At 67.7% G+C, this 51,652-nt stretch carries 70 protein-coding genes and 1 other RNA gene (2 of these 71 running past the window's edge); 63 read left to right on the plus strand and 8 right to left on the minus strand.

Annotated features, from left to right (window positions below):
• Positions 1-317, minus strand: the 5' portion of a protein-coding gene (locus ACT7B3_RS07035) for an EAL and HDOD domain-containing protein (RefSeq protein ID WP_445157364.1). Its footprint begins 883 nt before the window's first position; only the first 317 of its 1,200 coding nucleotides appear in the window; its start codon is at positions 315-317; the stop codon falls past the left edge of the window.
• A gap of 81 nt (positions 318-398) precedes the next feature.
• Positions 399-1,178 carry an EAL domain-containing protein gene (locus ACT7B3_RS07040; protein WP_445157365.1) on the minus strand — a complete coding sequence of 260 codons (780 nt, stop codon included), beginning with the start codon at positions 1,176-1,178 and terminating at the stop codon, positions 399-401.
• Between the two features lie 239 nt (positions 1,179-1,417).
• On the opposite strand from ACT7B3_RS07040, the gene ACT7B3_RS07045 reads away from it, so the two are divergent.
• The 3 genes from ACT7B3_RS07045 (at position 1,418) to ACT7B3_RS07055 (ending at position 3,303) form a co-directional block, all read left to right on the plus strand.
• A complete protein-coding gene (locus tag ACT7B3_RS07045) occupies positions 1,418-2,236 on the plus strand; it encodes a motility protein A (RefSeq protein WP_444677865.1) in 819 nt (272 codons plus the stop codon).
• On the plus strand, positions 2,229-2,924 hold the full coding sequence (locus tag ACT7B3_RS07050; RefSeq protein ID WP_445157366.1) for an OmpA/MotB family protein: 696 nt from the start codon (positions 2,229-2,231) through the stop codon (positions 2,922-2,924). The genes ACT7B3_RS07045 and ACT7B3_RS07050 overlap by 8 nt, the downstream gene beginning before the upstream one ends.
• 76 nt (positions 2,925-3,000) lie before the next feature.
• Positions 3,001-3,303 carry a hypothetical protein gene (locus tag ACT7B3_RS07055; protein WP_445157367.1) on the plus strand — a complete coding sequence of 101 codons (303 nt, stop codon included), beginning with the start codon at positions 3,001-3,003 and terminating at the stop codon, positions 3,301-3,303.
• A 533-nt stretch (positions 3,304-3,836) separates the two neighbouring features.
• On the opposite strand, the gene ACT7B3_RS07060 is transcribed toward ACT7B3_RS07055, so the two are convergent.
• Positions 3,837-4,328, minus strand: coding sequence for a helix-turn-helix domain-containing protein (locus tag ACT7B3_RS07060; RefSeq protein WP_445157368.1), 492 nt, complete (start codon positions 4,326-4,328; stop codon positions 3,837-3,839).
• A 157-nt stretch (positions 4,329-4,485) separates the two neighbouring features.
• On the opposite strand from ACT7B3_RS07060, the gene ACT7B3_RS07065 reads away from it, so the two are divergent.
• The 43 genes from ACT7B3_RS07065 (at position 4,486) to ACT7B3_RS07275 (ending at position 31,054) form a co-directional block, all read left to right on the plus strand.
• On the plus strand, positions 4,486-4,773 hold the full coding sequence (locus tag ACT7B3_RS07065; RefSeq protein WP_445157369.1) for a helix-turn-helix domain-containing protein: 288 nt from the start codon (positions 4,486-4,488) through the stop codon (positions 4,771-4,773).
• 105 nt (positions 4,774-4,878) lie between these two features.
• Positions 4,879-5,361 (plus strand): hypothetical protein, encoded by a 483-nt coding sequence (locus tag ACT7B3_RS07070; RefSeq protein ID WP_445157370.1) that lies wholly within the window; start codon positions 4,879-4,881, stop codon positions 5,359-5,361.
• A gap of 31 nt (positions 5,362-5,392) precedes the next feature.
• Entirely contained in the window at positions 5,393-7,375 is a 1,983-nt protein-coding gene (locus ACT7B3_RS07075; RefSeq protein WP_445157371.1) for a transposase domain-containing protein, read from the plus strand.
• A gap of 77 nt (positions 7,376-7,452) precedes the next feature.
• A complete protein-coding gene (locus ACT7B3_RS07080) occupies positions 7,453-8,421 on the plus strand; it encodes an AAA family ATPase (RefSeq protein ID WP_445157372.1) in 969 nt (322 codons plus the stop codon).
• Positions 8,418-8,735 (plus strand): hypothetical protein, encoded by a 318-nt coding sequence (locus ACT7B3_RS07085; RefSeq protein WP_445157373.1) that lies wholly within the window; start codon positions 8,418-8,420, stop codon positions 8,733-8,735. Before ACT7B3_RS07080 ends, ACT7B3_RS07085 begins: the two co-directional genes overlap by 4 nt.
• A gap of 2 nt (positions 8,736-8,737) precedes the next feature.
• Positions 8,738-9,049 carry a hypothetical protein gene (locus ACT7B3_RS07090; RefSeq protein WP_445157374.1) on the plus strand — a complete coding sequence of 104 codons (312 nt, stop codon included), beginning with the start codon at positions 8,738-8,740 and terminating at the stop codon, positions 9,047-9,049.
• Positions 9,046-9,756: a hypothetical protein gene (locus tag ACT7B3_RS07095; protein ID WP_445157375.1), complete on the plus strand. Its 711-nt coding sequence runs from the start codon at positions 9,046-9,048 to the stop codon at positions 9,754-9,756. The genes ACT7B3_RS07090 and ACT7B3_RS07095 overlap by 4 nt, the downstream gene beginning before the upstream one ends.
• Positions 9,753-10,118 carry a winged helix-turn-helix domain-containing protein gene (locus ACT7B3_RS07100; RefSeq protein WP_445157376.1) on the plus strand — a complete coding sequence of 122 codons (366 nt, stop codon included), beginning with the start codon at positions 9,753-9,755 and terminating at the stop codon, positions 10,116-10,118. The genes ACT7B3_RS07095 and ACT7B3_RS07100 overlap by 4 nt, the downstream gene beginning before the upstream one ends.
• Positions 10,115-10,651, plus strand: a complete 537-nt coding sequence (locus ACT7B3_RS07105) for a host-nuclease inhibitor Gam family protein (protein WP_445157377.1) — start codon at positions 10,115-10,117, stop codon at positions 10,649-10,651. The genes ACT7B3_RS07100 and ACT7B3_RS07105 overlap by 4 nt, the downstream gene beginning before the upstream one ends.
• On the plus strand, positions 10,648-10,794 hold the full coding sequence (locus ACT7B3_RS07110; RefSeq protein WP_445157378.1) for a hypothetical protein: 147 nt from the start codon (positions 10,648-10,650) through the stop codon (positions 10,792-10,794). Before ACT7B3_RS07105 ends, ACT7B3_RS07110 begins: the two co-directional genes overlap by 4 nt.
• An RNA gene (locus ACT7B3_RS07115) (hammerhead ribozyme type II) lies at positions 10,793-10,862 on the plus strand. Before ACT7B3_RS07110 ends, ACT7B3_RS07115 begins: the two co-directional genes overlap by 2 nt.
• Positions 10,863-10,871: 9 nt before the next feature.
• Positions 10,872-11,573 carry a DUF2786 domain-containing protein gene (locus ACT7B3_RS07120; protein ID WP_445157379.1) on the plus strand — a complete coding sequence of 234 codons (702 nt, stop codon included), beginning with the start codon at positions 10,872-10,874 and terminating at the stop codon, positions 11,571-11,573.
• On the plus strand, positions 11,570-11,977 hold the full coding sequence (locus tag ACT7B3_RS07125; protein ID WP_445157380.1) for a hypothetical protein: 408 nt from the start codon (positions 11,570-11,572) through the stop codon (positions 11,975-11,977). Before ACT7B3_RS07120 ends, ACT7B3_RS07125 begins: the two co-directional genes overlap by 4 nt.
• Complete coding sequence (locus ACT7B3_RS07130; RefSeq protein WP_445157381.1) at positions 11,974-12,522, plus strand: gp16 family protein; 549 nt, start codon at positions 11,974-11,976, stop codon at positions 12,520-12,522. Before ACT7B3_RS07125 ends, ACT7B3_RS07130 begins: the two co-directional genes overlap by 4 nt.
• A complete protein-coding gene (locus ACT7B3_RS07135; RefSeq protein ID WP_445157382.1) occupies positions 12,522-12,809 on the plus strand; it encodes a hypothetical protein in 288 nt (95 codons plus the stop codon). The genes ACT7B3_RS07130 and ACT7B3_RS07135 overlap by 1 nt, the downstream gene beginning before the upstream one ends.
• 25 nt (positions 12,810-12,834) lie before the next feature.
• Positions 12,835-13,290, plus strand: coding sequence for a hypothetical protein (locus ACT7B3_RS07140; protein ID WP_445157383.1), 456 nt, complete (start codon positions 12,835-12,837; stop codon positions 13,288-13,290).
• Positions 13,287-13,682: a hypothetical protein gene (locus ACT7B3_RS07145; RefSeq protein ID WP_445157384.1), complete on the plus strand. Its 396-nt coding sequence runs from the start codon at positions 13,287-13,289 to the stop codon at positions 13,680-13,682. Before ACT7B3_RS07140 ends, ACT7B3_RS07145 begins: the two co-directional genes overlap by 4 nt.
• On the plus strand, positions 13,675-14,067 hold the full coding sequence (locus ACT7B3_RS07150) for a Mor transcription activator family protein (RefSeq protein ID WP_445157385.1): 393 nt from the start codon (positions 13,675-13,677) through the stop codon (positions 14,065-14,067). Before ACT7B3_RS07145 ends, ACT7B3_RS07150 begins: the two co-directional genes overlap by 8 nt.
• 166 nt (positions 14,068-14,233) lie before the next feature.
• Positions 14,234-14,569: a putative holin gene (locus tag ACT7B3_RS07155; protein WP_445157386.1), complete on the plus strand. Its 336-nt coding sequence runs from the start codon at positions 14,234-14,236 to the stop codon at positions 14,567-14,569.
• A gap of 2 nt (positions 14,570-14,571) precedes the next feature.
• Positions 14,572-14,727, plus strand: coding sequence for a hypothetical protein (locus tag ACT7B3_RS07160; protein ID WP_445157387.1), 156 nt, complete (start codon positions 14,572-14,574; stop codon positions 14,725-14,727).
• Positions 14,724-15,425 (plus strand): transglycosylase SLT domain-containing protein, encoded by a 702-nt coding sequence (locus tag ACT7B3_RS07165; RefSeq protein ID WP_445157388.1) that lies wholly within the window; start codon positions 14,724-14,726, stop codon positions 15,423-15,425. The genes ACT7B3_RS07160 and ACT7B3_RS07165 overlap by 4 nt, the downstream gene beginning before the upstream one ends.
• Positions 15,416-15,823, plus strand: coding sequence for a hypothetical protein (locus ACT7B3_RS07170; RefSeq protein ID WP_445157389.1), 408 nt, complete (start codon positions 15,416-15,418; stop codon positions 15,821-15,823). Before ACT7B3_RS07165 ends, ACT7B3_RS07170 begins: the two co-directional genes overlap by 10 nt.
• The gene (locus ACT7B3_RS07175) at positions 15,820-16,125 is read left to right on the plus strand and encodes a hypothetical protein (protein ID WP_445157390.1); all 306 of its coding nucleotides are present in this window, start codon (positions 15,820-15,822) and stop codon (positions 16,123-16,125) included. Before ACT7B3_RS07170 ends, ACT7B3_RS07175 begins: the two co-directional genes overlap by 4 nt.
• Complete coding sequence (locus ACT7B3_RS07180; protein WP_445157391.1) at positions 16,082-16,318, plus strand: TraR/DksA C4-type zinc finger protein; 237 nt, start codon at positions 16,082-16,084, stop codon at positions 16,316-16,318. Before ACT7B3_RS07175 ends, ACT7B3_RS07180 begins: the two co-directional genes overlap by 44 nt.
• Complete coding sequence (locus ACT7B3_RS07185; protein WP_445157392.1) at positions 16,318-16,653, plus strand: hypothetical protein; 336 nt, start codon at positions 16,318-16,320, stop codon at positions 16,651-16,653. Before ACT7B3_RS07180 ends, ACT7B3_RS07185 begins: the two co-directional genes overlap by 1 nt.
• Positions 16,650-16,946, plus strand: coding sequence for a VpaChn25_0724 family phage protein (locus ACT7B3_RS07190; RefSeq protein WP_445157393.1), 297 nt, complete (start codon positions 16,650-16,652; stop codon positions 16,944-16,946). Before ACT7B3_RS07185 ends, ACT7B3_RS07190 begins: the two co-directional genes overlap by 4 nt.
• Positions 16,947-16,950: 4 nt before the next feature.
• A complete protein-coding gene (locus ACT7B3_RS07195; RefSeq protein ID WP_445157394.1) occupies positions 16,951-17,691 on the plus strand; it encodes a DNA-methyltransferase in 741 nt (246 codons plus the stop codon).
• Positions 17,691-18,230, plus strand: coding sequence for a DUF3486 family protein (locus ACT7B3_RS07200; protein WP_445157395.1), 540 nt, complete (start codon positions 17,691-17,693; stop codon positions 18,228-18,230). The genes ACT7B3_RS07195 and ACT7B3_RS07200 overlap by 1 nt, the downstream gene beginning before the upstream one ends.
• Positions 18,227-19,783 carry a hypothetical protein gene (locus ACT7B3_RS07205; RefSeq protein ID WP_445157396.1) on the plus strand — a complete coding sequence of 519 codons (1,557 nt, stop codon included), beginning with the start codon at positions 18,227-18,229 and terminating at the stop codon, positions 19,781-19,783. The genes ACT7B3_RS07200 and ACT7B3_RS07205 overlap by 4 nt, the downstream gene beginning before the upstream one ends.
• On the plus strand, positions 19,784-21,226 hold the full coding sequence (locus ACT7B3_RS07210; protein WP_445157397.1) for a DUF935 domain-containing protein: 1,443 nt from the start codon (positions 19,784-19,786) through the stop codon (positions 21,224-21,226).
• Positions 21,226-22,017 (plus strand): phage head morphogenesis protein, encoded by a 792-nt coding sequence (locus ACT7B3_RS07215; RefSeq protein ID WP_445157398.1) that lies wholly within the window; start codon positions 21,226-21,228, stop codon positions 22,015-22,017. The genes ACT7B3_RS07210 and ACT7B3_RS07215 overlap by 1 nt, the downstream gene beginning before the upstream one ends.
• Positions 22,018-22,033: 16 nt before the next feature.
• Positions 22,034-22,552, plus strand: coding sequence for a phage virion morphogenesis protein (locus ACT7B3_RS07220; RefSeq protein WP_445157399.1), 519 nt, complete (start codon positions 22,034-22,036; stop codon positions 22,550-22,552).
• A 273-nt stretch (positions 22,553-22,825) separates the two neighbouring features.
• Complete coding sequence (locus tag ACT7B3_RS07225; protein ID WP_445157400.1) at positions 22,826-23,944, plus strand: hypothetical protein; 1,119 nt, start codon at positions 22,826-22,828, stop codon at positions 23,942-23,944.
• Positions 23,941-24,285: a DUF2190 family protein gene (locus ACT7B3_RS07230; protein ID WP_445157401.1), complete on the plus strand. Its 345-nt coding sequence runs from the start codon at positions 23,941-23,943 to the stop codon at positions 24,283-24,285. The genes ACT7B3_RS07225 and ACT7B3_RS07230 overlap by 4 nt, the downstream gene beginning before the upstream one ends.
• 40 nt (positions 24,286-24,325) lie before the next feature.
• Positions 24,326-25,255 (plus strand): major capsid protein, encoded by a 930-nt coding sequence (locus tag ACT7B3_RS07235; protein ID WP_445158855.1) that lies wholly within the window; start codon positions 24,326-24,328, stop codon positions 25,253-25,255.
• A 48-nt stretch (positions 25,256-25,303) separates the two neighbouring features.
• Positions 25,304-25,714 carry a hypothetical protein gene (locus ACT7B3_RS07240; protein WP_445157402.1) on the plus strand — a complete coding sequence of 137 codons (411 nt, stop codon included), beginning with the start codon at positions 25,304-25,306 and terminating at the stop codon, positions 25,712-25,714.
• 6 nt (positions 25,715-25,720) lie between these two features.
• Entirely contained in the window at positions 25,721-26,131 is a 411-nt protein-coding gene (locus ACT7B3_RS07245) for a gp436 family protein (protein WP_445157403.1), read from the plus strand.
• Positions 26,131-26,697: a DUF1834 family protein gene (locus tag ACT7B3_RS07250; protein ID WP_445157404.1), complete on the plus strand. Its 567-nt coding sequence runs from the start codon at positions 26,131-26,133 to the stop codon at positions 26,695-26,697. The genes ACT7B3_RS07245 and ACT7B3_RS07250 overlap by 1 nt, the downstream gene beginning before the upstream one ends.
• Positions 26,694-26,906 (plus strand): DUF2635 domain-containing protein, encoded by a 213-nt coding sequence (locus ACT7B3_RS07255; RefSeq protein ID WP_445157405.1) that lies wholly within the window; start codon positions 26,694-26,696, stop codon positions 26,904-26,906. The genes ACT7B3_RS07250 and ACT7B3_RS07255 overlap by 4 nt, the downstream gene beginning before the upstream one ends.
• The gene (locus ACT7B3_RS07260; RefSeq protein WP_445157406.1) at positions 26,906-28,393 is read left to right on the plus strand and encodes a phage tail sheath subtilisin-like domain-containing protein; all 1,488 of its coding nucleotides are present in this window, start codon (positions 26,906-26,908) and stop codon (positions 28,391-28,393) included. Before ACT7B3_RS07255 ends, ACT7B3_RS07260 begins: the two co-directional genes overlap by 1 nt.
• A 42-nt stretch (positions 28,394-28,435) precedes the next feature.
• Positions 28,436-28,792 (plus strand): phage tail tube protein, encoded by a 357-nt coding sequence (locus tag ACT7B3_RS07265; protein WP_445157407.1) that lies wholly within the window; start codon positions 28,436-28,438, stop codon positions 28,790-28,792.
• A gap of 3 nt (positions 28,793-28,795) precedes the next feature.
• Entirely contained in the window at positions 28,796-29,173 is a 378-nt protein-coding gene (locus ACT7B3_RS07270; protein WP_445157408.1) for a phage tail assembly protein, read from the plus strand.
• A gap of 120 nt (positions 29,174-29,293) precedes the next feature.
• A complete protein-coding gene (locus ACT7B3_RS07275) occupies positions 29,294-31,054 on the plus strand; it encodes a phage tail tape measure protein (RefSeq protein WP_445157409.1) in 1,761 nt (586 codons plus the stop codon).
• Here ACT7B3_RS07275 and ACT7B3_RS07280 read toward each other — a convergent pair.
• On the minus strand, positions 31,051-31,845 hold the full coding sequence (locus ACT7B3_RS07280) for a hypothetical protein (protein ID WP_445157410.1): 795 nt from the start codon (positions 31,843-31,845) through the stop codon (positions 31,051-31,053). The genes ACT7B3_RS07275 and ACT7B3_RS07280 overlap by 4 nt on opposite strands.
• A 46-nt stretch (positions 31,846-31,891) precedes the next feature.
• Between ACT7B3_RS07280 and ACT7B3_RS07285 the strand changes: the two genes are divergently transcribed.
• From ACT7B3_RS07285 to ACT7B3_RS07340, 12 genes are all read left to right on the plus strand, one after another.
• Complete coding sequence (locus tag ACT7B3_RS07285; protein ID WP_445157411.1) at positions 31,892-33,139, plus strand: DNA circularization protein; 1,248 nt, start codon at positions 31,892-31,894, stop codon at positions 33,137-33,139.
• A complete protein-coding gene (locus tag ACT7B3_RS07290; protein WP_445157412.1) occupies positions 33,132-34,205 on the plus strand; it encodes a phage baseplate assembly protein in 1,074 nt (357 codons plus the stop codon). Before ACT7B3_RS07285 ends, ACT7B3_RS07290 begins: the two co-directional genes overlap by 8 nt.
• Positions 34,205-34,804, plus strand: a complete 600-nt coding sequence (locus ACT7B3_RS07295) for a phage baseplate assembly protein V (RefSeq protein ID WP_445157413.1) — start codon at positions 34,205-34,207, stop codon at positions 34,802-34,804. Before ACT7B3_RS07290 ends, ACT7B3_RS07295 begins: the two co-directional genes overlap by 1 nt.
• Positions 34,804-35,247 carry a phage GP46 family protein gene (locus ACT7B3_RS07300; protein ID WP_445157414.1) on the plus strand — a complete coding sequence of 148 codons (444 nt, stop codon included), beginning with the start codon at positions 34,804-34,806 and terminating at the stop codon, positions 35,245-35,247. The genes ACT7B3_RS07295 and ACT7B3_RS07300 overlap by 1 nt, the downstream gene beginning before the upstream one ends.
• 11 nt (positions 35,248-35,258) lie before the next feature.
• The gene (locus tag ACT7B3_RS07305; RefSeq protein ID WP_445157415.1) at positions 35,259-36,311 is read left to right on the plus strand and encodes a baseplate J/gp47 family protein; all 1,053 of its coding nucleotides are present in this window, start codon (positions 35,259-35,261) and stop codon (positions 36,309-36,311) included.
• Positions 36,296-36,922 (plus strand): YmfQ family protein, encoded by a 627-nt coding sequence (locus ACT7B3_RS07310; RefSeq protein WP_445157416.1) that lies wholly within the window; start codon positions 36,296-36,298, stop codon positions 36,920-36,922. The genes ACT7B3_RS07305 and ACT7B3_RS07310 overlap by 16 nt, the downstream gene beginning before the upstream one ends.
• Positions 36,923-36,924: 2 nt before the next feature.
• Positions 36,925-37,194, plus strand: a complete 270-nt coding sequence (locus tag ACT7B3_RS07315; RefSeq protein ID WP_445157417.1) for a hypothetical protein — start codon at positions 36,925-36,927, stop codon at positions 37,192-37,194.
• A gap of 2 nt (positions 37,195-37,196) precedes the next feature.
• Complete coding sequence (locus ACT7B3_RS07320) at positions 37,197-37,547, plus strand: hypothetical protein (RefSeq protein WP_445157418.1); 351 nt, start codon at positions 37,197-37,199, stop codon at positions 37,545-37,547.
• A gap of 2 nt (positions 37,548-37,549) precedes the next feature.
• Positions 37,550-38,608, plus strand: coding sequence for a phage major tropism determinant (locus ACT7B3_RS07325; RefSeq protein ID WP_445157419.1), 1,059 nt, complete (start codon positions 37,550-37,552; stop codon positions 38,606-38,608).
• A complete protein-coding gene (gene avd, locus ACT7B3_RS07330) occupies positions 38,605-38,967 on the plus strand; it encodes a diversity-generating retroelement protein Avd (RefSeq protein WP_445157420.1) in 363 nt (120 codons plus the stop codon). The genes ACT7B3_RS07325 and avd overlap by 4 nt, the downstream gene beginning before the upstream one ends.
• 338 nt (positions 38,968-39,305) lie before the next feature.
• Positions 39,306-40,346 carry a reverse transcriptase domain-containing protein gene (locus tag ACT7B3_RS07335; RefSeq protein ID WP_445157421.1) on the plus strand — a complete coding sequence of 347 codons (1,041 nt, stop codon included), beginning with the start codon at positions 39,306-39,308 and terminating at the stop codon, positions 40,344-40,346.
• 36 nt (positions 40,347-40,382) lie between these two features.
• A complete protein-coding gene (locus tag ACT7B3_RS07340; protein WP_445157422.1) occupies positions 40,383-42,851 on the plus strand; it encodes a bifunctional diguanylate cyclase/phosphodiesterase in 2,469 nt (822 codons plus the stop codon).
• Positions 42,852-42,910: 59 nt separating this feature from the next.
• On the opposite strand, the gene argF is transcribed toward ACT7B3_RS07340, so the two are convergent.
• The gene (gene argF, locus ACT7B3_RS07345; protein ID WP_445157423.1) at positions 42,911-43,831 is read right to left on the minus strand and encodes an ornithine carbamoyltransferase; all 921 of its coding nucleotides are present in this window, start codon (positions 43,829-43,831) and stop codon (positions 42,911-42,913) included.
• A 162-nt stretch (positions 43,832-43,993) separates the two neighbouring features.
• Here argF and ACT7B3_RS07350 point away from each other — a divergent pair, with 162 nt between their 5' ends.
• Positions 43,994-44,347, plus strand: coding sequence for a Grx4 family monothiol glutaredoxin (locus ACT7B3_RS07350; RefSeq protein WP_444677861.1), 354 nt, complete (start codon positions 43,994-43,996; stop codon positions 44,345-44,347).
• 224 nt (positions 44,348-44,571) lie between these two features.
• Complete coding sequence (locus tag ACT7B3_RS07355) at positions 44,572-45,216, plus strand: HPF/RaiA family ribosome-associated protein (protein ID WP_445157424.1); 645 nt, start codon at positions 44,572-44,574, stop codon at positions 45,214-45,216.
• Positions 45,217-45,305: 89 nt separating this feature from the next.
• Here ACT7B3_RS07355 and rnt read toward each other — a convergent pair whose 3' ends face one another.
• On the minus strand, positions 45,306-45,971 hold the full coding sequence (rnt, locus tag ACT7B3_RS07360; protein ID WP_444677859.1) for a ribonuclease T: 666 nt from the start codon (positions 45,969-45,971) through the stop codon (positions 45,306-45,308).
• Between the two features lie 204 nt (positions 45,972-46,175).
• Here rnt and ACT7B3_RS07365 point away from each other — a divergent pair, with 204 nt between their 5' ends.
• The 3 genes from ACT7B3_RS07365 to ACT7B3_RS07375 all read left to right on the plus strand — a co-directional run bounded on the left by ACT7B3_RS07365 (position 46,176) and on the right by ACT7B3_RS07375 (position 48,981).
• Complete coding sequence (locus tag ACT7B3_RS07365) at positions 46,176-47,396, plus strand: argininosuccinate synthase (protein WP_445157425.1); 1,221 nt, start codon at positions 46,176-46,178, stop codon at positions 47,394-47,396.
• 72 nt (positions 47,397-47,468) lie between these two features.
• Entirely contained in the window at positions 47,469-47,768 is a 300-nt protein-coding gene (locus tag ACT7B3_RS07370; RefSeq protein ID WP_445157426.1) for an HlyU family transcriptional regulator, read from the plus strand.
• A gap of 91 nt (positions 47,769-47,859) precedes the next feature.
• The gene (locus ACT7B3_RS07375) at positions 47,860-48,981 is read left to right on the plus strand and encodes a DUF294 nucleotidyltransferase-like domain-containing protein (protein WP_445157427.1); all 1,122 of its coding nucleotides are present in this window, start codon (positions 47,860-47,862) and stop codon (positions 48,979-48,981) included.
• A gap of 120 nt (positions 48,982-49,101) precedes the next feature.
• Here ACT7B3_RS07375 and ACT7B3_RS07380 read toward each other — a convergent pair whose 3' ends face one another.
• A complete protein-coding gene (locus tag ACT7B3_RS07380; RefSeq protein WP_445157428.1) occupies positions 49,102-51,114 on the minus strand; it encodes a methyl-accepting chemotaxis protein in 2,013 nt (670 codons plus the stop codon).
• Between the two features lie 216 nt (positions 51,115-51,330).
• On the minus strand, positions 51,331-51,652 hold the 3' end of the coding sequence (locus ACT7B3_RS07385) for an ATP-binding protein (RefSeq protein WP_445157429.1). It continues 2,411 nt past the right edge of the window; 322 of the gene's 2,733 nt are visible here — the last part of the coding sequence; its start codon lies beyond the right edge, outside the window; the stop codon is at positions 51,331-51,333.

A 51,652-nucleotide genomic window follows, 5' to 3' on the forward strand; every position in this document is an offset into this window, starting at 1 on the left:
AGCCGCAGCAGCAAGGCCTCGTTGATGTCGCTCAGCTCGGCGACGGCGATGGCCAGCCGAGGGGCAGGGGTCGGCAGCAGTTCCGGCCGATCCAGCCACGCCAGGGGAAGGGTCACAAAGAGTGACCTGCTTCCGAGCAGGCCGGCATCGCCAAGTTCGTACACCGTGCTGGCCAGCGCCTTTGCCGTTGCCTCCAAGGGTTCATCGCTGCTCGCGCCGCTGCGGTAAAGCAGTTGATCGGCTACGTGCCCGTGCTGGGCGTCATGGATCGGATACAGCGCGATCGTGAACGTGGCGGGTTCGGAATGTGCAGGCATGGCGTGGCTCCCTGGGCGGCGGTCACTTGTTATCACGAGTGACGTCTTGTTGTCAGCGCTGTTTGCGATTAAAGCGTCGATTCACAGCGCCTGCTGCAATGTCGTCAAGCGCGCTGCAAGCGTTGACTCTGCCAGCCCTTCCAGCCGAGGTCGCGCAAAGACATAGCCCTGCTGCTTGGTGATGTCATGGCGGCCCAGCCACAGTGCCTCGGCTTCGGTTTCCACGCCCTCGGCGACCAGGTCGATGCCCAGCGCTCTGCTCAGTCCTACCAAGGCCTTGAGGATCGCCTGGCGGCGTGGATGTCTGTCGCAGTCGATGATCAGCAAGCGGTCGATCTTGAGTCGGTCCGGCTGCAGCTCCGTGAGTAGGTCAAGGTTGGCGTAACCGTTGCCAAAATCGTCCAGTGCGGTGGTGAAACCCATGCCGCGATAGGTGTCGATGATGCGCTTGAGGTGCTGCTTGTCCTGCACCTTTTCGCTCTCGGTGATCTCGAAGATGAGATGCTGCAAAGGCCAGCCTACCTGTCGCGATATTTCCAGCGTTGCCTGGATGCATGCTTCGGGCTCGTAGACGGCATTGGGCAGGAAATTGATCGACAGCGGCACGCGCATGTTCAGCCGGCTGGCCAGCTCGATGGCGCGTACCCGGCAGGCCTGGTCGAAGCGGTAGAGCAGCGCAGGGGTGACCTGGGACAGGATATGATAGGCCGATTCATTGTGTGGCCCACGCACCAGCGCTTCATAGGCAATGACCTGCGCACTCGCGAGGTCCACGATGGGCTGGAAGGCCATGGTGAAATCGAACGGTAGCTCGCCCTCGCAGCGGACACATTTGCCCTCTTTTTCAGCGCATTGCCGCATGCTCTCTCCTTGTACGATGAACCTGTGCCCGTGACTTGCTCCGGCATGCCCTGGCTACCCTAGCCACTAAGGTCGGCACCGGCACGCGGAACTTGAGGCCAGTCGGGACGATATCGCAATGTCTGCCGCTGAGCCCTGCCGCAGCGTTCTTGCGGCTAGAGTTCCTTTCGCTAAAGTTCCGGCCCCCAGCGCCGATAGTCTAGTTCAGGACACGATGTCTCGTTCTCGCAGGAGTTTGCATGAACCCGTCTACCATCATCGGCATGCTTGCCAGTATCGTGTTGCTGGTCAGCGTGCTGTTCTTCACCGCCGAGTCGCCGCAGAGCTTTCTCAACCTGCCGGGTCTTGCCATCGTGCTGGCCGGCACCATGGCCGCCACCTTCATCAGCTATCCCCTTAGGGAGGTGCTGCGTGTCGTGCGTCTGGTAGGGCTGGTGTTCCGTCGCGAGAATACCTATACCCGCGATGACATCAAGGAGCTGGTGGACATCTCGCGGCTGTGGCTCAAGGGCGATGTGCGAGCGGTAGAAGAGGCGCTGGCCAAGGCGCGCAACCCTTTCCTGAGAACCGGTATCCAGCTGGTGATCGCCAACACCAAGGAGGAGGAGATCTTCGACCTGCTGCGCTGGCGGATCGCCCGGCTCAAGGCACGTGAACACGCCGAGGCGCAAATCTTCCGTACCATGGCCACCTACGCGCCGGCGTTCGGCATGATCGGCACGCTGGTGGGGCTGGTCAATATGCTGGAGGTCATGGAGGCGGGCGACCTTCACGTCATCGGCCCGCGCATGGCCGTTGCGCTGCTCACGACCTTCTATGGCATTTTGCTCGCCAACCTGATCTTCAAGCCGATAGCGGTCAAGCTGGAGCGCAGAACCGAAGAGCGCTTGATCGCTATGAACATGGTGCTCGAGGGCATTTCGCTGATCACCAAGCGCCGCCTGCCTTCCTTCATCGAAGAGACGCTGAACTCCTTCGTCGCCAACTACCACGATGAAATACGCGACCCGGCTCTGGCACGGGACGCCGCTGCAGGTGGGCAGGCGAGTAATGCTTGATCGTGACACGCGGCATGCGCTGCACTCCCCGAGTGTGGATGAGGGCGAGGGCGAGAGCTGGTTGGTGAGCTACCTGGATGTCCTGACGCTGCTCATCACCCTGTTCGTGCTGCTGCTCTCCATGGCCGGTAACGGCATGGCCCCCCAGGGCAGCCAGTTCGGTGGCGATGCGCCACGCCTGATCACCCCCGAGGCGGAGCTGGCAGCGCTGCAGGTGGCCGGGCGGCTCTCGCCCGGTCTGATGCCTCGCAACGACGGGCTGCAGCCGCGCTTTCAGGGGCTCAACATCCAGGGAGTGAGTGTTGCCCAGGGGCAGGAGGGCATCACCCTGAGGATCGACGACAACCTGCTGTTCGATAGCGGCCAGGCCGCGCTGACGCTGCAAGGGCAGCAAGTACTGGCCAGCCTCAAGGAGGTGTTGGAGGGCTTCGAAGGCACGATTTCCGTCGAAGGCCACACTGACAGTATTCCCATCGCCACGGCTCGGTTCCCCTCTAACTGGGAGCTCTCGTCCTCACGGGCCATCGCCGTGCTGCGTTACCTGACCGAAATCGGCATCACGCCGGAGCGGATGCGCGCCGTGGGCTATGCCGAGACGCGCCCGCTGGCCAGCAACGACAGCCAAGAGGGGCGGGCCGCCAACCGTCGCGTCGAGCTGTTGCTGAAACAGACCCTGGGCAGCCCTTGAGCCGCAGCACCGCGGGGCAAGAGACTACGACGGATCGCCAAGCGAGCCAGAGGCAAGCACTGCATGACCGAGATCGATGAATAGGCAGGAGCGTTCGGCATATCGGCGCTGGACGGCGTGGCAGGCCACGGCGTTCTACCTCGCCATGATGTGCTGCCTGGTGCTGGCCGTTGGCTGGGCGCTGAAGGATCGTCACGCACGAGAGCTGGCTGCCGCCCGCGTGAACAGCCTGGCCCACGCCGACCTGGTCGCCGAGTGGGCGAAGGGCGCTTTCACCAGCACCGACAACACCCTAAGCGGCATGGCCAACCTGTTTGCCCTGGCATTGAACGATGAGCATGGCGAAGGCCTGGCCGATGAGGGGGGACAAGGGATATGAGACATAGGGGGAAGTGGGATTTGGCGGCATCAAGGAAGACATAACGGGACGGGAAGTGTGGCGTGGCGCGGGCTTGCGCGGAGTCGCGGCGGCGACTGGGCGAGGCCGGCAGGACCGGGGGCGATTTGGGACAGGTGGCTGGCTGGTGCCAGTTGAGCCACTAGAAGCGGGACAAGTGCCAGACGAGCAGGCGGCGCGTTTACGGCTGTTTAAAGGACACCGCTCATAAAGCACGGTTACTAGCTGTTTAAGGCTGCGCAACTGGTCGCGTAAGGTCCGCAGTTCCTGGTGCACGGCTCGGTCACTGGCGCGGCGCCCGTGGCTGTTCTCTCCCGCCCCTGGTCGATCCTCCTCCCGGCGCCCCTGGTTGACGTTGCCGCCGATCACCACGGTGCCCTGGTTGTTCACTATATCCCCGACGTTGATGTTGATCGAGGCTTTCTCGCTTCCTTTCCCTGGCTGGCCCTGGTCCAGTATCTCCCTTATCTCCTTTGCTACATCGTCAGTCATTCCCCATTCCCCGCGCGTTGCCGCTATCTGTATGCGGCTAAATCAATGATGTTGCTTACCGTGTCGTGGTCCGGCTGTTCTCGACGGCTGGCGAAGTGACGGTACAGCACCCGCAGCAAGCGGCCCTGGGCGGCGGGCTCCAGGTGGATGCGCCGGGCCTGCAGCTCCTCCAGCGTGACCGTGGCCACACGCTCCAATAAATCTAAGTCAATGTCGGCCGGCCCTAAGCCAGATTTAGCGGCCGAGTCTGCGGCCTGTTCGGGGCTTCCGCGCCCCGTGGCCAGCCATTCGAGCGACACGCCGGCCACGCGGGCCATTGTCAGCGCCTTATCCAAACCAGGGAGAGAGCCAGCTAGGTATTTCCGCACCAGGCTGTCGCTTATCCCGCACTCCTTTGCGAACGAAAGCACCGACCTGGAGCCGATGGCCTGGCGGAGGCGCGCTCCAAATTCGCGTTCAAGTTCTGAATCCGAACTTGATTGCTTGCGTTCGGGTTTGTCTTCAGCGTTCAACATATCGCTAAGTCCTTGTTTTATGGTGGCTCTGCGTTGTCCGCCTAGCTCCTGAGTGACGATTTAAACTTGAATGTCTCTCCAGGGTTTGTCTTATGCTCTCTGTAGTGCTAATCTTTCCAACATGAGCGAACACACACGCACCACGGAGCTTTAGAACATGGCTGAACGCAGCAAGCCTAAAAAAGCCGGCCCTCAAGACTGGCACCGCGCGGACATCGTCGCGGCACTTCGCAAGGCCGGCTGGTCGCTTCGCAAGCTCGCGACGCATCACGGTTACTCCTCGCCCACCACCCTGACGACTGCGCTGGCGCGGCCGTGGCCGAAAGGCGAGCGCCTGATCGCCGAGGCGATTGGCGTGGACCCGGCCGAGATCTGGCCGAGCCGCTACCAGGACAAGGATACCCGCAAAGGGTGCCGCGATGAAGCGGACAGGAAAGCCGCATGAGACTGACTCCGTTGTCGTTTTCGCAAAGCTTAGGCGCCGCCCTGATGGGCGCCTAGGTGCAGAGCGAAGCGACGTTTGGAGTTCCGTTCGGACGGGAGGGTGCAAATGAAGCGCAAGCGCTGGAAGCCGGTACAGCCGCAGACGATGCAACACGCGATCCGTCTGTGCCTGGATTACGCCCTACACAAGCACAACCGCAGCGTGGCGCGGGTAGCGGAGCTGGTCGGCACTTCCGAGTGGTCGGTTTACAAGTGGATGAGCGAGGGCTCGATTCCATCGGTGCGCATCCGCCCCTTCGAGTTCGCCTGCGACGCCACCTTCGTGACGCAGTACATCGCCACCAGCGCGCAGAAGCTGGTGATCGACATTCCCGCCGGACGCGCCAGCAGCCAGGACGAGCTGCTGGACCTGCAGAACCGTTTGAACGACGCCGTGTCGCTGCTGACCCGCTTCTATCGCAGCGACGCCGACACGGCCGAGGTGCTGCACGGGGTTACCCGTGCAATGGAGCAACTGGCCGGCCACCGGGAGAACGTGCGCAAGCACGACGCCCCGGAGCTGGCCCTGTTCGGAGGCAACGACCAATGACACAGCAAGCCAAGGGCGCGGGGGTCCGGTCATGAGTCGCGAGTGGTACACCCCCAAGGAATTGGCGGGCCTGCCTGGCATGCCGGGTACGCCGCAGAATGTTACAGCGAAGGCAAAGCGCGAGGACTGGGAAAGTCGCGCGCGGTCCGGCCGGGGCGGTGGGCGCGAGTACGCCTTCGCCTCACTGCCGGTCGAGACCCAGGCCGCGCTGCTGAAGGATGCCGAGCCAGCACCGGCCGCCGTGAGACGCCCGCGCCGGCCGGGCGTGACGCCGGCCGTGGTGGATCGCGAGGGGCTGTGGGCCGTGTTCGAGCGCGCCCCGCAGACCATGAAGGACGAGGCGGTGCGCAAGCTGAAGGTGGTGCAGGCGGTCGAGCACCTGGCGGCGAGCGGTACCGGGCGCTCCAAGGCGGTGGCCGAGACGGCCAAGGCGTTCGGCGAGGGGCGCTCGACCGTGTACCGCTGGCTAGGCGAGATCAAGGGCGTGGACAAGTCCGACTGGCTGGCCGCGCTACTGCCGCGCTACAGCGGGCGCAGCGGCGCCGCCGAGATCACCGACGAGGCGTGGGAGTACTTCAAGGCCGAGTACCTGCGCCCCGAGGCGCCCAGCATCGCCGCCTGCTACCAGTGGACCAGGGAGGCCGCGAAGAAAAACGGCTGGAAGCTGCCCAGTAAGCGCACCATCACCCGCCGCGCCAACGATATCCCGGTCACCACGCGGGTGCTGATGCGCGAAGGCGAGGAAGCGCTGACCCGCCTGTACCCCGCCCAGCAGCGCACCGTGCGCGACCTGCACGCGCTCTACTGGATCAACGGCGACGGCTACAAGCACAACGTGTTCGTCAAGTTCCCCGACGGCACCATCGACCGCCCCAAGACCTGGTTCTGGCAGGACGTATACAGCCGCCGGATCGTGGGTTTCAGGACCGACCGCACCGAACACACCGACATGATCCGCCTGGCCCTGGGCGACGTGCTGGAGCGCTACGGCATCCCTGAGCACGCCACCATCGACAACACCCGCGCGGCGGCCAACAAGTGGATGACCGGCGGCGTCAAGACCCGCTACCGCTTCAAGGTCAAAGAAGAAGACCCGATGGGCTTGATGCCGCAACTGGGTATCCAGATCCATTGGACCAGCGTGTTCAAGGGCAAGGGGCACGGCCAAGCCAAGCCCGTGGAGCGGGCGTTCGGCGTGGGCGGCCTGGGCGAGTACGTGGACAAGCGCCGCGCCTTCCAGGGTGCCTACACCGGCCCCAATCCCACCGCCAAGCCGGAGAACTACGGCGAGGCGGCCATTCCCTTCGACGAGTTCTGCCGCGAGCTGGCCGACGCCATCCGCATGTGGAACGAGCAGGAAGGCCGCAAGACCGAGATCTGCGACGGCCGCCTGAGCTTCGGCGAGGCGTTCGAGGAGAGCTACCAACGCAACGCCGACCGCATCCGCCGGCCTACCGCTGCACAGCGCCGCATGTGGCTGCTGGCCGCCGAGGCGGTGACCGTGCAGCGCGACAGCAGCATCTCGCTGACCGTGGGCAGCGGACCCAACGGCAAGAACCGCTACGGCAGCGACGCCCTGATTCCCCACATCGGCCGCAAGGTGGTGGTGCGCTTCGACCCGGACGCCCTGCACCAGGCGGTGCACGTCTATCAGCCGGACGGCCGTTACATCGGCGAGGCCGAGTGCCTGTTCGCCGTGGGCTTCGGCGACTCCAGCGCGGCCCGCGAATGGGCGCGCAACCGCACCCAGCGCGTGAAGGCCGCCAAGGCCCAGGCCGCCGCCGAGAAGCGCATGAGCGATCTGGAAGCCCTGGAGTACACCCCCGAGCCGACCCCCGAGGACAGCGCCCCGCTGCAGACCGATGTGGTGCGCGGCAGTTTCGGCGAGCGCAAGCGGGTGGCCGGCAGCGACGTGGTGCCCGGTGCGGACGACGAGCCGTCACCGGCCGAGCGGCACAGCTTCGACGACTTCATCTTGAGTCGGATGGACGGCTGGAAGAAGCGGCAGATCTGAAAGGTTGGCCCTGGGGTGGAGCCCAGGGCCGAAAGGCGGGCCGAGTGGCCCTTCATCACGCGAGTGGAGTATAGCAAATGACCGACAACGTAACCCAGTTCAACACCAAGCCCCGCAACGCCCACGACGAGGCGCTGATCAGCGAAGTGCGCCAGATCATGGAGGGCGAGGAGTTGTCGCAGACGGCGCTGTCGCAACTGACCGGCGTGGGCAAGGCCCGGCTTAGTCAGTGGCTGAACGGCGTTTACAAGGGCAATGTGGCCGCCGTCGAGGAGAGCATCCGCCGCTGGCTGGACAGCCGGCAGGCCGCCACCGCCCTGGAAGGCCAGATGCCCACCGCCCCCGAGTGGGTGGAGACGCCCACCGCCCGCGCCGTACTGTCGGCGCTGTCGTTCAGCCAGATGGCCGAGGCGGTGTCGGTGGTCTACGGCGGCGCCGGGGTCGGCAAGACCACCACCATCGCCCGGTACCGCCAGCAGGCCCCCAATGTCTGGGTGGTTACCGCTACGCCGGCCGTGTCCGCGCCGGGGCCGATCCTGACCCGCATCGCCCAGGTGCTGGGCATCCGCGCCACCGGGGCCGTGCACGTGATCGAGGCCAATATCATCGAGCGGGTGCGCGAGACGCGCGGCCTGCTGGTGATCGACGAGGCCCAGCACCTGACCCACCGCGCCCTGGACGCCATCCGCTCCATTCATGACGCCGCCGGTATCGGCCTGGCCCTGGTCGGCAACGAGATCGTCTACAGCCAGTTGACCGGCGGCAGCCGCTCGGTGGGCTTCGCGCAACTGTTCAGCCGCGTGGCCAAGCGGGTGCGCCTGTCGCGCGCCAAGGACGCCGACGTGGTGGCGCTGCTGGACGCCTGGCAGATCCAGGACAAGGAAGCCCGCCAGCTCTGCCTGGGCATCGGCCGCCGCCCCGGCGCCCTGCGCGGCCTGTCGCAGACCCTGCGCCTAGCGTCGATGTTCGCCGCCGCCACCGGCGCCGCCCGCCCCAGTGCCGCGCATATCCGCGACGCCTGGCAAGACCTTGGGGGTGAGGCATGAACGCGCCCCTGGTGATTCCCGGTCCGCTGCATCCCGATCTGTTCGACGGCGCCACGCCGGTGATGGTGCCGCTGGACAAGCCGCTGCGCGCTTACGAGGTCGAGGTGGCCTACGCCGTGACCGAGCGCGAGAGCCGCACCGTGATGGTGGCCGCCCACAACGAGGAGGAAGCCGCGCGGATCGCCGTCGAGCGCGTGGAGGCCACCGCCTGCGACACCGATCACGACCACGACGCCGAGTCGATCCGGGCGCTGGCCCGGCCCGTCACGGCAGCAGAAGCGCGGGCCTACCTGGCCCGCCAACAGGGGGAATGACAATGACAACCTATCCCGATGAGTACCTGGAGTACTACGCCGACCGCTATGTCGCCCTGTACCTCAAGGGCCACGGCGTAACCCTGGATCAGTACCTCTACGACCCGGCCCGCTACGAACCCCTGGCCGAGGCGCCCCTGCCGCTGCTGCCCGAGCAGCAGGCTGTGCAGGCCCGCCTGGATGCCGAGGCCGAGCGCGTCGAAGCCGAGGTCGCCCACCTGCCGCGCCGCAACGGCGCCGTGGTCGAGCCACTGCACCACCACCGCCACCCGCGCAGCGCCCAATGCGACTTCAAGCGGAGGACCGCCCAATGAGCACCAGCACCATGATGGCGGCGCCCGCCGACGACCAGGCCGTCGAGTTGGCGCTGGAAGACGAGATCCGCCAGATCCTGGCCGAGGCCGACGACAGCCTGTCGGTGGCCGAGATCTTCGCCCGCAGCGCGCTGGCCGAGGGCCGGCACAGCTTGGCCGCCCGGCTGGCATCCATGGCCAAGCGCGGCCTGCTGGTCACCCATCCGTGCAGCACCGGCCGCTGCTACAGCCTGCCCAAGCTGGCGCATGCCGCCCCGCCCAAGACCACCAAGGGCCAAGTGCACGCCCACCTGGTGAAGATGGGCCGGGCGCTGTCGCTGCGCCAGATCGCCGACAACCTGCGCCTGGAGCGTCGCGCCGTCACCCGCGCCCTGAACGCCCTGGGTCGCGATGGCCTGGTCGAGAAGCTGCCCCTGGACGGCCACGGCCGCATGGCCTGGCAGGCGCTGGGTGCCCGCCCGGCCGCCGAGGCTTCGCCGCTGGGTGCGCTGATCGCCCGCCTGGGCAGCTTCGCTCCCGCCAAAGAGAACGCCGAGGGCGACGAGAAACCCGCCCCAGTGTTCGCCCTGGCCAGCGACGGCAGCCTGACCCTGTGCGCCCACGAGGTCGAGCTGCTGCTGGATGCCGACGAGGCCGAGGCGCTGCTGGAGTACCTGGCGCCGTTCATCCAACACCGCCAGGCCCGCCGGGCCGGGGAGGCTGCATGAGCCAGGCCATTCTTGCCTACCTGCAGCGCGCCGAGGACGGCGTGACCATCGCCGAGATCAGCCTGGCCACCGGGCTGACCGGCGAGGCCGTGTGGTTCGCCCTGGGCGAGATGGCCCGCGCCGGCTGGGTGATCGGCTGCGCCCGCGCCAACCGCCCACCGCTGTTCCACGCCATCGTGCGGCTGGGGCCGTGCGACTGGTGCGGCCTGGTCGATCACCACCTGGTGGCCGGCATGTGTCCAAGCTGCATGGTGCGCAGCACCGGGCTGAACCTGCTGCCCACCGGCCCGCTTCCCATTCGCCTGGCGCCGATCCCCGGCGTTGGGCCTGTTACCCCGCAAACCGAAGGAGCTACCCCGTGAAGAGCGACACCCCTATGGAAACCGTGAACAAGCGCGCCGAGGACTACGCCGCCGAGCGCGACCGCCTGTGCCTGCTGGTGGAGACGCTGGAGCGCCAGGTGGAAGACGTGCAGCGCCAGGCGCTGCCCGACATCCGCGACGCCGTGCGCCGCACCAGCGAGGCCCACGACCGGCTGCGCGCCGCCATCGAAACGCACCCCGAGCTGTGGGAAGGCAAGCGACGCACCGTGGTGATCGCCGGGGTGCGTGTGGGTATGACCAAGGGCAAGGGCAAGCTGACCTGGGAAGACGCCGAGCAGGTGGTGAAGCTGATCCGCCGGCACTTCCCCGATCAGGCCGAGGCCATGATCCGCGTACGCGAGGAGCCGATCCGCAAGGCCCTGGCCGAGCTGACCGTGACCGAGCTGAAGCGCCTGGGCGTGACCGTCGAGGAGACCGACGACCAGGTGGTGATCAAGCCCACCGACAGCGAGGTGGACAAGCTGGTCAGCAAGCTGCTGGAAGATGCCCAGCGCTTCGAGGAGGCGGCGTGAACGCAGCCCGCGGCCTGGCCTGCGGCCTGCTGGGCGTCGTGTGCGTGCTGATGGGCATCGCCTACGCCCACGGCCTCATCCCTACCTGGGTCGGCTCGCTGGTCCCGGTGGCTCTCTACTTCGTGGGAGGGCTTGGCAGGTAAGCGAAACGCCCCGCCTTGCGCGGGGCGTCTGCTGGGCGTGGTGGCCCGGCACTGATGAGCAGCCAACCGGAGGAAGTATGGACCGCAAGGTGCTGGACAAGATCAAGAAGTGCTTGCGGCTGGCGCAGTCGAGCAATGCCAACGAGGCGGCAGCGGCGATGCGCCAGGCGCAGAAGCTGATGGAGATCCACGGCGTGACTGCCGACGACGTGGCGATCAGTGACGTGGACAGCCACATAGCCACGGCGGGTGCCGGCAAGACCCCGCCCAGCCACGTGGCCATGCTGGCCAATATGGTGGCCGGCGCTTTTGGTGCCGAGCTGGTCTACTGCCCGCTGCACGATGGCGCGCGCTGGCATGGTCGCTTCGAGTTCTACGGTGTGAGCGGTGCCGCCGAGGTGGCCGGCTACGCCTTCGAGGTGCTGGGCCGCCAGCTCAAGCGCGACCGCAACGCCTACATGGCCACTCTGAACAAGCGCATCAAGCGGACCACCAAGGTGCGGCGCGGCGACCTGTACGCCCAGGCGTGGGTGAATGCCGTGGCCCGCCAGGTGGCACCGCACCAGCGCAGCGAGGTCGAGGACAAGACCATCGCCGCCTATCAGGCGAAGCGCTGGGAAAAGCCGCTGGAGACGCAGCAGGCCCGCGACAACACCAAGGGTATGCGCAGCCACGACTTCGACGCCCTGCGCCAGGGGCGCCGCGATGGCGAGAAGGTGAGCTTTCACCAGGGCGTAAACGGTCGGCGCCAGGCGGTTATCGGCGAGGTGTCGTCATGAGCAAGTGGCAGCAGCTCGAGGAGCAACTGCGGGGCGTGTTCGGCACCGCGACCGTGCGGGCCGGCGGCCACGTCGTGACCCTGCAGAAGCGCCTGGACCGCGAAAAGCTGGTGGTCGAGGTGGGCGTGGATGGCTGGATCAAGGGCGCCTGGTCCAGCGTGGACAGCCAGGGCCAGCCCAAGCACCCCGAGGGGCGCTTCTATCGGCCCATGCGTTCGCGCGTCTGGCCGCTCAAGCAATACAAGGAGCTGCGCAAGGTGTTCGGCAAGCGCAAGGCCGACGAGATGACGGCGCTGCGCACCGTGGCGGTCAGCCCCTACTGGAACAGCCCGCGCTCGCTGATCAATCACCTGCGTAAGCATTTCCCCGACTTGGAGCTGGTGACCGATGAGGTGGCGTCGTGATCAGCAAGGGCAAGTTGGCGCAGATCCATATCGCCAAGCAGCAGTTGGGTCTCTCTGATGAGGAGTACCGGGCGATCCTGGCGCGCACGGCGGGCGTGAGCAGCGCCAAGGATTTGACCAATCGCAACGTGGGCGTGGTGCTCAACGAGTTCCGCCGCCTGGGCTGGCTGCCCGCCCCGCCCAAGGGCAAGGGGCGCCTACCCAACACATTCAGCAAGCGCGAGCAGTTCGCCAAGATCGAGGCGCTGCTGGCCGATATGGGCCTGTCCTGGCGCTACGCCGAGGCCATCGCCCGCCAGCAGACCGGCCTCGCCAGGTTGGAGTGGCTGAAGACCGAGGCGCAATTTCGGGGCGTGATCGCGGCGCTGCACGTTGAGCAGGAAAAGCGCGGTTTGCTGGCCTACGTCGACCGCTGCCTTGCCAGTCTGGGCGAGACCCGCGAGCAGTTGGCCGCCGAGCGCGGCCTGCCCAAGCGCTGGGAGCGCGACCTGCTGATCCTGCGCCTGCTGGCCAAGTCGCTGCCCGAGCCAAGGGAGGGTTTCTGATGCCTTGTTATATCGAGCACATGCCCGACGGTGGGGTCGCGTTTCTGTGTGGTGACCTGGGGCCGCACTGCGCCGCCGAAGGCTGCGGCGCTTCCACTGGCTACCTGTGCGACTACCCCGTGGGTGATGGCCGCACCTGCGACCTGCCGCTGTGCGCAAGCCACGCCTACGAGGTCGCGCCCGAGGTGCACTACTGCCCTGGCCATCTGGTGCTGTGGCAAGAGTTCCGCCGCAGCGGCGGAGTCCAGCACGAGCTGGAAAACGTGGTGCCCTACAAGGGGCGATAAACACCGCTTAACCGCTGGAGAACCAATGGATATTCGCTGCCCTTGCTGCCATTCGACATTCGGTCTTGAGCATGTCACCGAGGACGAGGCCCTGCGCGAGATGATGGCGTTGCTGGCCGATCTGCCCCGCGAGGTGTCGCGGCCCCTGGTGTCTTACGTCGGCCTGTTCCGTGGCAAGTCGCGGGCCACGGCCTACGAGCGTCAGTTGCGCCTGGCCCGCGAGGCGCTGGATCTGGCCGGCGACGTGGGCCTGGTGGGTGCCGCGCTGTCGGAAACGGTGGAAGCGATCCGCGCCAAGCGCGAGGCCGGCGAGGACGCCCGCCCACTGAAGAACCACAACTACCTGAAGCGCGTGGTGGAGTCGCTGGGGGAGCGGGGCGTGGGCTCGGTGCAGCCCGCCGCCATCGAGCGCCAGGGGCAACCGGCCCGGCCGTCCAGCAAGACGGCGCTGGCCCTGAGCAAGTTGGGGCGCCGCGCATGACTCAGAAGCCCGTTCCCGATTGGTTCTATCGCTCGGTGTCCGGCGGCCTGGGCATGCTGCTGGTGCTGCACCTGCCGGGGGCGCCCGGCCACGAGACCATCGAGTACACCGAGGGCGTGTGGGTCGAGGTGCTGTGGTCGGCCAACATCGGCTGGGACGAGGCGCTGGACGCGCCGCGCCTGCACCAGGGGTTCCTGCGCCTGGCGCGCCAGGCCGACCGCTGGCCGGCGCCGCGCACGCTGCTGGAGATGCTGCCGCAGCGCCCCGAGCGCAAGCGCCTGCCCAAGCCGCAGATGAGCCGGGCCGAGCGGGAGCGCAACCGCCAGCGCCTGGCCGAGATGATGGCCGAGCTGGGCATCCGTTCCACGCGCCAAGGGGGTGGCGATGCTTGAGATTCGCGAGATCCAGGAGCTGCCGCACTCGCTGGTGCAGGTGGCCGAGGTGATCGGCCTGGCCGGGGTGTTGGCGCTGGTGGAGAATGCCGGCGGCGTGCGCATCTACGTGCCCGAGAGCCTGACCGACGATCACCGCCTGGTGGAGTGGTTGGGCCGCGACGCGGCGGCCCGGCTGTCCGAGTCGTTCGCCATGGAGGAGCTGGTGGTGCCGCGCTGCGCGGAGATGCTGCGCAAGATCCGCGACCGCCAGATCCGCCACGAGCGAGACCACGGCGCCCGTCCGGCCGAGCTGGCGCTGCGCTACCGTCTGACCGAGCGCCAGATCTACACCATCCTGTCGCGCCATGATGCGCCGCCATCCTGCCAGCAGGGCCTGTTTTAGTCGCTGTAGACCGCGCCCGCCGGGCGCGCTAATCTGCCACCCACGCCGCATCCTTTCCGCCCCTTCCTTCTTCCGCTGAAGTCCTTCGCCTGCCTCGCCCGGCCGCCAGTCGTTACCGTCAAGGCTCAAGCCTTCGCTTTGAGACCGAGACCGACTGGAGACGGCCATGCTTTCCCGACTGTTCGACAAGTTCCGCGCCTTCCCCTGGCTGCTGCTGGCCCTGCTGGCTACCGCCGTGGTGGGCCATCTGGCCCCGCACCAACTGGGCGTGCTGGTGTGGTCGCTGTCCAAGCTGGCCCTGGGCGCTTACCTGGGCTACTGGATCGACCGGACCATCTTTCACTACGCCCGCCCCGGTGACCTATTCCATATGGCCAACCGGCTGGCGGCGCAAGACCTCAACAACGGCGCGCGCCACATGCGCCACCAGGCGAGCCTGGCAGCGCTGCGACGTGTCGGTGTGATCGCCGCCGCCATCATCGCCCTGGGTCTGGGGGTCTAGCCATGAACTACCTGGCGGCCTTCTTCCTGTGCGTGGCGTTCACGGTGATGACCGCCCTGGGCGGCGGCAAGGAGGTTTACTGGCTGATCGTCTCCGACGTGAACGTGGCGATCTGGCTGTGGGTGGCCTGGTATCTGGGGCGGAGGAAGCGCCCATGATCAGGAAGATCTGCAACGCGAGTTGCTGGGCTGCTGCCCTGGTCTTGTTTGCCCTCGCTGGGTTGATGTGGTTCCTGCGCAGCCGCCTGGGAGTCGGCGTGCTGCTGCTGGCGATTCTGCTGGTCAGTTGCCAAGCCCGTGCCCAGGGCGTGCCGGCGGTGGCCGAGCGCTACCAGCGCGAGCTGACCCGCGTGGTGCAACAGGAATGGGGGCTGTCCGGCCGGGTGGCCCTGCATGCGGCCCAGATCCACCAGGAGAGTGGCTGGCGCGAGCGGGTGGACAGCCCGGTGGGTGCCCAGGGGCTGGCGCAGTTCATGCCCGCCACGTCGCGCTGGATCGCCGAGATCTACCCGGACCTGGGGCCGGCGGCGCCGTACTCGCCCGGCTGGGCCATGCGTGCGATGACCCGCTACAACCGCTGGCACTGGCAGCGCCTGAGCAGCGCGGCCGACGAGTGCCAGCGCTGGGCCTTCGCGCTGTCGGCCTACAACGGCGGCCTGGGCTGGGTGCAGCGCGACCAGCGCCTGGCCCGTGCCGCCGGTGACGACCCGGCCGTGTGGTTCGGCTCGGTCGAGCGCTACACCAACCGCGCCGGCTGGGCCGAGCGCGAGAATCGCCACTACGTGCGCCGCATCGTCCATGACCTTGCGCCGCGCTACGTCGCCGCCGGCTGGCACGGGGGTGCGCCATGTTCGTGAAGACCATCGCCCGCCTGGTGCCGGGGCGGCTGTGGCTCGCCGCTGCCGTGGTGGCCATTGGTGCCGGGGGCTGGCTGTGGCACCAGGTGGAAACCAGCCGCCTGGCGGCCGACGCCGAGCGCCTGGCCGGCGAGCTGAGCGAGACCCGCGCCGAAGCCGAGCGGCTGCGCGACCAGCGCAACCAATGGGAGGCCAGGGCCGAACAGCAGCGCCGTGATCTGGCGCGCATGCAGCAGGAGCGCGCGCGGTCCGAGCAGGCGGTGCGCGAGCTGCAGGACGCGCTGGCCGACCGCGACGAGCGGTACCGGGAGCTGCAGGGCCGCATCCGCCGCGCCCCGGCCGCCGACGACGGCCCGGTGGCGCCGGTGCTGCGCGACACCCTGGAGTCTCTGCCATGAGGATCTGGGCGCTATGCCTGGCGCTGGGGCTGGCCGGCTGCGCCGGCACGCCCGAGCCCGCACCGCAACCGCCCGCGCCGCTGCCGGCGCCGGTGGTGTGCGCGCTGCCGGCCGGTATGAGCGAGGCCGAGCCGTCGCCGCAGCGGCCCGAGGGCGAGTACACCCAGCGCGACGTGGCGGAGTTCGTCGCCGAGCTGCACCGCTGGGGATCGAGAGGATGGGAGAAGCTGGCGCGGGCGCGCCACTGGAGCCAGGACTGTGTGGACGGAACAGCAGTACGAGACGGCGGCGGCCCTCGCTGAGCGCGAGCGCCTGGACGCCCTGGAGCGGCACCGGGCGCGCATGGCCAGCGAGACACCCTCGCCGGACGGCCTGTGCGAGGAGTGCGGCGACGAGATACCGGCGCGGCGCCTGGAGGCGCTGCCCAATGCCAGAACATGCGTGCCCTGCCAGGAGGTGCGCGACCAGCAACAACAACGGTACGCGAGGAGCTGATGGAGGGGATCAACTGGACGGCGGCGCGCTTCTTTTTCGACGTGGCCCAGGTGGCGTTCATGGTGGGGGTGTCGCTCTACGTGTGGTGGACCAACCGCACGCGAGCCACCCGCGAGGCCATCGTGAGCACCAACGAGCGCATCGACGAGCTGGAGCGGCGCATGGATGGCGTGGATCACGATCTGCGGCATCGGCCCAGCAGCAAAGAGCTGCGCGACCTGTGGCGCAAGCTCGACGAGACCAACCAGGGCCTGGCCAGGGCGACATCGACCAACGAGGCCCTGGCCAAGCAACTGGGCATCATCCACCAACACCTGCTGGAGAAAGGGAAATGAGCTACGAGCGCATCCTGAGTGAGGATCGGCGCCTGCAGATCCTGCGCCTACTGGACCAGTCGTCCGGCTACAGCGCCAGCGCCCACCTGCTGGGCAGCGCCCTGGGCAGCCTGGGCCACTCGGTAAGCCAGGACCGCCTGCTGGCCGACCTGGACTGGCTGGCCGAGCAAGACCTGGTCACCGTCGAGGACGTGGGCAGCGTGGCCGTGGCCACCCTGACCGTGCGCGGCGGCGACGTGGCCGCCGGGCGAGCCCGCGTGCGCGGCGTCAAGCGCCCGCTGCCGGGGGAGTGAGCGCATGGAGGCTATCAGCGTAGGCCGCGCGCAACTGTTCCAGGGCGACGCCCTGGCCGGCCTGGAGCGGCTCAAGGCCGACTCCGTCGACGCCCTGATCACCGATCCGCCGTATTCCAGCGGCGGCATGTATCGCGGCGACCGCGTGCAGGACACCGGCGCCAAGTACCTCAACACCGGGCAGCGCCATCCTGGGCCGTCCTGGCCGGGCGATACCCGCGACCAGCGTTCCTATGGCCTGTGGTGCGAGCGCTGGCTGGGCGCCGCCTATAACGCCCTGAAACGGGGGGGGGTGGTGGCCGTGTTCTGTGATTGGCGCCAACTGCCCACCGTCTCTGACGCCATCCAGGTGGCCGGCTTCGTGTCGCGCGGCATCCTGGTGTGGGACAAGACCGAGGGCACCCGCCCCGTCAAAGGCTGGCACCGCCAGCAGGCCGAGTTCGTCATAACCGCCAGCAAGGGGCCGCGCGGCAAGCCTGGCGCCGATGCCCCGGTGCTGCCGGGCGTGGTGCGCTGCGCCCCGCGTGCCGGCGAGAAGCTGCACCAGGTGGGCAAGCCGGTGGCGGTGATGCGCGAGCTGGTGCGCCTGGCGCCGGCCGACGGCGTGGTGCTCGATCCGTTCATGGGCAGCGCCACCACCGGGGTCGCCGCGCTGGAGTCGGGCCGCGCCTTCGTCGGCGTGGAGATCGACCCGCACTACTTCGGCGTCTCCCTGGAGCGCCTGCGCAAGCTGGAGGCCGCCTGATGGCACGTAAGAGCACCGTGGCCCGCCTGGACCCGCGTATCCGCCAGGCGGTGGATAAGCTGGTCCGCGAGGATCGGGCCACCATCGACCAGATCGTGGACAAGCTCGAGGAGCTGCTGGGCGACGACGCCCCCAGTCGCAGCGCCGTGGGCCGCTACGTCAAGAACACCCGCGAGCAGATGCAGCGCTACCGCGAGGCCCAGGAGCTGGCCAAGGTGTGGGTGGGCAAGCTGGAGGAGGAGCCCAGCGGCGACGTGGGCCGGCTGCTGTCGGAGATGCTGCGCACCGTGGCCTTCCAGCAACTGGCCGGGGCCGGCGACGAGGGCGCCGAGATCAGCACCAAGGAAGTGGCCATGCTGGCCGGCGCCCTGCGCGACCTGAACACCGCCGACAAGGTGGCCATGGACCGCGAGCTGCGCATCCGCCAGGAGGTGGCCAAGCAAGCCGCCGACAAGGCCACCGAGGTGGCCAAGCGCGGCGGCCTGTCCGCCGAGATGGTCAACGACCTGCGCCGCGAGCTGCTGGGGATCGCCAAATGACCGACGTTCCCGCCCGCCTGCCGGCCACCCATGCCGCCGACGCCCCGCCGCCGGTGCTGCTGGACTACCAGCAGGCGTGGATCGCCGACGACAGCCAGCTCAAGGTCAGCGAGAAAAGCCGCCGTACCGGCCTGACCTGGGCCGAGGCCGCCGACGATGTGCTGATCGCCGCCGCCGCCAAGTCCGCCGGCGGCATGAACGTCTATTACATCGGCTACAACCAGGACATGGCCATCGAGTACGTCGAGGCCTGCGGCATGTGGGCGCGGGTGTTCAACCACGCCGCGAGCGCCGTCGAGGAAGGGATCTGGGAAGACGACGGCGACGACAAGAACATCAAGACCTTCACCATCAAGTTTCCCGACAGCGGCCACCGGATCGTGGCGCTGTCGAGCCGCCCGGCCAACCTGCGCGGCAAGCAAGGCGTGGTGGTGATCGACGAGGCGGCGTTCCACGACAAGCTGGGCGAGCTGCTGAAGGCGGCCCTGGCGCTGCTGATCTGGGGCGGCAAGGTGCGCGTGATCAGCACCCACAACGGCGAGCGCAACCCGTTCAACGAGCTGATCAACGACATTCGCGCGGGCAAGCGCCGGGGCAGCGTGCAGCGCATCACCTTCAAGGAGGCCGTGGCTCAGGGGCTTTGTCAGCGCGTGTGCCTGCGCCTGGGCAAGGACTGGACGGCCGAAGGCGAGCGCGAGTGGGTCGAGGGCGTGTACGCCTTCTACGGCGAGGCGGCCAGCGAGGAGCTGGACGTGATCCCATCCCAGGGCAGCGGCGCCTGGCTGTCCCGCGCCCTGATCGAGGCGCGCATGGTGGCCGGCCCGCCGGTGCTGCGCCTGCGCATGGAGGACGAGTTCAAGCACTGGGCGCCGCACCTGCGCGAGGCCGAGATCCGCGACTGGTGCGAGCGCGAGCTGCGCCCGCTGCTTGCCGAGCTGCCGGCGGACCTGCTGGTCTCGGTGGGCGAGGACTTCGGCCGGGTGTCCGACCTGACGGTGATCACGCCGATGGTGGCCGGCGCTAACCTGGTGCGCCGGGTGCCGTTCATCGTCGAGCTGGGAAACATGCCGTTCGAGCAACAGCGCCAGGTGCTGTTCTATATCTGCGACCGCTTCCCGCGCTTCCACGTGGGCGCCCTGGACGCACGAGGCAACGGCGCCTACCTGGCCGAGGTGGCGGCCCAACACTACGGCGCGCGCATCCACGAGATCCAGTTCACCGAGGCGTGGTACCGCGAGCACATGCCGCCGCTGAAGGCCGCCTTCGAGGACGGCGAGCTGGAGATCCCGAAGGACTCGCACCTGCTGGACGACCTGCGGGCGATCAAGCTGGTGGACGGGGTGGCGCGCCTGCCCAAGAGCACCGGACAAACCAACCGCCACGGCGACGGCGCCATCTCGCTGGCGCTGGCCTACTACGCCACGCGCCAGGACGGCGTGGAGATCGAGTTCCGCAGCACCGGCATCAAGCGCAGCGGCTACGAGGGCGGGCGCGTTAGCGCCGACGTGGGCTTCGGCACCGTGGGCGGCGGCATCGACACAGGGGGCTTCTAAATGGCGACCAAGCCGGACATGCAAGAGGTGGCCACCACGCTGGATGGCCGCGACATCACGCGGGGATTCGTCTCCCCGCTGCAGCTTCTACAGCCCGCCGACACGGTGCTGGCAGCGCGCGGCGGTGGCGACTTGCGCCTCTACGAGGAGCTGCTGCGCGACGACCAGGTGCAATCGACCTGGGGGCAGCGGCAACTGGCCGTGGTGTCCGCCGACTGGGAGGTGGAGCCCGGCGGCACCGGCGCCCAGGACAAGGCGGCGGCGGACTTCCTGCGCGAGCAGTTGCAGGGCATTCGCTTCGACCGCGCCACCAAGGGCATGCTTTACGGGATCTTCTACGGCTACGCCGTGGCCGAATGCCTGTGGGCGCGCGACGGCCGCCACGTCACCCTGGACGCCATCAAGGTGCGCAACCGCCGCCGCTTCCGCTTCGACGGTGCCGGCCGGCTGCGCATGCTAACCGCCAGCCACCCCAACGGCGAGCTGCTGCCCGAGCGCAAGTTCTGGCACTTCTCGACCGGCGCCGACCACGACGACGAGCCTTACGGCCAGGGCTTGGGGCATTGGCTGTACTGGCCGGTGTTCTTCAAGCGCAACGGCCTGCGCCTGTGGCTGGTGTTCCTGGACAAGTTCGGCCAGCCCACCGCGAAGGGGACCTTTCCGCAGTCCAGCACCGAGAGCCAGAAGCAGCGCCTGCTGCAGGCCCTGCAGGCGGTGCACAGCGACAGCGGTGTGATCGTGCCCGAGGGCATGCAGATCGAGCTGATCGAAGCCGCGCGCAGCGGTACCGCCGACTACACCGCGCTGTATGACCGCATGGACCGAGCGATCACCAAGGTGGTGCTGGGCCACACCGGCAGCAGCGAGAGCGCGCCGGGCCGGCTGGGTGGCGAGGACATGGCCGGCGATGTGCGCGCCGACATCGTCAAGGCGGATGCCGACGTGGTGTGCGAGAGCTTCAACCAGGGCGTGGCCCGCTGGCTGACCGAGTGGAACTACCCCAACGCCAAGCCGCCGCGCGTGTGGCGCAAGATGGAGCAGCCCGAGGATCTGAACAAGCTGGCCGAGCGAGACGAGCGCGTCAGCCGCCTGGGCTACCGCCCCAGCCTGCGCTACGTGCAGGACCACTACGGCGACGGCTGGGAGGTGGACAACCGCCCGCCCGCGCCATCGCTGGGCTTTGCCGAGCGCGACGACGCCAGTGCCCGACGCCGCGCCGACATGATGGCCGACCGCCTGGAGCGCGACGCCGAGCCGGCCATGGCCGCGCTGATGGAGCCGGTGCGCCGCCTGGTGGCCAGTGCCAGCAGCATGGAGGAGATCCGCGACGGCCTGCTGAATCTCTACGAGGACATGCCCAGCGAGCAGCTGGCCCAGGTGATGCAGAAGGCCATCGCCGCCGCTGAGCTGGCCGGTCGCGCCGACGTGGACGAGGGCGAGTGATGGGCGTCGAATACCGGGATCTGCCGTTCGAGGAGGCCATCGCCTTCTTTCGCAACAAGGTCAACCTGCCCAGCGGGCGCTGGACCGACGTGTGGAAGGATGCCCACGACAGCGCCTTCATGGCGGCGGGCGCCGCCAAGGCCGACCTGCTGAACGACCTGCGCGGCGCCGTGGACGAGGCGATCAGCCAGGGCACCACCCTGGCCCAGTTTCGCGAGCGCTTCGACGAGACCGTGGAGCGCACCGGTTGGGAGTACCGGGGCGGCCGGGGCTGGCGCACGCGCGTGATCTACGAGACCAACCTGCGCAGCGCCTACGCCGCCGGCCGGCACGCCCAGTTGACCGACCCCGACCTGCTGCGGGTGCGTCCCTACTGGCGCTACCTGCACGGCGGCAGCCGCGACCCGCGCCCCGAGCACCTGAAATGGGACGGCCTGGTGCTGCCCGCCGACGACCCCTGGTGGGAGGAGCACTACCCGCCCAACGGCTGGGGCTGTTCGTGCAAGGTGGTGGCGGTCGGCCCCGACGACCTGGCGCGGCTGGGCAAGGAGGCCCCCGACGAGGCCCCGCCGGTGAAGCGCGCGCCGTGGCAGGACACCACCGGCGCCCGTCAGGAGGACGTGCCCGAGGGCGTGGACCCCGGCTGGAACTACGCCCCCGGCCGGGGCGTGGCCGCCCGCACCCGCGAGACGGTGGAGCGCAAGCGCGCCGGCCTGCCCGACGTGCTGGCCACGGCGATGATGGCCGAGATCCGCCGCCGCCTGCGCGAAACCCCCGACGACCTGGACTGAGACCTGGAGCAAGCCCATGGCTGGCATCGAGCTGAAACACGAGATCCGCGACCAGATCACCAGCGACGTGCTGCGCCAGATCGAGCGCAACATGGGCAGCACGCGCCCGGCGCTGTTGGAGATCGGCGAGCACCTGCAGGGCTCGGTGGAGGAGCGCTTTCGCACCGAGACCGACCCCCAGGGCCGCCCCTGGGAGCCGTTGACCGACTTCACCAAAGCCAACAAGCGCGGCAATCAGATCCTGACCGAGAGCGGCGGCGCCGGGCTGCGCGGCTCGATCCACTACCGCGTGGGCAGCGACTCCCTGGAGCAGGGCACCAACAAGATCTATGGCGCCATCCACCAACTGGGCGGTACCATCAAGGCCAAGCGCGGCGGCGCCCTGGCCATCGGCCGCCCCGATGGCGCCTTCGCCGTGGTCAAGCAGGTGACCATCCCGGCCCGCGAATACCTGGGCCTGTCGGCGACGGATCGCGAGGTGATCGACCAGATCCTGCAGCGCCATGCCCTGCCCCCGGATGCGCGTCCGCGCTAACGGCCCTGAAAGCCCCTGTAAGCGTTTTTCTCGCCTGTGGCCACGACGGCACGCGGAAGTTTTTTTAAACACGCCTGCGAGCCGTTAAACAGGTTTTAAACACCTTGCCCGTGTGGGCGACTGCTGGTTATATGGTGCGCACGGCGCGCGCACCCCGAAATGCCTCTTCCTCGCCGCGCCACCCCACCCCCCTTGAGCGTCCGCTGAAGTCCTTCGCCTTACCGGCGCGGGCGTGTCTTTCGATACTGGCCCCCAATGACACGGGAGGCCGCCATGCAGCGCATCGAGATTTTCCGGCCGGGCAAGCATACCGCCATGTCCGGCGAGACCATCGGGTTCACCGAGCAGCAGTTGCGCGAGTCCGCCGCCGCCTACGATCCGGCGCTCCATGAGGCGCCCATCGTGGTGGGGCACCCGCGCCACGACCACCCGGCCTACGGCTGGATCAAGTCCCTGCAGTACGGCGAGAGCCTGGAGGCCGAGCCCGACCAGGTGGAGCCCCAGTTCGCCGAGCTGGTCGAGGCCGGCCGCTTCAAGAAGGTGTCGGCCAGCTTCTACCGCCCCGACTCTCCCGCCAACCCCAAGCCCGGCACCTACTACCTGCGTCACGTGGGTTTCCTGGGCGCCCAGCCGCCCGCGATCAAGGGCTTGAAGCAGATCGAGTTCGCCGACGGCGACACCGACGTGATCGAGCTGGAGTTCGGCGAGGTGCGCAGCGGCGTGGTCAAGCGCCTGTTTCGTGCCCTGCGCGAGCACCTGATCGGCGAGAAGGGCCGCGAGGCCGCCGACAAGATTCTGCCCGACTGGGAGATCGAGCACCTGGAGGCGCCGGAGTCTCCCGCCTACAGCGAGGCCGCCGCGCCCGCCAAACCGCCATCGCAACCCACCCAGGAGGTGACCGACGTGGACAAGCAAGAGCTGGAGCGCAAGGAGCGTGAGATCCAGGAGCGGGAGAACCGCATCAAGCAACAAGAGGCTGAGTTCGCCGAGCGCGAGCGCCAGGCCCAGGCCGAGGCCAGCGCCACGCTGGTGGACGACCTGGTCAAGCAAGGTCGGGTGCTGCCCAAGCACCGCGACGGCCTGGTGGCGTTCATGGCCAGCCAGGACGCCGAGGGCGCGCTGGAGTTCGGCGAGGGTAAGGACAAGGTGTCGACCACCGGCCGCGCCTTCCTGGAGGAGTTCCTGCAGGAGCTGCCCCAGGCGGTGGACTACAGCGAGCGCGGCGCCGGTGGCGGCGAGCCCGAGGCCAGCGACTACCAGGCCCCGGACGGCTACCACGTGAACCCGGACAAGGCCCGCGTTCACGCCCAGGCCCTGGCCTACCAGGAGAAACACGACTGCGACTACGTCACGGCCGTCAGCGCCGTGCAGCGAGGAGGTAACCCGGCATGAGCCAGAAGATTCCCGTACTGACCCTGACCGTGCTGGCTGTCGGCGCGGTCACCGCCCACCGCTTCGTCGGCTTCGACGGGGCGCAGCTCGACAGCACCGGCGCCGAGGCGTTCGGCGTGGCCAACTTCAAGGCCATCGACGGCGACGACCTGTCCGTCGACGTGATCGGCACCACCGTGATCGAGACCGGCGGCGCCGTCGCCGTGGGTGACGACCTGGTGTCCGACGACAGCGCCCGAGCCATCGTCAATCCCGAGGTGGGTGGCGAGGTGGTCGCGGCCAAGGCGCTCGACGCCGCCAGCGGCGCGGGCGAATTCATCGAAGTGCTGCTCGTCCGCTAAGCGGGCGGTAACCGTCAGTTAAGGAGACCGTAACGTGTCCATGAACAACCGCCAGGTACGGGTCATCGACCCGATTCTCTCCAACGTCGCCCAGGGGTATCGCCACCCCGAGCGCGTCGGTTTCGCCCTGTTCCCCCGCGTGCCGGTCAAGCAACGCGGCGGGCAGATCATCGAGTTCGGCCGCGAAAGCTTCAAGCTCTACAAGACCCGCCGCGCCCCCGGCTCCAACACCAAGCGCGTGCAGTTCGGCTACGAGGGCAAGCCGTTCGCCCTGGTGCAGGACGCCCTGGAAGGTCAGGTGCCGTGGGAGCACATGCAGGACGCCAACCAGGTGCCCGGCATCGACCTGGGCACCCAGGCCACCAACGAGACTATGAACATCATGTCGCTCTCGCTGGAGGTCGAGCAGGCGAAGCTGGCCACCAACCCGGCCAGCTACAGCACCAACAACAAGGTGACCCTGTCGGGCACCGACCAGTGGACCAGCCCGGACAGCGACCCGGCAAAGCAGATCCGTGAGTACCGCGAGGCGGTGCGCTCGATCATCGGCATCCGGCCCAACACCCTGGAGATCCCGGCGGCCGGCTTCAACGCCCTGGCTGAGCACCCGAAGATCCTGGAGCGCTTCAAGTACACCTCTAGCGACTCCATCACCGTGGAGATGCTGGCCCGGCTGTTCAACCTGCGCCGCATCGTGGTGGGCGAGACCGTGTACATGGAGGAAGGCACGGACACCATGATCGACGCCTGGGGCAACGCCGCCGTGCTGGCCTACGTGCCCGAGCAGGTGAGTTCCCGCGCCGAGCCGTCGTTCGGCTACACCTACACGCTCGAAGGGCACCCCATCGTCGAGGAGCCCTACAACGAGCGCAACGCCAAGAGCTGGATCTATCCGGTGACCTACGAGCGCGCCCCGGTGCTCTCCGGGATCGAGTCGGGCTTCCTGATCCAGGACGTTGCCGCCGAGTAAGCCATGCACCGGCCCGCCACCCGGCGGGCCAACACCACGAGGTGAGCCATGAAGTATGCACTGCGCGAAGCGCTGCGGCGCGACGGCAAGACCCGCCGCCCGCCGGGCGGGGTGGAGCTGGACCCCAAGGAAGACGCCGCCGAGATCGCCCGGCTGACCCGCAAGGGCGTGATCGGCGGCCCGGTAGCCGAGGATGGCGAGGGCGACCCAGGGAGCGAAAAGCCCGAGGGCGGCCAGCAGGCCGACGCCAAGGAAGGCGCCAAGGATGGCGACCAGGCCGACGCCGCTCAGGACGCCGCCCAGGAAGGCGGCGAGACCGACACCGCCAAGGCTGACGACGCCACCCCCGAGCAGGACGGCGCAAGCGCTGCGACGGAAGCCGGGGCCGAGGCAGGCGGCGAGGCCGAGGCCAAGCCGACGGCGCGCAAGACCGCCAGCAAGACCAAGGCAAAGGAGTAACGGGCCATGTACGCCAGCGTAGCCGACATGGTGGCCCGGTTCGGTGAGACCGAGATCGTCGAGCTGACCGACCTGGAGCACACCGGCGAGATCGACACGGCCGTGGCCGAGCGTGCCCTGGAGGACGCCAGCGCCGAGATCGACGGCTACCTGGCGTCCCGCTACCGCCTGCCGGTCACCGACACGCCGCGCCTGCTGTCCACGCTGTGCACCGACATTGCCCGGTACCGGCTGCAAAAGGGCGTGAGCACCGAGCAGGCGCGCCAGCGCTACGAGGACGCGGTGGCCAGGCTGCGCGGCATCGCCAGGGGGGAGATCAACCTGCCCCTGGAGAGCCCGCCGCCGGCCAGCGCCGAGCCGGTGGCCGTGCGCGGCCGCCGCCGGGTGTTCGATGACGACACCATGCGGGGGTACTGATGATCGCCGACGCCGAAGACGCCATCGTCACTGCCTGCCGCCAGGTGCTGGGGCAGACCGTGGCCACCATCGAGACCCTGCCCGGCCCGTGGGATCAGGACGCCCTGGCGCTGGCCTTCCGCAAGATGCCCGGCGTGTGGGTGTACTTCGACGGCGGCCAGCCCGGCAAGGGCGCCAGGGGTGGGCGGATCGACGCCCGCTTCATGGTCTACGCGGTGACCAGCCACGCCAGCGGCGGCCGGGAGCGCCAGCGCGGCAACAGCCGCCAGATCGGCGCCTACGAGATCGTCGAGCGCCTGGTGCCGACCCTGTCGAACAAGCCTGCCGCCAAGCTGGGCACGCTGATGTTCGCCGGCCTGCGGGTGCTGGCCCCGGCCAGCGCCCAGCGCAAGGGCGTGGCGGTGTACGAGATGGCGTTCACGCTGGAGATGGCCTTCCCGGCGCCGCGCGATGCGGCCGACCTGGGCGACTTCGCCATCTACAGCGCGACACACCAGGTCGGCGACGGCCCCGATACCGAGAGCTACGCCGAGATCCCCACGGGTAACGAGGAGACATCACCGTGACCAAGCGTTTTATCAAGCCGGCCCGCGAGGGCCTGGTGGTGCGCCAGCCGCTCAACGGCCGCCCGCTACCCGCCGAGGGTGCCGAGGTGGACTGGAGCGGCTACTGGGCGCGCCGCATGGCGGACGGCTCGGTCGTCAAGGCCAAGCCGCCCCAGAAAACCAAGGCCAAGCCGACGGCGGTGGCCACTGATCAGAAGGAGGCCGACTGATGGCGATCAGCTCAACCGTGTTTGATGGTATCCCCGCCGCGCTGCGCGTGCCGGGCTGGTACATCGAGTTCAACAACCGCCTGGCGGGCAATGCCGTGTTCGCCGGCAAGGTGCTGGTGATTGGCCAGAAGCTCGACACCGGCAGCCGCGACGCCGGCAAGCTGCTGCGCTTCACCAACGACAGCCAGGGCGACGAGTGGTTCGGCCGCGGCTCGATGCTGGCCGAGATGATGCGCGCCATCAAGTCCGTGGACCAGTTCACCGAGACTTGGGCCGTGGCCCTGGACGACGCCGAGACCGGCGTGAAGGCCGAGGGCAGCATCACGATCAGCGACGGCCCCACCGAGACCCGCCCGCTGGCGCTGTACGTGGCCGGCTACCGGGTGTGGGTGGAGATGCAGGCCGGCGACGAGCCCCAGGCGGTGGCCGAGTCCATCGTGGCGGCCGTTAACGACAACGACCGCGTGCCGGTCACGGCGGCGGTGGACGACACCACGCCCAGCAAGGTGGTGTTGACCTGCCGCTGGGCCGGCGAGACCGGCAACGACATCGACCTGCGCGACAGCGTCAAGGGCGAGAACCGCCCGCGCGGCCTGCGCCTGGCCTACGGCGACTTCGAGGGCGGTGCGGTCAACCCGGAGCTGGACGCGGTGATCGCCGCTATGGGGGGTGAGTGGTTCAACTGGGTGTGCCTGCCCTACACCGACACCGTGAGCCTGGAGACCATGGAGGACGAGCTGTCCGACCGCTACGGGCCGATGCGCCAGATCGGCGGCCGCGCGTTCGCCGCCTTCCGGGGCAATCACAGCGACACCGCCACCAAGGGCAACAGCCGCAACTCGCCCCACGTCAGCATCATGGGCACCAACCGGGTGCCGTCGCCGACCTGGATCTGGGCGGCGACCAACACCATCGTGGCTGCCGGCTCCCTGGGCATCGACCCGGCCCGCCCGCTGCAGCGCCTGGCCCTGCCCGGCCTGATCGGCCCGGCCGAGGACGAGCGCTGGTCGGACGCCGAGCGCAACTTGCTGCTGTTCGACGGCATCGCCACCTACACCGTGGCCAGCGACGGCACCGTTCAGATCGAGCGGCAGATCACCACCTACCAGGAGAACGAGGCCGGCGTGGCCGACGACAGCTACCTGGACATCAACACGCCCGAGGTGCTGGAGCGCATCCGCTTCGAGCAGATCAGCCGCTTCGCCCAGAAGTACCCGCGCCACAAGTTGGCGGCCGACGAGGACCGGGACTTCTACGACCCCAGCCAGCCGATCATGACGCCCAAGGTGGCCAAGGCCGAGCTGCTGGACCTGTACCGCACCACCTTCATGGGTGAGCGCGGCTGGGTGCGCGACTACGCCGGCTACAGCGAGAGCCTGGCGGCCAACATCGACCCGGACGACCCCAACCGCCTGAACGTGATCGACCAGCCGATGCTGATCGGCCAGTACCGCGTCCATGCCCAGCAGACCCAGTTCCGCCGCTGATAAGCGGCGGGTAACCGGCCTTTAAAAGGAGGGTAACCACCCATGAGCGCACGAATCACCGGGATAGCCACCATCCGCGTGGATGGCCAGGAGATCCCCACCGAGCGTGGCGCCACGCTCAACCCTGGCGGCGTCAACCGCAACACCAAGATGGCCGGCCGCCGCGTCTACTACAACGAGGAGCCGGTGGCGCCGACGCTGCAGGCGACCGTGCTGCACACCGAGGAGCTGGACCTGATCGACGTGGGCAGCATCCGCAACGCCACGGTGCTGTTCGAGTGCGACAACGGTCAGGACTACATGCTGACCGGGGCATTCGTCACCGAAACCACCGAGCTGAACAGCGGCGAAGGCACCTTCCGCCTGAACATGGCCGCCCGTACCTGCGAGAGGATCTAAGCGATGGAAGAGCAAGACAACCTGGACGCCCTGCGCGATCAGATCGACGGCATCGAGCTGACCGACGAGGAGCAAGCCCGCCTCGAGGACCAGGGCGACGCCCTGGTCGTCACCCTGTCGGAGCCGCTGACCTTCAAGGCCAGCAAGCTCGACGGCGAGCGCACCGTGGAGACGCTGACCCTGCCCAAGCGGGTCAAGGGCAAGCACCTGAAAAAGATGGACCAGGTGAACGGCGAGATCGGTAAGGGTCTGGCCCTGGTGGCCGCCCTGGCCGGCTTGCCGATTCACGCCATGGACGAGCTGGACGCCCGCGACATGGATCTGTGCCTGGTGGCGGTGGAGCCTTTTTTGCCCAAGCGCCGCAAGACTGGGCGGCGCTGATCCGCACGGTGGCGGTGGCCTTCACCGGCTTCAGCCCGGTGGAGCTGCTGGAGATGGATCTGGACGACCTGGTGTGGTGGTACCACCAGGCGGAGCAACTGGCCGAGGAGATCAAGCGGCATGAGTAGGATGGTGACTAGCGTCGTCCTGGAGCTTGTGGACCGGGTGACGCGCCCGGTTCGCAACGTCCAGCAAGCGCTGTCCGGCCTGTCTCGCCGGGCCGGGCTCGACCGCCTGGCCAGCCAGGCCCGCGCCGTGCGCGCCGCTACCGGCGATATGGTCGGCCAGTTCCGCACCCTGACCCGGCGCCTGGCCATGATAGGGGGTGCCACCGCCGGCGCCGTGTGGGGCATGCGACGACTGGTGGGCGGGTTCACCGAGCCCGCCGACGCCGCTATCAAGCTCTCCCGCCGCCTGTCCATGACCCACGAACAGGTGCAGCTCCTCATGGGTGCCGCCGGTCGCATGAGCGACATGGGCGACAGCCAGATGGCGAGCAACCTGGAGAGCTTTTCCAACCGCCTGGCCCAGGCCGCTGCCGGCATGGGCGAGCCGGCCAAGGCCATGCAGTGGGCCGGCATCGCCCTGCGCGACAGCGAGGGCAATATGCGCAGCTCCATGGACATCATGGGCGACATTGCCGACGTGATGGCCGGTATCGACAGCGAGGAGATGCAGACCCGCTTCGCCCGCGCCATGTTCGGCCGGGGTGGCGTGGGCATGATCAATGTGCTGCAGGAAGGCCGCGAGGGCCTGGAGCGCGAGATGGACGCGTGGCGCCGTACCGGCCAGCTCGTGGATGAAGACGACGCCGAGCAGGCCGAGCGCTACAACGACAACCTGGGCGAGCTGGACGGCACCATCCGAGGGCTGCGCAACGCCGTGGTGATCGGCCTGCTGCCGGCGCTCAACGAATGGCTGGAGACCCTGAATCCGCTGATCCAGGGCAACCGCGAGATGATCACCGGCGAGATCCTGCGCCGCGTCAGCGAGCTATGGAGTGGCATCCAGATGGTGGCCGGTGCGGTGACCTGGGCGGCGGATGCCGTGGGCGGGTTCGGCAACCTGCTGGCCGGCCTGGCCGTCTTCATGGCCGCTAAGTTCATCGTCTCGGTGGGTGCTGCGATCCTGGCCATCGGCAAGTTTTCGTGGGTGTTGATGACGACGCCCATTGGCTGGTTCCTAGGCGCCGTGGCCCTGCTGGCCGGAGCGGCCTACCTGATCTATCGAAACTGGGACGGCATCGTCGAGTGGTTCGGGGATCTGTGGCAGGGCATCAAGGCGTGGTTCTCGCAAGGGATCGGCGGCATCACCCGCGACCTGCTGGCCTGGAGCCCTGCCGGCATCCTGCTGCGCATCATCGACGAGGTGTTCCAGCTATTCGGCATGCGCCCGCTGTCGGAGGTGGGCGCCGAGTGGATCGCCACCCTGGTGGAGGGTGTGGCGGGCGGATGGGAGTCGCTGACCGGGTGGGTGTCCGGGCGTATCGACGCCCTGGGCGAGATCTTCGCCGACTTCTCCCTGGCCGAAATTGGTAGCGCCTGGATCGACAGTCTGCGCGCCGGCATCGCCGCCCAGTGGGAGGGGCTGACCGGCTGGCTGTCCGCCAAGCTCGACTCGCTGACCGGCTGGCTGCCGGCTTGGGCCAGGGAGGGGCTGGGCATTCAAGGGGCGCCGGAGTCCGGCCCGGAGGTCGCCCTGGGCGCCCCGGTTGCGCAGCAGGGCGTGCGCGAGATGGGGTTTAGAGAGGGTCGCACCGAGGTGGGCGGCGAGCTGCATATCAGGATTGATTCGGAGGGGCGGCCCCGCGTGCAGGAGGTGCGTCGTCGCGGGGCCATGGACTTCGATGTGGATTCGGGGGTGCTGGGCGTATGGCCTTAATTGATCGGCTCGATGCTGCTGAACACCACGATGAATTCGGGCTGCGTAACGGAGCCGTGCTCGGTGACGCTCGCTTCGTCCACGATCCGGCCGGAGAAGCGCACGGGGGTGTCCAGGGGCAGATCCATAAGGGCATCGTAAATCGGGGAGTCCTGGGGTATCAGGCTGCCGGCCTGGATGTCGGAAAGCGCATTGTTCCAAGTCTTGAAGCTGACCATGTCGCCGGTCCAGATCTGCACGTAAGCCTTTCCTTCCCGGTTTGTGCCCATGTGGTCCAGCACGCCAACCCAGTCAGTGACGTGCCCCTGGTCGGTGTACTGGCGGGATTCGTCGCGCCGCTGCCTGTCGATCCGAGAAAGCCGAAGGTCGTTGGCGCCCTGGCGCAATGCTTCTTCGTAATCAGCGGCGGCTTGCTCCATGACGCGGATAAAGCCGGCCTGGCCTTCCGGCATGTGTTCCGCCGCGAGCGTGTCGGCCCGGTCGATGCCCCAGTCGAGGTCCGCTTCTGTTTGCGTCGGTTCGGGCTCGGTGGTCGCGATGGTTGCGGGTTCCGGCTCTGGCGCTTCCTGTGTCGCCTGTTCCGTTGTGTCGGCTTCCGCTGTGGCAGCTTCCTGGGGCTCCGAGGTGACGCCGAAGGCGACAAAGCTGGCCACCAGGACGGCGCAGTAAAGGCCAATGGCTGGCAATCGTTTGGGCGTAGCCGCCCAGGGCATGACCCAGCGGGGTTTGATGGCGCCGACCACGATAGCCGGCAGGGAGAGCAGTACGAGGATAAGGAAGATGTCGTTCATTTTTCTTGCCTTTTTCAGTCCATGCGTGACCACGGGAGCTTAGCACATGAGCTGGCATGAACGCCTCGATCCCGAGCTGCGCGGCAGCTTCCGGGGGGTCGAGTTCCACGTCGAGCGCTACGACACCCAGGGCGGGCGGCGCTGGCTGGTGCACGAGTACCCGCGCCGCGACCGGCCCTACGCCGAGGACATGGGGCGCAAGGCGCGCGAGTGGCGCCTGCAGTTCTTCGTCGCCGGTGACGACTACGACCTACAGCGCGACGCCCTGATTGAGGCGATAGACGCGGAGGAGCCCGGCGAGCTGGTGCACCCCTACCTGGGCACCTTTAGCGTGGTGGCCACCGAGCCGCGCTGGAGCGAGAGCACCCGCGAGGGTGGCGTGTGCACCTTCGAGGTGACGTTCGTCGAGAGCGGCGCCGAGACCTTCCCCACCCGAGCGGTGGACACCCAGCGCCAGCTTGCCCAGGCGGCCGACGCCTTCGAGGCCGCCCTGTCCGAGGACTTCGCCAGCCAGTGGAGCGTGGAGGGTCTGCTGGGCTGGTCGCTGTTGTCGGTCGAGCGCGACCTGCTGGCCATCCTGCGCGACCTGGAGGAGGTGGTGGGCGGCATTGCCGGCGAGGTCGCCGGGGCCATCCGCTTCCCGGTCAACATCGCCGGCATCGTGCTTGGCGGCTACAACCGCCTGCGCAACGCCGTGCTGGAGCCGGTGCGGGCGCTGGATCTGTTCAGCGGCAACAGCGTGCTGGGCAGTGGCGACGCGGGCGGTGGCCGGGTGCGGCTCTCGCCCGGCACCCCGGTGCGGGCCGCGCGCCTGCTGCGCGACACCGGCACCAGTGGCGACAGCGTGACGCCGCCGATCGCCGACACCCCGGAGCGCCGCCAACGGGCGCGCAACACCGTGGCCGCCAACCAGCTCAATGGCCGTGCGGCCGCCGTGGAGGCCTCACGCCTGGTCGCCGAGACCGACTGGGTGAGCCGGGGCGATGCCGAGGCCGCCGGCCAGGACACCCTGGCGCTGATCGATGCGCAGATGGGCGGCGACGAGCCGATCAGCGACGCCGTGTACGGCGCCCTGGTCACCCTGCGCGCGGCGGTGGCCGAGGATCTGCGCGCCCGCGCCACCGCCCTGCCGGGCATGACTACCTACACGCCGCAGCGCACGCTGCCGGCCCTGGTGGTGGCTCACCGCCTGTACGGCGACGCCCGCCGCGCCGACGAGATCGCCGTGCGCAACGGCGTGCCCCATCCCGGCGCCCTGCGCGGCGGTATCGCCCTGGAGGTGCTGAGTGAGTAAGCGCGACCCGACTGACCGCAGCCCGGTAGTCCTACAGATCGGCAGCGAGCGCCACGAGGGCTGGCAGGAGGTGCGCATCCGCCTGTCGCTGGAACAGATCGCCGACAGCTTCGAGCTGGTGCTGACCGAGCGCTGGCGCGACAGCGGCGAGCGCCGCCCGGTGGTGCCGGGCGAGGCCTGCACCGTTGCGGTGGGCGACGAGCTGGTGCTGACCGGCTACCTGGACGAGGTGCTGCCCGACTATGACGCCGAGAGCCACACCATCGTGGCGCGCGGGCGCAGCAAGGCCGGAGACTTGGTCGACTGCAGCGACACCGATACCCGCTTCGACGGCCGCACCCTGGTGCAGATCGCCAGGGCGCTGGCCGAGCCCTACGGCATCGAGGTGGTCGACGAGGTGGGCGCCACGCGGGCCTTTCGTGCCTACGCCCTGGAGGATGGCCAGCCGATCGCCGAGGCGCTGGAGCGTGCCGCCCAGATCCGGGGTGCGCGCATGGTCAGCGATGCCGAGGGGCGCCTGGTGATCGTGCATGCGGTGCAGCGCGAGGTGACGCCGGCCCTGGTGCTGGGCGGCAACATCCGCCGAGGGTCGGGCCAGTTCAGCGACCGCGACCGCTTCCATACCTACCTGGTCGAGGGGCAGACGCCGGGCACCGACGAGTGGAGCGGCGAGCAGGCCGCCACCCCGCGCGGCCGGGCGACCGACCCGCGCGTACGCAAGCCGCGCACCACCCTGCTGGTGTGCGACACCCCGGCGGACGGCGCCGACTGCCGCGACCGGGCCGAGCTGGAGGCCCGCATGCGCTGGGCCAGGGGTCGGGGCGTGACCTACACCGTGGGCACCTGGCGCAGCGATGCCGGCGTGTGGCGCCCCGGCGACCTGGTGCATGTGCGCGACGAGTACCTGGGGCTGGACGAGGCGCTGCTGATCAGCGACGTGCAGCTGGTCGAGGGCAATGACGAGGGCCGCTTCGCCGAGCTGCGCGTGGCACCGCCGGAGGCCTTCGAGCCAGTGCCAGTGCCCGAGCCGCAACCGGCCAGCAGCGGCGACGATTGGGGGTTCTGATGGCTGATCAAGCAAGGGTGTTTCAGCGTGTGATGGGGCCGGTGTGGCGCCGCCTGCGCCTGCTGGTGAGCCGGGGCGTGCTCAGGCTGGTCGACGACTCGCTCAAGCTGCAGCGCGTGCAGGTGGCCCTGCTGGGCGGCGAGCCCGCGTGGGCCGAGCGCTTCCAGGAGTACGGCTTTACCTGCCATCCGCACCCCGGCGCCGAGGCGGTAGTGGCGTCGGTGGGCGGCGCCCGTGCGCACCTGGTGGCGCTGTCGGTGGACGACCGCCGCTACCGGCTGAAGGGTCTGGCCCAGGGCGAGGTGGCGCTGTACGACGACCTGGGCAACGTGGTGGTGCTGGGGCGCGAGTCGATCCGCGTGGAGGCGGTGCAGCACCTGGAGGCGACCGCGCCCACCTGCCATATCACGGCCACCACCACCCACGACGGCAATGTGACCATCAACGGCAACCTGATGGTGGACGGCGACATCAACGCCACCGGCGACGTGTCCGACGGCGTGGGCTCGGTTCAGGGCGTGCGCGATACCTACAACGGCCACAACCACCGCGGCGACAGCGGCGGCACCACCGGCACGCCTAACCAGGAGATGGGCTGATGGACTTCGCAATGCGCTACGACGCCGAGGCCAAGCGCTTCGACCTGGCTGTCGAGGGCGGCGACCTGGCCGCCGACGAGGGCCTGACCACGGCGGTGATCTTGTCGCTGTTCACCGACCGCCGCGCGCTGCCCGCCGACCGCCTGCCGGACGGCACTGGCGACCGCCGGGGCTGGTGGGCCGACGCCTACCTGGATCGGCCGATGGGGTCGCGGCTGTGGCTGCTGCATCGGGAGAAGGAACAAGAGGCGGTGCTGCGCCGCGCCCATGAGTACGCCGAGGAGGCGCTGGCCTGGCTGGTGGAAGACGGCGTGGCCGAGGCCGTGGAGGTCGAGGCGTGGCACATGCGGCGCGACACCCTGGGGCTGCGGGTGGTGATCCGCCGGGGCGATGCCGGCGTGCTGGAGCGGCAATTCGATTACGTGTGGCGAAACGCTGCATAACGGAGGGTTAGATGGCGTTTAGACGGCCGACATTGCCGGAGCTGATCCGGCGCACCGACCAGGATCTGCTGTCACGGCTGCCGGGCACCCGCGCGGCGCTGGAGGTGCGCCTGACCCGCGCGCTGGCGACCAGCGAGGCGGGCCTGGTGCACGGGCTCTACGGCTACCTGCAGTGGCTGGAAAAGCAGCTTTTCCCGGAGACCTGCGACGACGAGAACCTGCACCTGCACAGCGCGGGCGTGCCGCGCCGTCAGTCGGCGAAGGCCACCGGCCGGGTGGCCTTCGAGGGCAGCGACGGCTCGGTGATCGTCGCCGGCACGTTGCTACAGGTGGACGACCAGGAGTACGAGACGCTGGCCGAGGCGGTGATCGAGGGCGGCGCGGCCACTGCCGAGGTCGAGGCCCGCGAGGCCGGCCAGGCGGGCGACCAGCTCGCCGGCGCGGAGCTGTCGCTGGTGTCGCCGGTGCCTGGCGTGTCCAGCACCGCCACGGTGGACGAGGACGGCATCCTGGGTGGCGCCGACCAGGAGACCCACGCGAGCTGGCGCGACCGCATCCTGCTGCGACGTTCCCGCGTGCCGCGCGGTGGTGCCGAGGGTGACTGGGAGGGCTGGGCGCTGGACGTGCCGGGCGTGACCCGCGCCTGGGAAGACCCGCTGGGCATGGGGCCGGGCTCGGTGGTGATCCGCATCATGGCCGACGACGCCACCGACGGGCCACTGCCGTCCGAGCAGCTTCTGCAGGCGGTCCACGACTACATCGAGGAGCGCAAGAACGTGCAGGCCCAGGTGTACGTGGTGGCACCCGAGACCCAGGCGTTCGAGCCCGAGCTGTTTGTGATCCCCGACACCGAGGAGGTGCGCGGCGCCGCCGTCCAGGCGCTGAAGGATCTGGTGGAGCGCGAGGGCGAGCCCGGCGGCACCCTGCTGATCAGCCGCATCCGTAGCGCGATCAGTCTGGCGCCTGGCGTGCAGGACTACGACCTGCAGTGGCCCACCGCCAACGTCACCCACGCCACCGGCGTGCTGCCAACCTGGGGAGGTGTGACATGGGTGGAGGGCTGACGGCGGACGACTATCGCGGCCTGCTGTTCGCCTTGCTGCCGCCGGGCATGGCCTGGCCGGCCGAGCCCGACAGCACGCTGCAGCGGCTGTTGGCGGGCATGGCCCGCGAGCCGGGCCGGATCGACCGCCGGGGGCGCGAGCTGCTGGCCGAGGCCGACCCGCGCCAGGCCAACGAGCTATTCCCCGAGTGGGAGGGCAGCTACGGGCTGCCCAGTCGCTGCGCCCCGGCCGAGCAGTCCATGGCCGACCGCCGCGTGGCGCTGATCGGCCGCATCGTCGGCCGTGGCGGCATGCGTCACGAGGACTACATCGACCTGGCCGAGGGGCTGGGGTACGAGGGTGTCGAGATCATCGAGCAGCGCGAGGCCACCATGGAGCTGGCCGGCGGCGTGGGGCCGCGCGGGGCCGAGATCGGCGACCCGATGAACGGCGAGGACTGGCTGTGGGCCTGGGATGTGCTGATGCCGTCCGGCGTGGTGCGCGAGGCGGTGGTCGGGGAGTCGGAGATCGGCGACCCGTTGCGGAGCTGGGGCGACGACCTGGTCGAGTGCGCGCTGCATGAGGCGGCGCCGTCCTGGCTGATTCTGAATGTTGGGTACCTGGAGGGGTAGCGATGGAAAAGGTAGGCGCCTTCACCGAGCGGACCACGTCCGACGGCGAGTGGAGGAACGGCGATCCGGCCAGCAACGTCCGAGCGACGCCCATGCTGGCCGCTTATTTCAACATGCTGCAGCGCGAGCTGCTGGCGATCCTGGAGGACGCCGGCATCGAGCCGAACATCGAGGACGAGGCCCAGGTGGCGGCGGCGATGAACGCCATCGCCGAGCGCCGGGCCGTGGGTTCGGTGTCGGGTGTTGCAGCCGTAACCGTGATCGAGGAGTAAGCATGAGAGGCATTCCCCGCAATGCACTGAAGACCCGCGCGGACTTCGAGATGCTGCACGACGCCGCGCTACGCGACGAGCTGCGCCCGCACGAGGTGGCCGAGCTGCGCCGCCACTGGCAGGCGTTGCTGGATGGGCGCTTCGCCTACGAGGTGGACCGCGTCCTGGGCGAGGACGAGGTGCCGGACGGCGACGAGCCCGAATACCGGGTAATGGCCGACGAGGATGAGGACACCGGCGAGGTGGTCCGCACCCAATACAAGCTGGTCGAGTCCGAGTGCTCCCGCATGCACCGGATGGGCTTTGCGGCGCTTGATGTCGAGATGGCGCTGTCGGAACTGGAGGGTAAGTAAGCATGGCAGAGAAAACCTACGCAATCCCGGCCCAGGGCGCCGGCCACTTCAAGTTGCTGGGCCAGATCCGGGCGGTGGGCGACATGCGCCTGGATATTCCCGAGGGCATCCTGAACATCGGCGGAAACGGCAAGGGCTACGTTCTGGAGTCGCGCACCGATTGGAACCCCACCGACGCCGCCAACCAGGATGGCAGCCTGGACGGCTTGGCGCTGGGCGATGACGTGTATCTCTATGCCGTGCAGAATGACGACGGCCGCGCCGGCCTGGTGGCCAGTCAGAACATCACGGTGCCGGGCGGTTACACGGCCGATAACTCCCGGCGGATCGGTGGCTTTCACTATGGCCGCTGGCGTCCGATGTCGGAGCGCTACAACGCCAGCTTCAACCCGCCCACCATTATCGTGCCGACCAGCGTCTGGGATCTGGGTCATCGCCCCAAATGCGACCCGACCGGCATGGTGGAAGTGATCCCCGGCCGCCTGTGGGCTGACATCTATATGGCGTCCGAGGATGGCGGCGCCTGGCCCGAGACCATTCCGCTGTCGCGCCATAACGCCACGCCGCTGTCCGGTACCGAGGGCTATTCGCGCTACCTGGATCTGCCGCGCCTGGCGGCTAATGCTGGTAAGCGTCTGCCGACCGTCGCCGAGTTCTTCGTCTACGCCGATGGCGCCCCCCAGGGCAATGACGGCAACAACGACACCGCCTGGTCGGCCACCAGCAATAGCGGGCGTACCCAGACCGGCGCCGTGGCCAAGGCGGTGAGCTGTACCGGCGTGGTGGACGCTGCCGGCAACCTGTGGGAGCCGATGCTGGATCACTATGACGTGGGCGGCATGTCTAGCGCGGATTACAACTGGAGCCGGTCCATCGTGGAAAACGGCAAAGATGCCGGCCAGAACCGGGGCGAGATCTACCACGCGCGGTGGCGCGTGTGGATAGCCGGGGGCAGTTTCGGCATCGGCGTGCAGTGTGGCTCCCGTTGCGTGAACTCGCACAGCAACCCGGAGAGCGTGGCTGCGGCTGTGGGCCTGCGCTGCGTCTGTGACTCCCTGTGAGCCTGGACCCTGATCAGGCCCCGCGACAGCGGGGCCTGGTTTTACTCAGCAAGGCCGAGAAGCTAATCGCCGACCTTGGGCCGGCTATCGACAAGATTCCCAGGCATCAACGCTACCGCTACGCCGCCAGGCTGGAGGATGCGCTGTGGGAGCTGGTAAGCCGCCTCATCGAGGCGGCGGCCAGCGGCCAGAAAAGCAAGGTGTATCGAGCGGACGAGCAGATCCGCTTTATTCATGCCCTGCTGCGGCATGGCGCCGAGCGCAAGCTGCTAGCGCCGGCCAGGGTCGGCGAGGCCGCCCAGCAGCTCAAGGAGATAGGCGCCATGGTTGGCGCCTGGCGGGCGAGGTTGAAGGCGTAACCCTTCAAGGGGGCGGCACGGGTTTCGACGCGCGCTGGCGCATGTGGATAGCCGGGGGCAGATTCGACAACGGCGTGCAGTGTGGCTCCCGTTGCGTGAACTCGCACAGCAACCCGGAGAACGTGGCTGCGGCTGTGGGCCTGCGCTGCGTCTGTGACCACCACCGATTGCAGAGAGGGCGGCGACGGCGTCGTCGCCACCTAGCATCCCCATCATAGGGGGTCAGCCGTGCCATCCCGGACCTGGCGAAGCCGGGCCGAATACGACAGGCCGGGCGGCGTGAGTAGCGAGAGTGAAAGCCCCGTCCGGCCGCTTTTTTTTGGAGCAATGGAGTAACGATGGGAACCAAGCATAAGCGCCTGATCGAGGGCGTGATCGACTGGGACAATCTGCAGCTCGCACACCGCCTGGCACGGCGCGGCAAGCGCGACCGCTTCGAGGTGGGCTTGTTTGAGGCCAATCTGTGGGAGGAGCTGGGCGCCTTGCAGATGGAAATGCTATGGGGCACCTACCAGCCTGGCCGGTACCGGGCCTTCCTTGTGTATGAGCCCAAGCAGCGCGAGATTCTGGCAGCGCCCTACCGCGACCGCGTGGCCCAGCACGCCATATGCAGTCTGTGCGGCCCGATCTGGGACCGGTCGATGATCTACGACAACTATGCCTGTCGGCCCGGCAAGGGCACCCATGCCGGCGCCGCCCGCGTCGAGCGCTGGTTGCGCGGCATGGCTGCCAGTGGGCCGGTGTGGACGCTCAAGATGGATGTTTCCAAGTACTTCGCCAGCATCCCGCACTGGTTGGCCAAGGAGGTGATCCGCGAGAAGATCGCCTGCCCGGCCACCTTGCTGCTGCTGGATCGCATCATCGACAGCACTGCCGATCCGCGCGACCCGAACCCGGTAGGCATCCCCGTGGGCAACCTGACCAGCCAGTGGATCGCCAACCTGGTGGGCAACCGGTTGGATCAGTGGGCCAAGCGCGAGCTGCGCCTGGCGCGCTATGCTCGCTACATGGACGACATGGTGGTGCTGGTTCGCACGAAGGACGAGGCCCTGGCCATTCGCGAGGAGTTCGACGCTAAGCTGCTGACCATGGGCCTGCGCTTCAGCAAGACCAGCGTGCTGCCGGCCAGTCGGGGCGTGAACTTCCTGGGCTACCGGATCTGGCCTCACAAGCGGCTTCTGCGTAAGGACTCGGTGCGGCGCATCAAGCGCAACCTGCGCCACATGCAGTGGGAGTACGCCAGGGGCCTGATCGGGGTGGAGAAGGTGCGCCAGCGGATCGGTTCCTGGGTGGCCCATGCGGACCACGCCAGTGCCGAAAACCTCAAGCGCCAGGTGCTCGGCGGGGTGGTGTTTAAACGAGGTTCAAGGGGCGATTAAGCGCCCCTTTAGCTATGTCCCAAGGCGGGTGGCACAATGTCCCAATTTGCGCGACGCGCTACAGCCGAGGCCTTCGAGATGCTGTTGGCGCAGCGTCAGCAGAGCCTGCCGTTTCTAGACTCGCTAGGTGTCATCGATCACCTGGGCGAGCCGCTGTATTCCACCGGCAACCCCGGCTTTCCCGGGCACGATCCCGAGGAACGGGCTCATATCCGCCGCTTCCTGCAAGACCACGCGCAGCGGCTCTCGGCGGTTCACTGGCCAAGCGAACCGGGTGAGCACCGCATGCTCTACCTGCGCCGCATGTTCGATGGCGAAGGGCGTTTCACCGGGTTGGCGGCGGCGCGGCTGGACCTGTTCTATTTCACCCATGCGCTGGAGCGCCTGCAGCTCCACGAGGGCCAGAGCGTCGCCTTCCTCGACGACCAGATGCGCCTGATTGCGCGCCGCCCCGGGCTGTCCGGTCGCTCCGCGTCCCAGGCGCTGGGCATGCGGGTCGAGTCGGCGGAGCTGGAACAGGCTCTGCGTGGCGAAGAGGTGCGCTCGCTGACGCTACTTTCGCCGCTGGATGGCGACCGTCGTGTGGTGAGCATCGGCCGGGTCGAGGAGCTGCCGTTCTCGGTCATTGTCGGCCATAGCGTCGACCAGGTACTGGGCGCGTGGCGCGAGATGGTGCTCGTGCTTTCGCTGGGAGTGCTGGTCATGGCGGCGCTGGGCTGGCTGATCCTGCGGCACTACCTGCACCTGGTGCGCACCGAGGACGACCTCTACCGCAGCGAGCAGGCGCTGCGTACGCTGAATGGTTCGCTGCAGGCCGAGCTGAAAATCGCCGACCTGGCGTTCAATACCCATCTTGGCATGCTGATCACGGATGCCGACGGCATTATCCTCAAGGTCAACGCCACCTTCGAGCGCATCACGGGCTACCACGCGTCGGAGGTGCTGGGGCGCAATCCGAGCATCCTCAGCTCGGGCCACCATGATGCCGACTTCTACCGCCAGATGTGGGGAGCTATCGACGCCCAGGGCAGCTGGGAAGGTGAAGTCTGGAACCGGCGCAAGAGTGGGCAGATCTACCCGCAGTGGGTCACCATCAGCGCCGTGAGCGACCCCTCCGGCAGCATCAGCCACTATGTGGCCACCTTCAGCGACATGAGCCTGCGACGCGCCGCCGAACAAGAGGCGCACCGGCTGGCCTTCTATGACCCGCTGACCGGCCTGCCCAATCGACGCCTGGTACTCGAACGGCTGGGGGAGGCGATCAGCCTGTGCCAGGGGCAGGGGGGGTTCGGTGCCCTGCTGCTGGTCGACCTCGACGGCTTCAAGTACGTCAACGATAGCCTGGGCCACGAGGTGGGCGACGAGCTGCTGCAGGCGATGGCTCGACGGGTCGAGAGCGCAAGCCGAGAGCACGACCTGGTGGCACGCATCGGCGGCGACGAATTTCTGGTGCTGGCCGAAGGCCTCGGCGTTACCCTCGAGGAGGCCTCGCAGCAGGCCGAACGCCTGGCGAAGCGGCTGCTGATTAGCCTGGGCGAGCCGTGCTGGCTGGGTGAGCGGCGCCACCTGCTCTCCGGCAGCATCGGCATCACTTTGCTCGGGGATGACGACAGCAAGGTCGAGGAGTGTCTGCAGCAGGCCGAGATGGCCATGTACCAGGCCAAGCAGGCGGGGCGCAACACGCTGCGCTTCTTCGACCCGGTGATGCAGGCGGTGGTAGTGCGGCGCGCCATCCTCGAGGCCGAACTGCGCCAGGCCGAACGCCACCAGCAGCTGCGCCTGCACTACCAGATTCAAGTCGATGCGCAGGAGCGGGTGACCGGGGTCGAGGCGCTGCTGCGCTGGCAGCACCCCGAGCTCGGCATGGTGCCGCCCTACGAGTTCATCCCTATTGCCGAAGCGAGCCAGCTCATCGTCAGCATTGGCCGCTGGGTGCTCGACACGGCCTGCCGTCAGCTGGCGTCCTGGGCGCAGATGAAGCACACGGCGGAGCTGACCATGGCGGTCAACATCAGCCCGCTGCAGTTCCAGCAGCCCGATTTCATTGACACCCTGGAGAGCATCCTGACGGCCACCGGGGCCAATCCGCAGCGGCTGAAGCTGGAGCTTACCGAGACGCTGTTCATGGCAGAGCCCGACGCCGTGTGTCGCACCATGATGCGTATCAAGGCACTGGGCGTGCGCTTCTCGCTGGACGACTTCGGCACCGGCTTCTCGTCGCTCTCCTACTTGAACCGGCTGCCACTCGATCAGCTCAAGATTGACCAATCGTTCGTGCGCACCCTATTCGAGGATAGCGCCAACGCGGTGATCTCCGCTTCGATCATCGACCTGGGCCGCAACCTAGGGCTTGAGGTCATCGCCGAGGGGGTCGAGAGTAGGGCACATCGTGACTGGCTGAAGGCCCACGGCTGCTACGCCTACCAGGGCTATCTTTTTTCTCGTCCGCTGCCGATCGAGGACCTGATGCCGCTGCTGGAAAACGCCGACGCCACCGCCGGCTGAGCCGGGGTGGCGTCGTGGGGGGAAGCGGGTGCCTTCAGGCACGCCTGGCGCTTAGGGTGTCAGTGGTCCACGCGGCCGAGCAGCAGGAACTCGATCAATGCCTTCTGCGCGTGCAGGCGGTTGCCGGCCTCCTGCCATACCACCGCACGCGGGTCGTCGAGCAGCGTTTCGCTGATCTCCTCGCCGCGGTGGGCGGGCAGGCAATGCAGGAACAGGGCGTCACGCTTGGCCAGGTCGAGCAGCGCCTCGGTCACCTGGAAGCCGCGGAAATCGGCTTCCCGCTTGGCCTGCTCCTCCTCCTGGCCCATGGAGGCCCATACATCGGTGGTGACGAGGTCGGCACCCGCCACCGCTTCCTGGACGTCGCGCAGCAGGGTGACCCGCTCGCCCGCCGCCGCCACAATGTCCTCGCGCGGTTCGTAGCCCTCCGGGCAGCATATCTTCAGCTTGAAGTCGAACTGGCGTGCGGCGTTGATCCACGAATGGCACATGTTGTTGCCGTCGCCGATCCAGACGGCCGTACGCCCGCGTACGCTGCCGCGCAGTTCGGTCCAGGTCATGACGTCGGCCAGCAGCTGGCAGGGGTGGTAGTCATCGGTAAGGGCGTTGATCACCGGCACGCTGCTGGCGGCAGCATACGCCTCGAGGCCTGCATGGGAGAAGGTGCGAATCATCACGATGTCGACCATCTCGGCCAGAACGCGTGCGGTGTCCTCGATCGGTTCGCCGCGGCCAAGCTGGGTGTCGCGCGGAGAAAGGAAGAGCGCGTGGCCGCCGAAGTGCGCCATGGCCGTCTCGAACGAAACCCGTGTGCGCGTCGAGGATTTCTCGAAGATCATCGCCATGGTGCGGTTGGTGAACGGGGTGTAGCTGGGCCCCTGGGCCCGCAGGCGGTTCTTGATCGTGATGGCGCGTTGGATCAGGTAGTGCAGCTCTTCGGGACTCAGGTCCAACAGGGTCAGAAAATGGCGTGTCGCCATGACGATCTCTCCGCGCGAAAAAACCCCCATCCTAGCCAGCCCGCAGGGGATGCGCAATGCGCCGTGCATCAGTAGAATGAGCCCATGAAGAAGACTGAGTGCAGCGCTCGGGTAAGGCCTGCCTCGCTAGTCACCCTCCTATACACGCTACAGGGAGCGCCCATGAGCACGACCATCGAGAACATTCAGCGCCAGATCAGCGACAACCCCATTCTGATCTACATGAAAGGCACGCCGCAGCTGCCCCAGTGCGGTTTCTCCGCGCAGACCGTGCAGGCGCTCATGTCCTGCGGCGAGCGCTTCGCCTTCGTCAACATCTTGGATAACCCCGACATCCGTGCCGAGCTGCCGAAGTACGCCAACTGGCCGACATTCCCTCAGCTGTGGGTTGAGGGCGAGCTGATCGGCGGCTGCGATATCGTCACCGAGATGTACCAGACCGGCGAGCTGGAAACCCTGATCAAGGACGCCGCGGCGCGTGCCAAGGCCAACGAAGGCCAGTCCGGCGACGCCTGATTCAGGCTGTTACTGCCAAAGGCAAGCGCTACGCTCAAGCTTCAACGACCCGGCCCGCGCGCTATGGCTCGCGGGCCGGGGCGTTTCTGGCGATCTGGCAGCCCAGGGGGCGCATGGATACGTAAGGAAACCAAATGGTCCTGCCAGGCCATTGAAATCGCGGTGCGCGGCGGCCACGCTGGAACAGGAGGAGTACCCAGGCTGGAAGTTAACAGGGAGGTACCATGCAGACACCGCTGGAAATCACCTATCAGCACGTTTCACGCTCGGAGTGGATCGACGAGTACGTGCGCTCGCGGGTGGCCAAGCTGGAGCATTTCAGCAAGGATATCGTCTCTTGCCGCGTGGTCATCGAGCAGACCCAGAACCCCCATCGAACCGGCAATCCCTACCGTGCCTTGGTCGAGGTGACCCTGCCGGCCAAGGGTGAGCTAGTGGCGGAGAAGACGGACAAGGTCGTCGACCCCCAGGTGCAGCTGCGTCCGATCATCCGCAATGCCTTCGAAGCGATGGAGAAACAGCTCAAGAAGCAGACCGCAAAGCGTGATGGAAAGGTCAAGCAGCACTTCGGCGATCCGCTACCGCCGGTGGCAATGGTGGTGCGCAAGTTCGAAGCCGATGGCTACGGCTTCCTCAAGAGCGTGAGCGGCCAGGAGTACTATTTCCATCGCAATGCGGTGCTGCACGATGATTTCGAACGGCTCACCGTGGGAACGCGGGTTCGCTTCGAGCCCAACGAGGGCGATGAGGGGCTGCAGGCCAGCTCCGTGCAGATCCTCGACAAGCCCGGGGTCGGTGGGGCGGTCGAGGGCGACGAGGATCTCGACATGCCTGCCGGCTGGGAGCAGGATCCCGCTACCCGCCACTGAGGGCGGCTGACCCGGTCCGCATCGCCGGTGCGGGCCGGGGCGAACCGGATCTTTGGCGGAGCCTCTTCACCAGACTGTTAAACAGTCTGTTAGAGCTCTTCCAGGCCCTGTTCGCGCTGGGCCAGCGCCCAGCCGCCGAGATCCTTGTAGCGATTGACGATGGCGCAGAACAGCTCCGCGGTGCGCTCGGTATCGTAGCGCGCCGAGTGGGCTTCATGATTGTCGAAGGGAATGCCCGCGGCACGGCAGGCGCGAGCCAGCACGGTCTGGCCATAGATCAGGCCTGACAGTGTTGCGGTATCGAAGCTGGAAAACGGGTGGAAGGGGTTGCGCTTGACGCCGCAGCGGTTGACGGCGGCATTCAGGAAGCCATGGTCGAAGGCGGCGTTGTGGCCGACCAGCACGGCGCGGGTGCAGCCGTGGGACTTGATCGCCTTGCGTACCGGGCGAAAGATTTCGCCCAGGGCTTCGGCCTCGGAAAGCGCCACCTTCTGGCGCAGCGGGTCGTCGAGCTTGATGCCGGTGAAGTCGAGCGCCGATTGTTCCACGTTGGCCCCGGAGAAGGGCTGCACGTGGTAGGCGTAGGTGGCATCGGGCATCAGATTGCCCTCTGCATCCATGGTCAGGGTCACCGCGGCGATTTCGAGTATGGCGTCGCGCTCGGCGTTGAACCCGCCGGTTTCCAGGTCCACCACAACTGGCAGGAAGCTGCGAAATCGCTGGGCCATCATCTCACGGCTGATCGCCTCGCTCATGCCCCTCTCCTCATGCTGTTCCTCTCCGCTGACATTGGGCGACCATTCGCCGGACGGCGGCGCTGGCGCCGCGGCCGGGGTGCTTCCCTTCCGGGGCGAAAGTCTATCAGTTTGCCCGCGATACGTCCTGCGGCCGGTATTCGCCGGGCGGCAGCCACGCTATACTTCTCGTCTTGTGACGTTTACCTCAAAGGAGCCCTCCGAATGTCCGATGTCAAGAAGGTCGTGCTTGCCTATTCTGGCGGCCTGGACACCTCCGTCATCGTCAAGTGGTTGCAGGAAACCTACCACTGCGAAGTCGTGACCTTTACCGCCGACATCGGTCAGGGCGAGGAAGTCGAGCCGGCGCGCGCCAAGGCCCAGGCGCTGGGCGTGAAGGAAATCTACATCGAGGATTTGCGCGAGGAGTTCGTGCGCGACTACGTCTATCCGATGTTCCGCGCCAACACCATCTACGAGGGCGAGTACCTGCTGGGCACCTCCATCGCCCGCCCGCTGATCGCCAAGCGCCTGATCGAGATCGCCAACGAGACCGGCGCCGATGCCATCTCCCACGGCGCCACCGGCAAGGGCAACGACCAGGTGCGCTTCGAGATGGGCGCCTATGCGCTGAAGCCCGGTGTCAAGGTGATCGCGCCGTGGCGCGAGTGGGACCTGACTTCCCGTGAGAAGCTGATGGCCTACTGCGAAGAGCACGACATTCCCGTCGACTTCTCCAAGAGCAAGAAGAAGTCGCCGTACTCCATGGACGCCAACCTGCTGCACATCTCCTACGAGGGCGGCATCCTCGAGGATCCGTGGGCCGAGGCCGAGGAGGACATGTGGCGCTGGAGCGTGGCGCCCGAGGCCGCTCCCGACCAGCCCACCTATGTTGAGCTTACCTTCGACAAGGGCGATATCGTTGCCGTCGACGGCAAGGCGATGAAGCCCCATGAGGTGCTCGAGACCCTCAACAAGCTGGGCGGCGACAACGGCATCGGTCGTCTCGACATCGTCGAGAACCGCTACGTCGGCATGAAGTCCCGCGGCTGCTACGAGACCCCGGGGGGCACCATCATGCTGCGCGCCCATCGCGCCATCGAGTCGATCACCCTCGACCGCGAGGAAGCCCACCTCAAGGACGAGCTGATGCCCAAGTATGCCAAGGTGATCTACAACGGCTACTGGTGGAGCCCGGAGCGGCGCATGCTGCAGGCGGCCATCGACGAGACCCAGAAGAACGTCTGCGGCGTGGTGCGCGTGAAGCTCTACAAGGGCAACGCCACCGTGGTTGGACGCAAGTCCGAGCAGTCGCTGTTCGACGAGTCCATCGCCACCTTCGAGGACGATGCCGGCGCCTACAACCAGAAGGATGCCGAGGGCTTCATCAAGCTCAACGCCCTGCGTCTGCGCATTGCCGCGGGCAAGGGTCGCCAGCAGGGCTGATCTCCCCGCTGCGCAGCGCATCCATGACGCCGGCCCACGGGCCGGCGTTCGCATTGAGGAAGGAAACTTCGCATGTTGAGGAAACTGTTGGGCGGCCTGTTCGGCGGCAGCGAGGCCAAGCCGGGCAACGCCAGGGCCGCCGAGCCGGTCGAGTACCACGGCTACCAGATCATCTCGGAGCCCGCCGAGCAGGGCGGCCAGTTTCGCGTCAGCGGCTGGATTCGCAAGCAGGGGGTGGATGGGGAAATGCTGGAGCATCGCTTCGAGCGCTCCGACCTGGTGCCGGGACGGGAGGCCTGCGACCAGCTGATGGTCAGCAAGGCACAGCGATTCATCGACCAGATGGGCGAAGGGCTGTTCGACGCCCGTTGACGCCATGAGTGGCGGCTCTTCGTCTTTTGCCCAAGGGCAACGGCGGCTGGGTGCCTTTACACTGGGCCAAGTGTGATAGCCCGGAGCCGCCATGCGCCTTCTTCACCGTGCCTCTCCGTGGCGCGACCTTTTCAGTGCCGATAACCTGCCCTCACCCGGTGAGCTGCCGCCCCTGCTGGCACCCTTGCAGGATGCGCTGCGCGAGCTGGGGCCCACGCCCAGCCTGGCGGCGGCCCATGCCTGGCAGGGCCGCCTGGTCGAGGCCTTGCAGCGGCTCGATCTTCCTGCCTGGCGCATCAGCCAACTGATCAGCGACCACAACGACATGCTCTATCGCCAGGCGATTCGCCTAGCGCTCAACGAAATGCAGGGGCAGGGCTGGGGCGAGCCGCCGGTGGCCTACTGTGTGTTGACGCTGGGCTCGGCGGGGCGGCATGAAAGCCTGCTGGGGCCGGACCAGGACAACGCCATGATCATGGCCGACTATCCCGATGCTCGGCACACCGAGGTCGATGGTTACTTCCAGTCGCTGGGGGAGCGCTTCACGGCGCGTCTGGACGAAGCGGGCATTCCGCTGTGCAACGGCCACGTGATGGCGCGCTGGCCAATGTGGCGCAAGCGGCTCTCCGAGTGGCGCGAGCAGCTCTCGCTGTGGACCCGGGAACGGCGGGTGAAGCGCGTGCAGCAGAGCAATATCCTGCTCGATTTTTCGCCGGTGTGGGGCGATGCGTCGCTGGCCGATGCGCTGGCCGACCATGTGGCGCGGCTCATGCCGCGCGCGTCGCTGTTCCTCGACGAGATGGCGGCCCTGCTCGATGAATTGCCGGTTGCACTGGACCGCTTCGGCCGTCTGGTCGGAGGCGGGCAGGAGGCGCCCCACGACCAGGCGCTGAATCTCAAGCGGCAGGGCGTGCTGCCGCTGGTCAATGCGGTGCGGCTTCTGTCGCTGCGCCATGGGGTGCGTGCCGCGGACACTCGCTCGCGACTGGCCGGGCTGGTGATGAAAGGAGCGCTTGGGCAGCGCCAGGCCGAGGCGCTCGTGCGTGCGCTGGACCGCTGTCAGGAGCGGCTGCTGGTCGTACAGCTGGCCAATCTCAAGGTTGGCGCCATGCCAGACGGCTGGGTGGACCTTTCACGACTTGAAGAGGACGAGCGACTGCTGCTGCGTCATGACATGCTGGTCATACGCAGCCTGGTGCGTTCGGTTCGCTAGGGCGCGTGTAGCGTCGCGCCTTGGTTGCGGCTACGCCTGGCAAGACACCCTCTTCGTCAGAAACAAAACGCCTCCTGCCGGCGCGGGCCGGGCAGGAGGCGAGTACCAAGGAGATTCTGCCTAGAAGGTTTCCCACTCCTCTTCCGCCGGGCGCTGCGCCCGCTTGCCACCTCCTGCCGACGGCAGGGCGGGCCTGGGATCAATGACCGGACGTGCCATGAGCGTGGTGCTGGTGCTGGTGCTGGTGAAGGTGGCGCCGGCAGGCTGACGCACGGCGTCGTTGTCGCCGAGTACGAATTCGGCCATCAGCTCGTCGAGCCTGCGTGCATTTTCATGCATGGCGGAGGCCAGCCCGGCGTTCTGGCTCACCATGGTGGCGTTCTGCTGGGTCATGGTGTCCATTTCGGCCACGGCGGTATTGACCTGTTCGATCCCCTGGGTCTGCTCGCGGGCGCCGGCGGTGATCTCGCTGATGACATCCGAGACCTGGATCACGCTCTGGCGCAGCGCCTGCATGCGCTCGGCCGCGCTCTTGACGATTTCACCGCCCTGTTGGGTGTGCTGCACCGAGGCGTCGATCAGTTGACGAATGTCCTTGGCCGCATCGGCCGAACGGCTGGCCAGGTTGCGTACTTCCTGTGCCACCACGGCAAAGCCGCGCCCGTGCTCGCCGGCTCGTGCCGCCTCGACCGAGGCATTCAGCGCCAGGATGTTGGTCTGGAAGGCGATGGAGTCGATCAGGCCGATGATATTGCTGATCTTGTTGGCCGACTCGTCGATCGCCGCCATCTTCGTCTGCATGTCGGTCATCGACAGGTTGCCGCGCTCTGCCAGGTCGGCAGCGCTGACGGCAAGCCCATTGGCCTGCTCCGATGCCTGAGCGGTATGCGCCACGGTGGAGTGAATCTGCTCCATGGAGGCGGACGTCTCCTGCAGATTGGCAGCGGCTTGCTCGGTGCGTGAGGAGAGTTCCCGGGTACCATCGGCAATGTCGCTGGCGCCGGCCAGCACGGTGCGGGCGCTGCTGCGCACCTCCAGCAGGGTGCGCTGCATGCGTTCTACGAAGCCGTTGAACTGCATGGCCAGTTCGCCCACTTCGTCGTGGCTCTGGGCGCTTAGGCGGCGTGTCAGGTCACCCTTGCCCTGAGCGATGTCGGCCATGGCCCGCGTGGTCTGCTTGATGGGGGCCAACACTTTGCGCGTCGTGAAATAGATGATCGCGAGCAGGGCGGTCAGCATCGCCGTGCCGACGATCAAGAGGGTGAACAGCAGGGTATGGGTGACGGCGGTGAAGGCGGCGTTGGGCATGGCAGCGGCCAGCGTCCAGCCTTCGGTGCCAGAAATCGGCTGCCACACCATGGTGGTGCCGATGCCTTCCGGTGAAACCACCCGGCCGATGCCGGGTTCGCCGGCGAGCATCTGCCGGCCGAGCGCGTTGGCGCCCTGAAAGCCTGCCTCGTCGGCTTCGGTGACGCGCAGGTTCATTCGCGTATCCGGGTTCGGATGGGCAACGACCATGCCGCTGCGATCGACCAGGTAGCCGTAGCTGTCGTCGCCGACGTCGATGGCGGAGGTGATCTCGGAGATCGCCGCCATGGAGAGCGTAAAGCCCAGCAGGCCGACGCGGTTGCCTTCGGCATCGATGATCGCCTCGGCCACGATGGCGGTGGGTTGGCCGGTGATCATCGAGATGACAGGGTCGGCGAGCAGTCGGTCGGCGCTGCCTTCCACCACCAGCGTCTGGAAGTAGCCGCGCGAGGAAATGTCGGCGCGTACCCCGGTGTGGGTCACGGTGTCGCCGCGTGCATTGGCGAAGTAGAAGGATTCGATCGTGGCATCGCCCGGGTGGCGCGAGATCAGCCAGTCGAGGTGAGCGGTTACGTCGACGCGCTCGGCCAGGCGTTCGTCCTTGGCCAGGCCCGACAGCAGCGTGCGATAGCCGTTGATCCACTGGCCGATCTCGTCGGCACGGGCTTCCACCTGGCGCACCGTCGTGTGCTCCACCATGGGGGGAATGGCGCTGCTGAGCTGGACTTGCACGATCGCCCCGAGGGCGATGAAGGCCAGCAGAAGAGGAATGCCGACGGCACCGAGCAGTTTCTGGGTCAGCGTCAAGCGGGTAAGGCGTGTCATCTGTGAGATTCTCTTTGGTGTCTTCGATGCATGTGCGGTCCGACCGCTCGGCCGCCTGGCCCGCCTCCGGCGTGATAGCCTGCGGAAGCAACGGTCGTCGAGAGGCAGGGTCCTTGCCGCATGGTCCTTTTATCGTTAGGAAAGCGTTCTGCGTCTGCTGTCGTTATCGGCAGGCAGCAATGTTTCTTTAACTGTTCAGGAATGCCAGGGGGGACGTCATTCTGGCGCGCGCGGCAGTTCCATGACCAGGCAGGCGCCCTTGAGCACGCTGGCCTCTTCCACCCATAGCCGCCCGCCCAGGTGGGCGACGATGCCGCGGCTGATCGGTAGACCCAGGCCGCTGCCGCGGGGCCGCCCGCGGCTCTTGCCTGAGCCGGCGCCATAGCGCTTGATCTGGTGGAACTTCTCGAACACGCGCTCACGCTCTTCCGCGGCGATGCCGGGCCCGTTGTCCTCGACGCTGAGGCAGTAGTGCTGCTGGTGCGGATAGAGCCGCAGCAGCACCTGGGGGTTATCGTCATCGGCGAACTTGCCTGCA

The sequence above is a fragment of the Halomonas sp. E14 genome, from assembly GCF_052568415.1.

What these genes read in the sequence shown, in the direction of transcription:
- ACT7B3_RS07075 (WP_445157371.1), top strand. Translation starts at nt 5,393, where the DNA reads ATGAGTCGCGAGTGGTACACCCCCAAGGAATTGGCGGGCCTGCCTGGC.
- ACT7B3_RS07340 (WP_445157422.1), top strand. Translation starts at nt 40,383, where the DNA reads ATGTCCCAATTTGCGCGACGCGCTACAGCCGAGGCCTTCGAGATGCTG.
- ACT7B3_RS07260 (WP_445157406.1), top strand. Translation starts at nt 26,906, where the DNA reads ATGGCGATCAGCTCAACCGTGTTTGATGGTATCCCCGCCGCGCTGCGC.
- ACT7B3_RS07220 (WP_445157399.1), top strand. Translation starts at nt 22,034, where the DNA reads ATGGCTGGCATCGAGCTGAAACACGAGATCCGCGACCAGATCACCAGC.
- ACT7B3_RS07320 (WP_445157418.1), top strand. Translation starts at nt 37,197, where the DNA reads ATGAGAGGCATTCCCCGCAATGCACTGAAGACCCGCGCGGACTTCGAG.
- ACT7B3_RS07155 (WP_445157386.1), top strand. Translation starts at nt 14,234, where the DNA reads ATGCTTTCCCGACTGTTCGACAAGTTCCGCGCCTTCCCCTGGCTGCTG.
- ACT7B3_RS07325 (WP_445157419.1), top strand. Translation starts at nt 37,550, where the DNA reads ATGGCAGAGAAAACCTACGCAATCCCGGCCCAGGGCGCCGGCCACTTC.
- ACT7B3_RS07250 (WP_445157404.1), top strand. Translation starts at nt 26,131, where the DNA reads ATGATCGCCGACGCCGAAGACGCCATCGTCACTGCCTGCCGCCAGGTG.
- ACT7B3_RS07140 (WP_445157383.1), top strand. Translation starts at nt 12,835, where the DNA reads ATGGATATTCGCTGCCCTTGCTGCCATTCGACATTCGGTCTTGAGCAT.
- ACT7B3_RS07175 (WP_445157390.1), top strand. Translation starts at nt 15,820, where the DNA reads ATGAGGATCTGGGCGCTATGCCTGGCGCTGGGGCTGGCCGGCTGCGCC.
- ACT7B3_RS07100 (WP_445157376.1), top strand. Translation starts at nt 9,753, where the DNA reads ATGAGCCAGGCCATTCTTGCCTACCTGCAGCGCGCCGAGGACGGCGTG.
- ACT7B3_RS07300 (WP_445157414.1), top strand. Translation starts at nt 34,804, where the DNA reads ATGGACTTCGCAATGCGCTACGACGCCGAGGCCAAGCGCTTCGACCTG.
- ACT7B3_RS07335 (WP_445157421.1), top strand. Translation starts at nt 39,306, where the DNA reads ATGGGAACCAAGCATAAGCGCCTGATCGAGGGCGTGATCGACTGGGAC.
- ACT7B3_RS07055 (WP_445157367.1), top strand. Translation starts at nt 3,001, where the DNA reads ATGAATAGGCAGGAGCGTTCGGCATATCGGCGCTGGACGGCGTGGCAG.
- ACT7B3_RS07265 (WP_445157407.1), top strand. Translation starts at nt 28,436, where the DNA reads ATGAGCGCACGAATCACCGGGATAGCCACCATCCGCGTGGATGGCCAG.
- ACT7B3_RS07200 (WP_445157395.1), top strand. Translation starts at nt 17,691, where the DNA reads ATGGCACGTAAGAGCACCGTGGCCCGCCTGGACCCGCGTATCCGCCAG.
- argF (WP_445157423.1), bottom strand. Translation starts at nt 43,831, where the DNA reads ATGGCGACACGCCATTTTCTGACCCTGTTGGACCTGAGTCCCGAAGAG.
- ACT7B3_RS07305 (WP_445157415.1), top strand. Translation starts at nt 35,259, where the DNA reads ATGGCGTTTAGACGGCCGACATTGCCGGAGCTGATCCGGCGCACCGAC.
- ACT7B3_RS07185 (WP_445157392.1), top strand. Translation starts at nt 16,318, where the DNA reads ATGGAGGGGATCAACTGGACGGCGGCGCGCTTCTTTTTCGACGTGGCC.
- ACT7B3_RS07355 (WP_445157424.1), top strand. Translation starts at nt 44,572, where the DNA reads ATGCAGACACCGCTGGAAATCACCTATCAGCACGTTTCACGCTCGGAG.
- ACT7B3_RS07045 (WP_444677865.1), top strand. Translation starts at nt 1,418, where the DNA reads ATGAACCCGTCTACCATCATCGGCATGCTTGCCAGTATCGTGTTGCTG.
- ACT7B3_RS07270 (WP_445157408.1), top strand. Translation starts at nt 28,796, where the DNA reads ATGGAAGAGCAAGACAACCTGGACGCCCTGCGCGATCAGATCGACGGC.
- ACT7B3_RS07235 (WP_445158855.1), top strand. Translation starts at nt 24,326, where the DNA reads ATGAACAACCGCCAGGTACGGGTCATCGACCCGATTCTCTCCAACGTC.
- rnt (WP_444677859.1), bottom strand. Translation starts at nt 45,971, where the DNA reads ATGAGCGAGGCGATCAGCCGTGAGATGATGGCCCAGCGATTTCGCAGC.
- ACT7B3_RS07315 (WP_445157417.1), top strand. Translation starts at nt 36,925, where the DNA reads ATGGAAAAGGTAGGCGCCTTCACCGAGCGGACCACGTCCGACGGCGAG.
- ACT7B3_RS07310 (WP_445157416.1), top strand. Translation starts at nt 36,296, where the DNA reads ATGGGTGGAGGGCTGACGGCGGACGACTATCGCGGCCTGCTGTTCGCC.
- ACT7B3_RS07120 (WP_445157379.1), top strand. Translation starts at nt 10,872, where the DNA reads ATGGACCGCAAGGTGCTGGACAAGATCAAGAAGTGCTTGCGGCTGGCG.
- ACT7B3_RS07225 (WP_445157400.1), top strand. Translation starts at nt 22,826, where the DNA reads ATGCAGCGCATCGAGATTTTCCGGCCGGGCAAGCATACCGCCATGTCC.
- ACT7B3_RS07065 (WP_445157369.1), top strand. Translation starts at nt 4,486, where the DNA reads ATGGCTGAACGCAGCAAGCCTAAAAAAGCCGGCCCTCAAGACTGGCAC.
- ACT7B3_RS07230 (WP_445157401.1), top strand. Translation starts at nt 23,941, where the DNA reads ATGAGCCAGAAGATTCCCGTACTGACCCTGACCGTGCTGGCTGTCGGC.
- ACT7B3_RS07165 (WP_445157388.1), top strand. Translation starts at nt 14,724, where the DNA reads ATGATCAGGAAGATCTGCAACGCGAGTTGCTGGGCTGCTGCCCTGGTC.
- ACT7B3_RS07095 (WP_445157375.1), top strand. Translation starts at nt 9,046, where the DNA reads ATGAGCACCAGCACCATGATGGCGGCGCCCGCCGACGACCAGGCCGTC.
- ACT7B3_RS07190 (WP_445157393.1), top strand. Translation starts at nt 16,650, where the DNA reads ATGAGCTACGAGCGCATCCTGAGTGAGGATCGGCGCCTGCAGATCCTG.
- ACT7B3_RS07215 (WP_445157398.1), top strand. Translation starts at nt 21,226, where the DNA reads ATGGGCGTCGAATACCGGGATCTGCCGTTCGAGGAGGCCATCGCCTTC.
- ACT7B3_RS07275 (WP_445157409.1), top strand. Translation starts at nt 29,294, where the DNA reads ATGAGTAGGATGGTGACTAGCGTCGTCCTGGAGCTTGTGGACCGGGTG.
- ACT7B3_RS07370 (WP_445157426.1), top strand. Translation starts at nt 47,469, where the DNA reads ATGTTGAGGAAACTGTTGGGCGGCCTGTTCGGCGGCAGCGAGGCCAAG.
- ACT7B3_RS07210 (WP_445157397.1), top strand. Translation starts at nt 19,784, where the DNA reads ATGGCGACCAAGCCGGACATGCAAGAGGTGGCCACCACGCTGGATGGC.
- ACT7B3_RS07240 (WP_445157402.1), top strand. Translation starts at nt 25,304, where the DNA reads ATGAAGTATGCACTGCGCGAAGCGCTGCGGCGCGACGGCAAGACCCGC.
- ACT7B3_RS07195 (WP_445157394.1), top strand. Translation starts at nt 16,951, where the DNA reads ATGGAGGCTATCAGCGTAGGCCGCGCGCAACTGTTCCAGGGCGACGCC.
- ACT7B3_RS07380 (WP_445157428.1), bottom strand. Translation starts at nt 51,114, where the DNA reads ATGACACGCCTTACCCGCTTGACGCTGACCCAGAAACTGCTCGGTGCC.
- ACT7B3_RS07090 (WP_445157374.1), top strand. Translation starts at nt 8,738, where the DNA reads ATGACAACCTATCCCGATGAGTACCTGGAGTACTACGCCGACCGCTAT.
- ACT7B3_RS07350 (WP_444677861.1), top strand. Translation starts at nt 43,994, where the DNA reads ATGAGCACGACCATCGAGAACATTCAGCGCCAGATCAGCGACAACCCC.
- ACT7B3_RS07160 (WP_445157387.1), top strand. Translation starts at nt 14,572, where the DNA reads ATGAACTACCTGGCGGCCTTCTTCCTGTGCGTGGCGTTCACGGTGATG.
- ACT7B3_RS07145 (WP_445157384.1), top strand. Translation starts at nt 13,287, where the DNA reads ATGACTCAGAAGCCCGTTCCCGATTGGTTCTATCGCTCGGTGTCCGGC.
- ACT7B3_RS07280 (WP_445157410.1), bottom strand. Translation starts at nt 31,845, where the DNA reads ATGAACGACATCTTCCTTATCCTCGTACTGCTCTCCCTGCCGGCTATC.
- ACT7B3_RS07060 (WP_445157368.1), bottom strand. Translation starts at nt 4,328, where the DNA reads ATGTTGAACGCTGAAGACAAACCCGAACGCAAGCAATCAAGTTCGGAT.
- ACT7B3_RS07040 (WP_445157365.1), bottom strand. Translation starts at nt 1,178, where the DNA reads ATGCGGCAATGCGCTGAAAAAGAGGGCAAATGTGTCCGCTGCGAGGGC.
- ACT7B3_RS07085 (WP_445157373.1), top strand. Translation starts at nt 8,418, where the DNA reads ATGAACGCGCCCCTGGTGATTCCCGGTCCGCTGCATCCCGATCTGTTC.
- ACT7B3_RS07375 (WP_445157427.1), top strand. Translation starts at nt 47,860, where the DNA reads ATGCGCCTTCTTCACCGTGCCTCTCCGTGGCGCGACCTTTTCAGTGCC.
- ACT7B3_RS07080 (WP_445157372.1), top strand. Translation starts at nt 7,453, where the DNA reads ATGACCGACAACGTAACCCAGTTCAACACCAAGCCCCGCAACGCCCAC.
- ACT7B3_RS07205 (WP_445157396.1), top strand. Translation starts at nt 18,227, where the DNA reads ATGACCGACGTTCCCGCCCGCCTGCCGGCCACCCATGCCGCCGACGCC.
- ACT7B3_RS07365 (WP_445157425.1), top strand. Translation starts at nt 46,176, where the DNA reads ATGTCCGATGTCAAGAAGGTCGTGCTTGCCTATTCTGGCGGCCTGGAC.
- ACT7B3_RS07125 (WP_445157380.1), top strand. Translation starts at nt 11,570, where the DNA reads ATGAGCAAGTGGCAGCAGCTCGAGGAGCAACTGCGGGGCGTGTTCGGC.
- ACT7B3_RS07070 (WP_445157370.1), top strand. Translation starts at nt 4,879, where the DNA reads ATGAAGCGCAAGCGCTGGAAGCCGGTACAGCCGCAGACGATGCAACAC.
- ACT7B3_RS07135 (WP_445157382.1), top strand. Translation starts at nt 12,522, where the DNA reads ATGCCTTGTTATATCGAGCACATGCCCGACGGTGGGGTCGCGTTTCTG.
- ACT7B3_RS07170 (WP_445157389.1), top strand. Translation starts at nt 15,416, where the DNA reads ATGTTCGTGAAGACCATCGCCCGCCTGGTGCCGGGGCGGCTGTGGCTC.
- ACT7B3_RS07285 (WP_445157411.1), top strand. Translation starts at nt 31,892, where the DNA reads ATGAGCTGGCATGAACGCCTCGATCCCGAGCTGCGCGGCAGCTTCCGG.
- ACT7B3_RS07295 (WP_445157413.1), top strand. Translation starts at nt 34,205, where the DNA reads ATGGCTGATCAAGCAAGGGTGTTTCAGCGTGTGATGGGGCCGGTGTGG.
- ACT7B3_RS07150 (WP_445157385.1), top strand. Translation starts at nt 13,675, where the DNA reads ATGCTTGAGATTCGCGAGATCCAGGAGCTGCCGCACTCGCTGGTGCAG.
- ACT7B3_RS07245 (WP_445157403.1), top strand. Translation starts at nt 25,721, where the DNA reads ATGTACGCCAGCGTAGCCGACATGGTGGCCCGGTTCGGTGAGACCGAG.
- ACT7B3_RS07050 (WP_445157366.1), top strand. Translation starts at nt 2,229, where the DNA reads ATGCTTGATCGTGACACGCGGCATGCGCTGCACTCCCCGAGTGTGGAT.